50 protein-coding genes (1 of these 50 running past the window's edge) are annotated in these 56589 nt (G+C 67.4%); 17 read left to right on the top strand and 33 right to left on the bottom strand.

Annotated elements, in window-relative coordinates; all coding sequences use genetic code 11:
• Together ACZYZE_RS01610 and ACZYZE_RS01605 are read right to left on the bottom strand one after the other, a co-directional pair.
• Positions 1-144, bottom strand: the 5' end (the start) of a protein-coding gene (locus tag ACZYZE_RS01610; RefSeq protein WP_459317863.1) for an AzlC family ABC transporter permease. It extends 603 nt beyond the left edge of the window; 144 of the gene's 747 nt are visible here — the first part of the coding sequence; it begins with the start codon at positions 142-144; its stop codon lies off the left edge, out of view.
• Entirely contained in the window at positions 141-623 is a 483-nt protein-coding gene (locus tag ACZYZE_RS01605; protein WP_459317864.1) for a DoxX family protein, read from the bottom strand. The genes ACZYZE_RS01610 and ACZYZE_RS01605 overlap by 4 nt, the downstream gene beginning before the upstream one ends.
• A gap of 145 nt (positions 624-768) precedes the next feature.
• Between ACZYZE_RS01605 and ACZYZE_RS01600 the strand changes: the two genes are divergently transcribed.
• Positions 769-1740, top strand: coding sequence for an ABC transporter ATP-binding protein (locus tag ACZYZE_RS01600; RefSeq protein WP_459317865.1), 972 nt, complete (start codon positions 769-771; stop codon positions 1738-1740).
• Positions 1733-3325 carry an ABC transporter permease gene (locus ACZYZE_RS01595; protein WP_463905870.1) on the top strand — a complete coding sequence of 531 codons (1593 nt, stop codon included), beginning with the start codon at positions 1733-1735 and terminating at the stop codon, positions 3323-3325. The genes ACZYZE_RS01600 and ACZYZE_RS01595 overlap by 8 nt, the downstream gene beginning before the upstream one ends.
• Positions 3326-3468: 143 nt before the next feature.
• On the opposite strand, the gene ACZYZE_RS01590 is transcribed toward ACZYZE_RS01595, so the two are convergent.
• The 4 genes from ACZYZE_RS01590 to ACZYZE_RS01575 are packed head-to-tail and all read right to left on the bottom strand — an operon-like array spanning position 3469 to position 7409.
• The gene (locus ACZYZE_RS01590; protein ID WP_459317867.1) at positions 3469-3987 is read right to left on the bottom strand and encodes an RpiB/LacA/LacB family sugar-phosphate isomerase; all 519 of its coding nucleotides are present in this window, start codon (positions 3985-3987) and stop codon (positions 3469-3471) included.
• The gene (locus ACZYZE_RS01585; RefSeq protein ID WP_463905868.1) at positions 3984-5726 is read right to left on the bottom strand and encodes a dihydroxyacetone kinase family protein; all 1743 of its coding nucleotides are present in this window, start codon (positions 5724-5726) and stop codon (positions 3984-3986) included. The genes ACZYZE_RS01590 and ACZYZE_RS01585 overlap by 4 nt, the downstream gene beginning before the upstream one ends.
• Positions 5727-5761: 35 nt before the next feature.
• Entirely contained in the window at positions 5762-6538 is a 777-nt protein-coding gene (locus ACZYZE_RS01580; RefSeq protein ID WP_459317869.1) for an SDR family NAD(P)-dependent oxidoreductase, read from the bottom strand.
• 46 nt (positions 6539-6584) lie between these two features.
• Complete coding sequence (locus ACZYZE_RS01575) at positions 6585-7409, bottom strand: sugar phosphate isomerase/epimerase family protein (protein ID WP_459317870.1); 825 nt, start codon at positions 7407-7409, stop codon at positions 6585-6587.
• A 201-nt stretch (positions 7410-7610) separates the two neighbouring features.
• On the opposite strand from ACZYZE_RS01575, the gene ACZYZE_RS01570 reads away from it, so the two are divergent.
• The 4 genes from ACZYZE_RS01570 to ACZYZE_RS01555 all read left to right on the top strand — a co-directional run bounded on the left by ACZYZE_RS01570 (position 7611) and on the right by ACZYZE_RS01555 (position 11617).
• Positions 7611-8948 (top strand): MFS transporter, encoded by a 1338-nt coding sequence (locus ACZYZE_RS01570; RefSeq protein ID WP_459317871.1) that lies wholly within the window; start codon positions 7611-7613, stop codon positions 8946-8948.
• Entirely contained in the window at positions 8948-9850 is a 903-nt protein-coding gene (locus tag ACZYZE_RS01565; RefSeq protein ID WP_459317872.1) for a transketolase, read from the top strand. Before ACZYZE_RS01570 ends, ACZYZE_RS01565 begins: the two co-directional genes overlap by 1 nt.
• Positions 9847-10839, top strand: coding sequence for a transketolase family protein (locus ACZYZE_RS01560; RefSeq protein WP_459317873.1), 993 nt, complete (start codon positions 9847-9849; stop codon positions 10837-10839). Before ACZYZE_RS01565 ends, ACZYZE_RS01560 begins: the two co-directional genes overlap by 4 nt.
• A 118-nt stretch (positions 10840-10957) precedes the next feature.
• A complete protein-coding gene (locus ACZYZE_RS01555; protein ID WP_459317874.1) occupies positions 10958-11617 on the top strand; it encodes a GntR family transcriptional regulator in 660 nt (219 codons plus the stop codon).
• A gap of 317 nt (positions 11618-11934) precedes the next feature.
• Here the strand turns inward: ACZYZE_RS01555 and ACZYZE_RS01550 are convergent, their stop codons facing one another.
• Positions 11935-12831 carry a glycerophosphodiester phosphodiesterase gene (locus ACZYZE_RS01550; RefSeq protein WP_459317875.1) on the bottom strand — a complete coding sequence of 299 codons (897 nt, stop codon included), beginning with the start codon at positions 12829-12831 and terminating at the stop codon, positions 11935-11937.
• A 51-nt stretch (positions 12832-12882) separates the two neighbouring features.
• On the opposite strand from ACZYZE_RS01550, the gene ACZYZE_RS01545 reads away from it, so the two are divergent.
• Positions 12883-14163, top strand: coding sequence for a DUF445 domain-containing protein (locus ACZYZE_RS01545; RefSeq protein ID WP_459317876.1), 1281 nt, complete (start codon positions 12883-12885; stop codon positions 14161-14163).
• Between the two features lie 57 nt (positions 14164-14220).
• Here the strand turns inward: ACZYZE_RS01545 and ACZYZE_RS01540 are convergent, their stop codons facing one another.
• The 8 genes from ACZYZE_RS01540 to ACZYZE_RS01505 all read right to left on the bottom strand — a co-directional run bounded on the left by ACZYZE_RS01540 (position 14221) and on the right by ACZYZE_RS01505 (position 25598).
• Entirely contained in the window at positions 14221-15444 is a 1224-nt protein-coding gene (locus tag ACZYZE_RS01540) for an MFS transporter (protein WP_459317877.1), read from the bottom strand.
• A 26-nt stretch (positions 15445-15470) separates the two neighbouring features.
• Positions 15471-16268, bottom strand: a complete 798-nt coding sequence (narI, locus tag ACZYZE_RS01535) for a respiratory nitrate reductase subunit gamma (protein ID WP_463905862.1) — start codon at positions 16266-16268, stop codon at positions 15471-15473.
• A gap of 1 nt (position 16269) precedes the next feature.
• Positions 16270-16890, bottom strand: a complete 621-nt coding sequence (gene narJ, locus ACZYZE_RS01530; RefSeq protein WP_459317879.1) for a nitrate reductase molybdenum cofactor assembly chaperone — start codon at positions 16888-16890, stop codon at positions 16270-16272.
• Complete coding sequence (gene narH / locus ACZYZE_RS01525) at positions 16887-18599, bottom strand: nitrate reductase subunit beta (RefSeq protein WP_459317880.1); 1713 nt, start codon at positions 18597-18599, stop codon at positions 16887-16889. The genes narJ and narH overlap by 4 nt, the downstream gene beginning before the upstream one ends.
• The gene (locus ACZYZE_RS01520) at positions 18599-22309 is read right to left on the bottom strand and encodes a nitrate reductase subunit alpha (protein WP_463905857.1); all 3711 of its coding nucleotides are present in this window, start codon (positions 22307-22309) and stop codon (positions 18599-18601) included. The genes narH and ACZYZE_RS01520 overlap by 1 nt, the downstream gene beginning before the upstream one ends.
• A gap of 156 nt (positions 22310-22465) precedes the next feature.
• Positions 22466-23215: a LamB/YcsF family protein gene (locus tag ACZYZE_RS01515; RefSeq protein ID WP_459317882.1), complete on the bottom strand. Its 750-nt coding sequence runs from the start codon at positions 23213-23215 to the stop codon at positions 22466-22468.
• Positions 23206-24069: a hypothetical protein gene (locus tag ACZYZE_RS01510; RefSeq protein ID WP_463906156.1), complete on the bottom strand. Its 864-nt coding sequence runs from the start codon at positions 24067-24069 to the stop codon at positions 23206-23208. The genes ACZYZE_RS01515 and ACZYZE_RS01510 overlap by 10 nt, the downstream gene beginning before the upstream one ends.
• Positions 24070-24224: 155 nt before the next feature.
• Complete coding sequence (locus ACZYZE_RS01505; RefSeq protein ID WP_459317883.1) at positions 24225-25598, bottom strand: NAD-dependent succinate-semialdehyde dehydrogenase; 1374 nt, start codon at positions 25596-25598, stop codon at positions 24225-24227.
• Positions 25599-25822: 224 nt separating this feature from the next.
• Between ACZYZE_RS01505 and ACZYZE_RS01500 the strand changes: the two genes are divergently transcribed.
• Positions 25823-27208 (top strand): MFS transporter, encoded by a 1386-nt coding sequence (locus ACZYZE_RS01500; protein ID WP_459317884.1) that lies wholly within the window; start codon positions 25823-25825, stop codon positions 27206-27208.
• A 64-nt stretch (positions 27209-27272) separates the two neighbouring features.
• Here ACZYZE_RS01500 and ACZYZE_RS01495 read toward each other — a convergent pair whose 3' ends face one another.
• The 4 genes from ACZYZE_RS01495 to ACZYZE_RS01480 all read right to left on the bottom strand — a co-directional run bounded on the left by ACZYZE_RS01495 (position 27273) and on the right by ACZYZE_RS01480 (position 32774).
• Positions 27273-29603, bottom strand: a complete 2331-nt coding sequence (locus ACZYZE_RS01495) for a glycoside hydrolase family 65 protein (RefSeq protein WP_463905854.1) — start codon at positions 29601-29603, stop codon at positions 27273-27275.
• A gap of 74 nt (positions 29604-29677) precedes the next feature.
• Positions 29678-30436 carry an HAD family hydrolase gene (locus tag ACZYZE_RS01490; protein WP_463905852.1) on the bottom strand — a complete coding sequence of 253 codons (759 nt, stop codon included), beginning with the start codon at positions 30434-30436 and terminating at the stop codon, positions 29678-29680.
• A 490-nt stretch (positions 30437-30926) separates the two neighbouring features.
• Complete coding sequence (locus ACZYZE_RS01485; protein WP_463905849.1) at positions 30927-31544, bottom strand: alpha/beta hydrolase; 618 nt, start codon at positions 31542-31544, stop codon at positions 30927-30929.
• Between the two features lie 9 nt (positions 31545-31553).
• A complete protein-coding gene (locus tag ACZYZE_RS01480; RefSeq protein ID WP_459317888.1) occupies positions 31554-32774 on the bottom strand; it encodes a beta-ketoacyl-[acyl-carrier-protein] synthase family protein in 1221 nt (406 codons plus the stop codon).
• Positions 32775-33103: 329 nt separating this feature from the next.
• Here ACZYZE_RS01480 and ACZYZE_RS01475 point away from each other — a divergent pair, with 329 nt between their 5' ends.
• The 6 genes from ACZYZE_RS01475 to ACZYZE_RS01450 all read left to right on the top strand — a co-directional run bounded on the left by ACZYZE_RS01475 (position 33104) and on the right by ACZYZE_RS01450 (position 38575).
• Positions 33104-33367, top strand: coding sequence for a DUF6458 family protein (locus ACZYZE_RS01475; protein ID WP_463905847.1), 264 nt, complete (start codon positions 33104-33106; stop codon positions 33365-33367).
• 337 nt (positions 33368-33704) lie between these two features.
• Complete coding sequence (locus tag ACZYZE_RS01470) at positions 33705-34508, top strand: DeoR/GlpR family DNA-binding transcription regulator (protein ID WP_463905845.1); 804 nt, start codon at positions 33705-33707, stop codon at positions 34506-34508.
• On the top strand, positions 34505-35491 hold the full coding sequence (locus ACZYZE_RS01465; RefSeq protein WP_459317891.1) for a 1-phosphofructokinase family hexose kinase: 987 nt from the start codon (positions 34505-34507) through the stop codon (positions 35489-35491). The genes ACZYZE_RS01470 and ACZYZE_RS01465 overlap by 4 nt, the downstream gene beginning before the upstream one ends.
• Positions 35492-35493: 2 nt before the next feature.
• Positions 35494-37509 (top strand): PTS fructose transporter subunit IIABC, encoded by a 2016-nt coding sequence (locus tag ACZYZE_RS01460; RefSeq protein ID WP_459317892.1) that lies wholly within the window; start codon positions 35494-35496, stop codon positions 37507-37509.
• Positions 37510-37568: 59 nt separating this feature from the next.
• On the top strand, positions 37569-37847 hold the full coding sequence (locus ACZYZE_RS01455; RefSeq protein ID WP_459317893.1) for an HPr family phosphocarrier protein: 279 nt from the start codon (positions 37569-37571) through the stop codon (positions 37845-37847).
• A gap of 224 nt (positions 37848-38071) precedes the next feature.
• The gene (locus ACZYZE_RS01450; protein ID WP_463905841.1) at positions 38072-38575 is read left to right on the top strand and encodes an SRPBCC family protein; all 504 of its coding nucleotides are present in this window, start codon (positions 38072-38074) and stop codon (positions 38573-38575) included.
• Positions 38576-38657: 82 nt separating this feature from the next.
• On the opposite strand, the gene ku is transcribed toward ACZYZE_RS01450, so the two are convergent.
• Positions 38658-39593, bottom strand: coding sequence for a non-homologous end joining protein Ku (ku, locus tag ACZYZE_RS01445; RefSeq protein ID WP_463905838.1), 936 nt, complete (start codon positions 39591-39593; stop codon positions 38658-38660).
• Between the two features lie 124 nt (positions 39594-39717).
• Between ku and ACZYZE_RS01440 the strand changes: the two genes are divergently transcribed.
• The gene (locus ACZYZE_RS01440; RefSeq protein ID WP_463906154.1) at positions 39718-42198 is read left to right on the top strand and encodes an ATP-dependent DNA ligase; all 2481 of its coding nucleotides are present in this window, start codon (positions 39718-39720) and stop codon (positions 42196-42198) included.
• 160 nt (positions 42199-42358) lie between these two features.
• Here the strand turns inward: ACZYZE_RS01440 and ACZYZE_RS01435 are convergent, their stop codons facing one another.
• Both ACZYZE_RS01435 and ACZYZE_RS01430 read right to left on the bottom strand, forming a co-directional pair.
• A complete protein-coding gene (locus ACZYZE_RS01435; RefSeq protein ID WP_459317895.1) occupies positions 42359-42616 on the bottom strand; it encodes a hypothetical protein in 258 nt (85 codons plus the stop codon).
• A 131-nt stretch (positions 42617-42747) separates the two neighbouring features.
• Positions 42748-42987: a hypothetical protein gene (locus ACZYZE_RS01430; protein ID WP_459317896.1), complete on the bottom strand. Its 240-nt coding sequence runs from the start codon at positions 42985-42987 to the stop codon at positions 42748-42750.
• A 409-nt stretch (positions 42988-43396) separates the two neighbouring features.
• Between ACZYZE_RS01430 and ACZYZE_RS01425 the strand changes: the two genes are divergently transcribed.
• Positions 43397-45007 (top strand): MFS transporter, encoded by a 1611-nt coding sequence (locus ACZYZE_RS01425; RefSeq protein ID WP_463905835.1) that lies wholly within the window; start codon positions 43397-43399, stop codon positions 45005-45007.
• Positions 45008-45193: 186 nt separating this feature from the next.
• On the opposite strand, the gene ACZYZE_RS01420 is transcribed toward ACZYZE_RS01425, so the two are convergent.
• The 6 genes from ACZYZE_RS01420 to pxpA form a co-directional block, all read right to left on the bottom strand.
• A complete protein-coding gene (locus tag ACZYZE_RS01420; RefSeq protein ID WP_463905833.1) occupies positions 45194-46525 on the bottom strand; it encodes a purine-cytosine permease family protein in 1332 nt (443 codons plus the stop codon).
• 91 nt (positions 46526-46616) lie between these two features.
• Positions 46617-47576 carry a 5-oxoprolinase subunit C family protein gene (locus tag ACZYZE_RS01415; RefSeq protein WP_463905830.1) on the bottom strand — a complete coding sequence of 320 codons (960 nt, stop codon included), beginning with the start codon at positions 47574-47576 and terminating at the stop codon, positions 46617-46619.
• Positions 47566-48477 (bottom strand): 5-oxoprolinase subunit B family protein, encoded by a 912-nt coding sequence (locus tag ACZYZE_RS01410; RefSeq protein ID WP_463905829.1) that lies wholly within the window; start codon positions 48475-48477, stop codon positions 47566-47568. The genes ACZYZE_RS01415 and ACZYZE_RS01410 overlap by 11 nt, the downstream gene beginning before the upstream one ends.
• Positions 48474-49829, bottom strand: a complete 1356-nt coding sequence (locus tag ACZYZE_RS01405; RefSeq protein ID WP_459317900.1) for an acetyl-CoA carboxylase biotin carboxylase subunit — start codon at positions 49827-49829, stop codon at positions 48474-48476. The genes ACZYZE_RS01410 and ACZYZE_RS01405 overlap by 4 nt, the downstream gene beginning before the upstream one ends.
• Positions 49826-50071 (bottom strand): acetyl-CoA carboxylase, encoded by a 246-nt coding sequence (locus ACZYZE_RS01400; RefSeq protein WP_463905826.1) that lies wholly within the window; start codon positions 50069-50071, stop codon positions 49826-49828. The genes ACZYZE_RS01405 and ACZYZE_RS01400 overlap by 4 nt, the downstream gene beginning before the upstream one ends.
• A 50-nt stretch (positions 50072-50121) precedes the next feature.
• A complete protein-coding gene (gene pxpA / locus ACZYZE_RS01395) occupies positions 50122-50871 on the bottom strand; it encodes a 5-oxoprolinase subunit PxpA (RefSeq protein WP_463905824.1) in 750 nt (249 codons plus the stop codon).
• Positions 50872-50978: 107 nt separating this feature from the next.
• Between pxpA and ACZYZE_RS01390 the strand changes: the two genes are divergently transcribed.
• Positions 50979-52469, top strand: a complete 1491-nt coding sequence (locus tag ACZYZE_RS01390) for a helix-turn-helix domain-containing protein (RefSeq protein ID WP_463905821.1) — start codon at positions 50979-50981, stop codon at positions 52467-52469.
• A gap of 3 nt (positions 52470-52472) precedes the next feature.
• Here the strand turns inward: ACZYZE_RS01390 and ACZYZE_RS01385 are convergent, their stop codons facing one another.
• The 5 genes from ACZYZE_RS01385 to ACZYZE_RS01365 form a co-directional block, all read right to left on the bottom strand.
• Entirely contained in the window at positions 52473-53255 is a 783-nt protein-coding gene (locus tag ACZYZE_RS01385; protein WP_459317904.1) for an SDR family NAD(P)-dependent oxidoreductase, read from the bottom strand.
• Between the two features lie 101 nt (positions 53256-53356).
• Positions 53357-53701, bottom strand: coding sequence for a GNAT family N-acetyltransferase (locus ACZYZE_RS01380; RefSeq protein ID WP_459317905.1), 345 nt, complete (start codon positions 53699-53701; stop codon positions 53357-53359).
• Positions 53698-55035, bottom strand: a complete 1338-nt coding sequence (locus ACZYZE_RS01375; protein WP_459317906.1) for an acyltransferase family protein — start codon at positions 55033-55035, stop codon at positions 53698-53700. The genes ACZYZE_RS01380 and ACZYZE_RS01375 overlap by 4 nt, the downstream gene beginning before the upstream one ends.
• Before the next feature lie 100 nt (positions 55036-55135).
• Positions 55136-55528 (bottom strand): DUF1304 domain-containing protein, encoded by a 393-nt coding sequence (locus ACZYZE_RS01370; RefSeq protein WP_463905819.1) that lies wholly within the window; start codon positions 55526-55528, stop codon positions 55136-55138.
• Between the two features lie 105 nt (positions 55529-55633).
• Positions 55634-56539 carry an NAD(P)-dependent oxidoreductase gene (locus ACZYZE_RS01365; protein WP_463905816.1) on the bottom strand — a complete coding sequence of 302 codons (906 nt, stop codon included), beginning with the start codon at positions 56537-56539 and terminating at the stop codon, positions 55634-55636.
• Positions 56540-56589 lie beyond the last annotated feature (50 nt).

The raw sequence follows: 56589 nt of genomic DNA, 5'->3' as shown, positions 1-56589 counted from the left end.
GAACAGCAGCAGGCTCAGGGCCATGGTCTGCCAGAAGTCGAGTCCGGAGGTGACGGACAAAGCGCCGAAGGACACTCCGTAGAGTCCGGTGGCGATGCTGATGGACACCCCGACCCGCACCGCCGGGGAATGCAGGATATTCACGGCCGCGGCCCCACGGCCGAATTCCCCGGGGCCGTATTCCGCAACACCGGCTTCGTCAGGCTCCAGGCCCAGGCGATGAGCGGCGCCTGCACCGGCAGCCGCACGGTGTGGGCCCGGCGCCGGCGGGGCGTTCCGTCGGGGCCGCAGGCCTTTCGCAGGGCGTCGATGTGCCCGGCCAGGAAGAGCGTGAACATGGCAGTGACGCAGCCCGCGGCGGCCCGGCGCGTGGCCGGGACCAGCAGTCCGGCGGCAGCGCCCGCCTCCAGCAGCCCGCTCAGCGCAATCCATTCCTCGCGGGACAGCACGGCGAGGGGCCCATTGGGCCGGGCCCGGGTGTCGTCGCGGCAGAGAACGTCCGGAACCACCTGGTCAAAGAACTCCGGCTCGCGGAAATGCTTTCCGGCACTGAACAGCAGCAACGCGCTGAGGGCTGACGCGGACACTGTCTGGGCGGTCCGGGCGGACCAGCGGAATGGCATGGAACAACTCAATCACAGCCGCGGAGTCCCCAGCTAACCGCGTCCGGGTCCGCCGTCCACCGGACGAATGTCACCGCCGGGGGCGCCGCCGGAACGGGACTTAGTGCCGGGGCCCGCGCGGTCAAAGCGGCGTACCTTGTTGATTATGGGCACTGTTGTGGAGATGGCCGGCGTCGTGAAGCGTTTCGGGACCGTAACGGCCCTGGACGGACTGGATTTCGAGGTGGCTGCCGGCGAGGTGCACGGCTTCCTCGGGCCCAACGGCTCGGGAAAGTCGACCACGCTTCGCCTCCTGCTCGGGCTGCTGCGCTCCAATGCCGGTTCCATCCGTGTGCTGGGACTGGATCCCTGGCGCGATGTGGCGACGCTGCACCGCCGGCTGGCCTACGTCCCGGGCGACGTCGCCCTGTGGCCGAACCTGACCGGCGGCGAGGTGATTGACTTGCTGGGCCGGCTGCAGGGCGGCCAGGATACTGCCCGGCGGGACCGGCTTCTGGAGCTGTTCGAGCTGGATCCGGGCAAGAAGGCGCGCACCTATTCCAAGGGCAACCGGCAGAAGGTGGCCCTGGTCGCCACCCTGGCCACCGATGCCGAACTCTTCCTGCTGGACGAGCCCACCAGCGGACTCGATCCGCTGATGGAGGACGCCTTCCGCGGCTGCGTCCGCGAACTACGCTCGCAGGGACGCACGGTGCTGCTGAGCAGCCACATCCTCAGCGAAGCAGAGGCGCTCTCGGACCGGGTCAGCATCATCCGCGCGGGCCGTGTGGTGGAAACCGGTCCGCTGGAGCAATTGCGGCATCTGACCCGGACGGCCGTCACCGCCGACGTCGCGGCGGTGCCCCCGGACCTGGCACTCCTGCCGGGGGTCCACGACGTCGTCGTCAGGAACCACCGGATCACCGCCCAGGTGGAGCCCGCCGGGCTGAACCACCTGATGCAGGCGTTGACCGCGGCGGGCCTGACGTCGCTCACGAGCCAGCCGCCGACGCTGGAAGACTTGTTCCTGCGGCACTACGGTGACGCCGCCGTCGGGGAGACCGCCGGCGCCGTCGGCTCACCTGCCGGTGGATCAGCGGCCCCTAGTGCCGGCAGGCGGCGGTCCGGCGATGTCTGAGTCGCTGGCCGGAACCGGCGAGCTGATCCGGCTGGGGCTCCGGCGGGACCGCTGGCTGCTGCCGGTGTGGATTCTTGGTTTTGCCGTGATCGCGTATTCGACGGCGGCGGCCGGCCCCGGGCTCTACCCGGATGAGGCCAGCCGGGTCGAGGCCGCTACCGCACTTAACGCGACCGCCTCGATGGTGGCACTGTTCGGACGGATCTACGATCCCGCCTCGATCGGGGCCCTCTCGCTGATCAAATACACCGCATTCATGACGGCCATCCTCGCCGTCCTTATGGTCATGCTCACCATCCGGCACACCCGCGGCGACGAGGAGAGCGGACGCCTGGAGTTGCTCGGCGGCGGCAGGCTGGGCCGCGACGCCCCGCTTGTGTCCGCCCTGTCCCTCAGTTTCGGTGCCAGCGTGATCCTTGGGCTGCTGTCCGCCGCGGCGCTGACCGCGGCCGGCCTGCCGGCTGCCGGCTCGCTCGCCTTCGGCCTGGGCTGGACAACCACGGGGATGGCGTTCAGCGCCGTTGCCGGGGTGACCGCCCAGCTGACCGCCAGCGCACGTGCCGCCACCGGGCTCAGTGTCGGCGTCATCGCCGTCACGTACACACTGCGCGCCGTCGGTGATCTCGCCGAACCGGGGCCCTCGGTGCTGTCCTGGCTGTCCCCGATCGGATGGAACCAGCAGGTGCGGGCCTTCGCCGGGGACCGTTGGTGGGTGCTGGCCCTGCCGCTTGCCCTGTCCGTCGTGCTGGTGCCCGCGGCACTGGCGCTCCGGGCCAGGCGTGACCTCGGCGCGGGGCTGCACGACGAGCGTCCCGGGCCGGTCCGCGGCTCGCTGTCCGGCGTCTGGGACCTGGCGGTGCGGCTGCAGCTCCGCGTCTGGATCGCCTGGGCGGCGGCGTTCGTGGTCTTCGGTGTGGTGATCGGCACGCTCGTGGGCAATGTGTCGGAGCTGCTGAGTTCCCCGAACGTTCAGGACCTGATACAGCTGATCGGCGGCCGGCAGGCCCTCACCGACGCTTTCCTCGCCGCCGAGATCAGCATCATGGGAATGCTCGCGTCCGCCTATGGTGTGTCCGCCGCCAACCACCTGCGCAGCGAGGAGTCCGCCGGCCATACCGAAGCACTCCTGGGCACCGCGACAACCCGGATCCGCTGGGCCAGCAGCCACTTCGGCGCGGCCCTGGCCGGAGTCACGGCCCTTATGCTGCTGGCCGGCCTGTCGATCGGGACCGGCGCCGCCGTGACCCTGGCGGACTCCAGCCAGATCGGCCGGGCCGCCGTGGCCGCCCTCGCCCAGATCCCGGCCGCCTGGGTGATCACCAGTGTTGTCCTGGCCGTCTTCGGCTGGGCGCCCCGGTTCACCGCGGCGGTCTGGGGACTGCTGCTCAGTTTCGTGGCCCTCGGCGAGTTCGGTGTGCTCTGGAACGCACCCGAATGGCTGATGGACCTCTCGCCGTTCCGGCATTCGCCGCTGCTCCCCGTGGGCACCGGCGCCGGCGGCGGGCTGGCCGGGCTCACTGCCGTGGCCGCGGTGATCGCCGCGCTGGGCTACTACGGCTGGCGGCGGCGCGACCTCGCGGCGTAGGGAAAATCTCCCAATTTGTTAAGCCAGATGGTGATGGCGCGCAACATGGAGGTCCTCCTCACGGGACCAGCCGACCAAAGACCGGCCCGGCGGCGCCCCAGGCGTTCTGCGGGATGAAGCAAATCACCTCCCTCGGGCCGGGGCTAGCGGCCCTCGAAGTCGGTAAGCACTTTGACCTTGTCCGCGGAAGCCGAGGAGGGGTCAAAGGTGTAGCCGACCCATTCCCGGGCCAGCCGCCGGGCCAGTTCGACGCCGACCACGCGTTGGCCCATGGTGAGGATCTGGCAGTCGTTGGAGAGCACCGAGCGCTCCACGCTGAAGGAGTCGTGGGCCGTGGCGGCGCGGATCCCGTCGACCTTGTTAGCGGCGATGGCGACGCCGATTCCCGTGCCGCAGAAAAGGATGGCCCGGTCTGCCTGCCCGTCCCTGATCATCTCCCCGGCGGCAATGCCGACGTACGGGTACGGCCTGGCGAATTGCTCGGGGGTATCGGTCCGGTTGACGCCGATGTCGATGATCTCGCTGACCCGGGGGTCATTCCGAAGGTCCTTGAGGATCTGGTTCTTGTAATCGACCCCGGCTTCGTCGGAGCCCAGGATGAGTCGAATTCCCACAGGCAGTCCTTCCAAAGCGTGAGTGACGCCCTGCGTCGCGGTGCTCATGAACGTGCTCCTGCCGGTTGCCGGACTACCGCCAGGTGCGGCCCCGCCACGCTGAAGATCATCGCCAGCGATGTCGCTCCCGGATCTGGGCTTCCCACGCTCTTTTCTGCCAGCGGGCGTGCGCGGCCCTTGCGGGGGCGCAGTGCTGCCGTGGCTTCCGCGGCGACGGTGGCTTCCCGTGCCGCTTCCGCCCAGCCCAGGTCCGGGCCGGTGCCTCCTTCAACCAGGCGGCTAAATGCCTCAGTGAACGGGACCAGTGCGTCGACCATGGTCTTGTCGCCGACTTCGGCCTTGCCAAGGTCAATTATCCGGTCGGAAAAGGCTCGCAGGGCGGAGGCCAGCTCCTGTGCGCCGGGTGCCTGATCGTTCCCGAGGGATTCGCCGAAGGCTCTGAGGCCTGCGCCCCACAACACGCCGGAGGTGCCGCCGGCTTTGTCAGCCCAGGCGTCACCGGCCGCGACCAGCACGGCGCCTGCGCCTGCGCCCCGGGATGCGGCGTCGGTGGCGGCTGCGTGCGCGGCGTCGATCCCCCGGACCATGCCGCGTCCGTGGTCCCCGTCCCCGGCGATGGCGTCCAGGTCCCCCAGCCTCTTCTCGGCTCCATGCAGGGCGGTGCGGGCGGCGTCGAGGGCTGCCACGCAGTTGCCCGCATAGGTGCGTGCGGTGTCACCGGCCACGAACATCTCCATATCGGCTCTGTCATTGGTCACGTGTTCGCCGGACGACTCCCCCTCAGGGCCGGCTGTGGTGCCGCGCCGGTAGGCCGGCGTTTCGGCGGGTGCCGTCCACAGGGTTTCGAGTTCCTGGTCCAGCCAGGTGATGGTCAGCGAGACCCCGGCCATGTCCAGGCTGGTGACGAGTTCACCGACCTCGGGCATCACAAGGGTGTAGCCCGCGGCCCGGAGCAACGGTGCCACGCTCAGCCAGAGGACGAACAATTCCTCGTGCTTGGTGGAGCCGAGCCCGTTCAGGATCACGGCGATCCGCCGGCCGGCATCGTCGGGGGTCTCGGCCAGCAGCCGGGACACGAGTTCCTGGCCCAGTTCCCTGGCCGGCGGCAGCGCGGTGTCGAACAGTCCGGGTTCGCCATGGATGCCCAGGCCGAGCCCCATCTGCTTCTCCGGCAGGGTGAACAGCGGCGCGTCGGCTCCGGGGAAGGTGCATCCCTGGAACGCACTGCCGATGCTCCGGGTCAGGTCGTTGGCTTTGCGTCCGAGGCGGACGACGTCGGCAAGGCTCGCGCCCGTCTCGGCCGCGGCCCCCATGACCTTGAAGACGGTGAAGTCTCCGGCTATGCCGCGGCGCTTTTCCGACTCCGACAGCGGTGCGCTGGCGATGTCATCGGTCACCAGGACGTTGTCCACCCGGATGCCCTCAGCAGCCAGCCGTTCGCTGGCCATTCGGAAGTTCATAACGTCGCCGGCGTAGTTACCGTAGGCAAAGACCACCCCCGCGCCGGAATCCGCGGCCTTGGCTACTGAGTAGGCCTGCTGCGCGGACGGTGAGGTGAAGATGTTTCCCACGACGGCGCCATCGGCCAGCCCGACGCCGACGAGCCCGGCGAAGGCCGGATAGTGGCCCGAGCCGCCGCCGGCAAGCACAGCGACCTTGGGCTTCACGGGTCGGTACCGGCGGACCGCACCGCCGGGCACCTGCCGGACGAGGCCGGAGTGGACGTCGCAGAAACCGGCGAGGGCTTCCTCGGCGAAATCGGACGGGTCGTTGAATATTCTGGTCATTGTGGGGCTCTCTAACTTGGCGCCTGCGGGGGCTGCTAGTGGATGTGGCTTCCGCCGTTGATGTCGATGGTGGTTCCGGTGAGGTATCCGGATTCCTCGGAGGAGAGGAATGTGATGACGGCCGCTATTTCTTCGGTGCTGGCGTTGCGGCCCACCGGGATGCCGGCGTTGATGGCCGCTTCCTGCTCGTCGGTGCTGCCCACACGGATGTTGGTGTCCACGGCGCCGGGGGTGATGGCGTTGACGGTCACTCCGGTGCTGCCGATCTCGCGGGCCAGCGCCTTGGTGAAGCCGAGGACCGCGGCCTTGGCGGCGGAGTAGGGGACCTTGCCGAAGACGCCTCCGCCGCGCTGGGCCGACACGGAGGACATGTTGATGATCCGGCCCCAGCCGCTGGCGATCATGTCCGGGAGGAAGGCCTTGGTCACCAGGTAGGTGCCGGTGGAGTTCACGGCCATGACTTTGTTCCAGAGTTCCAGCGTGGTTTCCAGGAACGGCACGGGCGAGGTGATGCCGGCGATGTTCGCCAGGGCCCCGACGGCCGGGAGGTTGCCGGAGCGGACTTCGTCGGCGACGGCCCTGTAGGCGGCGTTGACGGAATCCTCGCTGGCGACGTCGATCTCGTGGCCGAAGGCCGGGACATTGAATTCGTTGCCGATGTCGGCGGCCACCTTGGCGGACTTCTCGCCGTCGAGATCCAGGATCACGACGGCCCAGCCGTCGTTGGCGTAGCGGCGCGCGGTGGTGATGCCGATGCCCCGGTCTGATGTTGCCCCGGTGAGGACGGCGGTGCGCTGGATGGTGGTGGTCATGATGCTCCTTGGGATGGTTTGTGTGCTGGATCTAGATGGGGCACGTTCAGATGAGGTCGGTGATGAAGCTGGCGGCTTTGGCGGCAGCGGCGGGGCGTTCCTCGTGGGTGACGTCGCGAGTTTCCAGTTCGAGGGAGAAGTGGCCGGTGAAGCCGTGTTCTGCGAGGGAACGCAGGCCGGCGGAAAAATCCGCGTGACCGTTACCGAAGCTGAGGTTGATGTTGCCCGGGACTGCGTCGCGCAGGTGGACGTGGGAAATCCTGCCCTGATGCCTCGCGATGTAGTCCAGCGGGTCTTCGCCGGACGCCACGATATGGCTGAAGTCCATGACGATTCCGACGCCGGACCCTGCCAGCCGGCGGGCCAGCAGTTCCGCGCGTTCCAGGTTCCAGCAGAAGCGCAGGAAGTGCAGCGATTCGGTCCAGAGTTCGACGCCGAACTCCGCCGCGCGCTCCCCGGCCCGGATCAGCTGGGCGGCAATCGTGTCAAGGTCCTCCTCGAGGCTCCGGACCGGGTCGTGATCCAGGGCGCCGCAGGGAAGGACCAGCGCCTTCGCCCCGGTGTCGGCCGCGAGGGTGAGGAGGGCGTCAAGGTGCCGGTTCCGGGCCGCCTGGGCATCGGCGTCGAGCACCGCGTTCAGGTCCCCGATGTCCCCGTTGACCGACCGGACCCGCAGCCCGGAGGCAGCGATGCTGGCGGAAACAGCCGTCACGGCGGCGGGGTCCAGTTCGAAGGGCACATGGTCACAGACTCCCGGAAGGGCACCCAGGTCGATTTCCTCGAAGCCCAGTTCCGTCATGGTGCGCAGCGCCGTGGCCAGGTCCTCATGCCGGAAGCTGATGGACGAGCAGCCAAGTCGTGGGTTGAACATCGTCGTTGATCCTCTGGTCGAGTCTTGGGGCGTAATCCGTCGTGATGCAGACCACACTACGGAAGTTAACTGTCAACAGTCAACCCTTGAAGTTGACTGTTGACACGAAGACATGATTCAGGTCACACTGACGTATCATGTGTTAACAGTCGACAGTGCTTAGGCGTCAAGCCTCAGTCGCTCTTCGAAAGGGATTCACCAATGAGCAATGAAGCTCTCGCCATGCGCGGTCCGGTCCACGGCACCAAGGATGCAAAGCGGGTCGCCATCGGCTCCGGCGTCGGCGCGGTCATCGAAACGTATGACTTCATCGGCTTCGGCACCGCGGCCGCCCTGTATTTCGGCACCGCGTTCTTCCCCACCGGTGACCCGGTGACCGGGACTCTCGCCGCCTTCGCCACCCTGGGCGTCGGCTTCGCCGCCCGGCCCATCGGCGGCATCATCGGCGGCCACCTCGGTGACAAGCTCGGCCGCAAGCCCGTCCTGGTCGCCTCCCTGATCCTCATGGGCATCGCAACCTTCGTCATCGGCCTGCTACCGACCTACAGCCAAGTGGGTCTGCTGGCTCCTGCATTGCTCGTGTTCGTCCGCATTGTCCAGGGCCTGGCCTTCGGCGCGGAATGGGGTGGCGCCATCCTGATGAGCTACGAACACGCCCCGTGGAAATCCAAGGGCAAGTACACCGGCATCGTCCAGGCCGGCTTCCCCGTCGGGCTCCTGCTGGCCAACCTCGTATTCCTCTTCAGCGTCCAGCTCGGCGGCGAACTCGCCTGGCGCATCCCGTTCCTCGCCAGCATCGTGCTCGTCGCCGTCGGCCTGATCATCCGCTCCAAGGTCCCCGAATCCCCCGTCTTCGATGAGATGAAGGACAGCGGCACCATCGTGAAGTCCCCAATCGTCGAGGTCCTCAAGACGGACTGGCGCAATATCGTGAAGGGCATCGGCCTCCGGATCGCCGAGACCGCAGGTTACGCCGTGTCCATCACCTACATGATTTCCTACCTTCACACCCAGCACCTGGCCGACAAGACCCAGACGCTCGTGGCCCTCTGCATCGCCTCGGCCATCGGCATCTTCGCCACCCAGGCCTGGGCCCGCCTGACGGACAGGATCGGCCGCCGGCCCCTCTACATCTGGTCCTGCGCCTTCGCCCTGCTGTTCGGCATCCCCATGTTCCTCCTGGTCAACACCGGCCTGTTCATCTTCGTCGTTGCCACCCTGGCGATCTCCTACGCCGTGTGCCAGAACTCCCTCGCCGGCGCCCAAGGCGCTTGGTTCCCGGAGCTCTTCCAGGCGAAGACCCGCGCGTCCGGCGCCTCGCTTGCCTACCAGATTTCGGCCATGGTCTCCGGCTTCACGCCTTTCATCACCACGCTGCTGTTCGTCAGCTTCGGCTGGATGGGCCCGGCCTTGCTCTTCAGCCTCTATGCAGCCATCGGCCTCTGGTCGGCCGTCGTTACCCGGGAAACCTGGGGCAAGCGTGAACGTCAGCTCGCGGACGACGCCAGCAAAAGCACCCCCGAGCCGGTGACCGTCTGATGGCGTCAACCCGGGCACTGCCCACTACCCGGAACATCCCCGGCGAGACCGCAACCGAGCGCACGGCGCGCGTCAGCGCCGCCGCGTACCGGATCCGGCATCACGCCCTGAACATGGGCGAGGTCCAGGGCCAGGGCTACGTGGGCCAGGCCCTGGGCGCGGCGGACATGCTCGCCGCTGTCTACGCGGACCAGCTGCGCTTCCGCGCCGACGATCCGGACTGGGAGGAACGAGACCGCTTCCTCCTCTCCACCGGACACTACGCGATCGGGCACTACGCGGCCCTGGCCGAGGCCGGGACTATCCCCATCGAGGAACTGGACACCTATGGCTCGGACGATTCCCGGCTGCCGATGTCGGGGATGTCCACCTACACCCCCGGCATGGAGATCTCCGGCGGCTCCCTGGGCCACGGACTCTCCATCGCGGTCGGCATCGCGCTGGGCCTGCGCCACCAGGGCTCCACGGCGAGGGTCTACAATTTCCTCTCCGACGGCGAACTCGACGAGGGCTCCACCTGGGAAGCCGCGATGGGCGCGCACCACCATCAGCTCGGCAACCTCACTGCCATGGTGGACATCAACGCCCTGCAGGCCGACGGAAAGACGGACACCGTGCTCCGCACGGAACCCGTCACGGAAAAATGGGAGGCCTTCGGCTGGTACACCCAGCGGGTCGACGGCAACAACATCGGCGCGGTCCTTGCCGCGTTCGACAACGCCGCCACCCAGGCAGCAGCCACGGGACGACCCTCCATGATCCTGTGCGACACGAAGGTGGGCCGTGGAGTGCCGCTGCTCGAAGAACGGGAAAAGGCGCACTTCCTGCGCATCGAGGAACACGAATGGCAGCCCTGCCGCGAGCAGCTGACTGCAGGATACGAAGGAAAGGCCGGCCGATGAGCACCGCCACCGTACCGAAGCTGAAGACCTCGGCCATGATCGCGTCCTTCGCGGATCCTGGCCAAAGGACCGTGTCCGCACCCTTCGGGCACGCCCTGGTCAAAGCCGCCCAGGAGAACGACAGGATCGTGGGCCTGACCGCGGACCTGGGCAAGTATACGGACATGCACATCTTCGCGCAGGCCTACCCGGAGCGGTTCTTCCAGATGGGCATGGCCGAACAGTTGCTCTTCGGCGCCGCCGCCGGCCTTGCCGAGACCGGGCTGGTGCCCTTCGCATCCACCTACTCCGTGTTCGCGGCCCGGCGGGCCTATGACTTCCTGTGCCTGGACAGCGCGGAACCCAACCTCAACGTGAACATCGTGGGAGGCCTTCCCGGTCTCACCACCGGCTATGGTCCCAGCCACCAGGCCACCGAGGACATGGCGATCTTCCGCGGCATGCCCAACCTCACCATCGTGGATCCGTGCGATTCGCTGGACATCGAGCAGGCCGTTCCCCAGCTCGCGGCCAGCGACGGGCCGACGTACCTGCGGCTGCTGCGCGGCAACGTTCCCACAGTGCTGGACGAATACGACTACACCTTCGAACTCGGCAAGGCGAAGGTGATCCGCGGCGGCAACGACGTCGTGTTCGTCTCCAGCGGGCTGATGACCATGAGGGCCCTGCAGGCCGCAAAGGCACTCGCGGCACACAACGTGGATGTCGCCGTCGTCCACGCCCCCACCATCAAGCCCTTCGACACCGCCACTGTGCTGGCGGAGCTGAACACCGACCGGCTCGCGGTGACGCTGGAGAACCACAGCGTGATCGGCGGACTGTTTGAAACGGTCGCCTCGGCAGTGGTCACTGCAGGGCTCGGCAAGCGGGTGGTGCCAGTTGCCTTGCCGGATGAGTTCCTCGACGCCGGCGCCCTGCCCACCCTGCACGAACGGTACGGGCTCTCCGTACAGCGGATCGTGGCAAAAGTCCTGGCAGAACTCGGCTGACCCGGACCGCAGCACAGAAGCGCGGAACCGGTCACTTCCGGTTCCGCGCTTCTGCCGTAACATCAACTGTTAACACACCGAGTGTAAACAGTCGACCCCTGACATTGAGGACTAAACGATGGCCGGAGCCACAGCACCGCTTCTTGGACTGGAAAAGAAGAGCCTCCGTGAGCAGGCGCTTTCCGCCCTCCGCATCGCCATCACCAGCGGGGAACTCGAGCCCGGACGGCACCTCGTGGAAACCGAGCTTTCCGACATGCTCCAGATCAGCCGCGGGACCCTCCGGGAGGCGCTGCGGCAGCTGGAGCAGGAGGGCCTGCTATCCGCAGGACCACGCGGCCGGCTGTCAGTGCGCCACCTGGACGCCAAGGAAATCAGGGACATTTACTCTGTGCGCGCCGCCTTGGAATCACTGGCAGCCCGCACTCTCTGCGAATTGCCCGACCGGCAACGCGTCATTGCCTCCCTGCGGGGGGCCATCGATGCCATGTCGGCGGCCACGAAGGGCACCCTCGAAGAGAGGATCGAATCCGACCTCGAGTTCCACCGCACCATGTGCCGCCTCACCGGCAATGAAACCCTGCTTCATTCCTGGGAGTCGCTGGAAGGCTCCATCCGGATGTCCATCATGTTCGCCGGACTCGAAAAAGGCGTCAAGAACATGAGCGTGGACCGGCACCACGATATCGTGGCCGCGATCGAGACCGGCGATGCCTCCCTTGCCCGCAAAACCATCCGGGAACACATGGACACCGCAGCGGACAGTCTCGTCGCCTAATATCTCTCGCGCCTGTCACCAGCGCAGGAGAACGCCGGCAACAGCGCATACGTCCTTGTGACCCCGGCGAATCGCATTCCTGCGCACGGGACCGAGACCCAGGTGTGCATCCTCCCGCCGGGGGCTTAACGCTGATGCGGGCGGCAAAACCGGGACGAGGGGTGGATGGCCGTGACCGCGATGCATTGCTTCTCGTTACTGCTCATCCGGAGAACCTCATCTCCGGCAGCATGGCGGACAGAGTCTGCAGTCAAGGGATGGCAATCCGAATGTTTCATATTGTTGGCCGCGGCCGAGCCAGGTGAACGGCCAACGGCCTAGTGTGCCGGGTGGCTGTCGGCCGAGATCTGGGCCAGGACCTGGGCCGGCCGGTTGGTGGTGATCTCGTGGATGCCGAGTTCCCGGCACAGCGCGACATCGTCCTCGGAGTCCACCGTCCACACCCGGAACCGGCGGCCGGAGTCGCGCCAGCGCCGGACGGTCCGGGCGTGCCCGCGGACGTAGCCGATGCCGGGTCCGGCCAGGCCCACCTCGCAGTTGTCCAGGATCCGCTCCCCCTCGGCCTGCGCGGCCTTCATAACGTTCGCCAGCGCCCCGCCCGTGAGCGCGCCGAGGCCGAGTTCCCCGCGGATCTCCGCCACCTTGACGTCGTCCACGAGCTGGCAGACGGCCGACGCCGGGACGACCTTGAGCAGGTGCTTCACCGAGTCCGGGCTGAAGCTCATGAAAGACACCCTGACATTGTCCAGCATGGACGTCGACGGGTCCCAGCCCTCGGCCGTGAGGACCTCAAGGACCCGGTCTTCGAGCTTGAGCTGGTAGGGACTGGGGTGTTTAAGCTCAATCGCGAGACCAATTTCCCTCCCGGCACCGCGCAGGATGCCCAGCAGTTCGGGAAGGGTCAGGAGCTGCGCGGACCCGCCGCCGTATTCGACCGGAATCCTCGCCCCTTTCCAGGAGGAGAAGTCCAGCAGCCGCAGTTCCGCCAGGGTCCGGTCCGCCACGGGTCCGGTGCCGTCCGAAGTCCGGTCCAGGCTGGCGTCGTGCAGCAGCACCGCGTGCTGGTCCCGGGTGAGGTGGATATCGCATTCCACGCCGTCGGCGCCGTCGGCGATTGCCTGCAGGTACGCGGCGCGGGTGTGTTCGGCGAAGGCACCGCTGGATCCCCGGTGGGCGTAGACCAGGGGGCGGGCGGCGGACTCGTCAGTCGTCATGCTGACACGTTAGCGGACGGCGCCCGCCAAGGCGGGCACTAGGCTGGGCACATGCAGGTGAACACTGAGCCAAGAACCCGGCCCGCGGCCACTTCCGACGCCGAGAAGGCCGCCGCGCTGCGCAAGATGAAGCTGCTGGCCGTGTCGCTGCTGATCGTGATGGCCGTCATCTTCGTGATCGCCTTCGCACTGCAGAAGCAGTACCCCTGGCTCGAATACGTCCGGGCCGCGGCCGAGGGCGGAATGGTGGGCGCCCTCGCCGACTGGTTCGCCGTGACGGCCCTGTTCAAGTACCCGATGGGCCTCAAGATCCCGCATACCGCCATCATCCCGCAGCGCAAGGACCAGATCGGCGCCTCGCTCGGCGAATTCGTGGAAACCAACTTCCTCTCCGAGCAGGTGGTCCAGGAAAAACTGGCGACCGTTGACATCGCCCGGAAGGCCGGCGCCTGGCTGTCCGGCCCCGGCGGTGCCGAGCGCGTGGCCAAGGAAGGTGCCGCCGTCCTCCGCGGCGCGTTCACGGTCCTGAACGACGACGACGTCCAGGCCGTGATCGAGGGGATGGTCCGCCGGCATATCCTCACTCCGCCGTGGGGACCGCCGGTGGGCCGGATCGCCCAGAAGATCTTCGACGACGGACACCATCACGCGTTCGTGGATGTGCTGGTCGACCGCACGGTGGACTGGGTACGGGACAACCAGGAGACCGTCAACAGGCTGGTCACGGACCGCTCGCCGACGTGGGTGCCGTCGTTCGTGGACGGGCTCGTGGGCGACAAGGTCTACATGGAGGTCCTGAAATTCACCCGGGCGGTGCAATCCGATCCGCAGCACCAGGTCCGCCAGTCCATCGACAAGTACCTCAAGGAACTCGCGCAGGACCTGCAGCACGATCCGGTCATGATCGCCCGCGCCGAAGGCATCAAGGCCCAGGTCCTGGGCGACCCCGAGATCCGGGAGCTCGCCTCCCGCACGTGGGGCACCATCAAGGCTGCCCTGCTCTCCGCGGTGGACGATCCGCACAGCGAACTGACCGTGAGGTTCAAGGCCGCCGTGCACGACTTCGGCACGCGTCTGGTGGTCGATCCGGAGCTGGCCGGCAAGGTCAACACGTGGATCGGCGACGCCGCAGGCTACCTCGTGAGGACCTACCGCTCGGACATCGCCGGCGTGATCTCGGACACCGTGGCCCGCTGGGACGCCGAGGAGACCTCGCAGAAGATCGAACTCCAGATCGGCAAGGACCTGCAGTTCATCCGGATCAACGGCACCGTTGTGGGCGCCCTCGCCGGGCTGGCCATCTTCACCGTGGCGCACCTGGTGTTCGGCTGACTCACCGTGGCGCATCTGCGTTCCGCTGACGCTGCGTTCGGCTAGCGCTGCGTTCGGCTACGCAGCAGCGACCTTCGCCTTGGTCCGGCCAGGCACGGCGAAAACCGTGAACGCGAGTGCCGCGAGTGCCGTGACTACCAGCAGCAGCAGCCCGATCGAATAGCTGCGCGTCGCAGCGTCGTACGTGGCGCCCATGACCAGCGGCGGGAAGTACCCGCCCAGTCCGCCGGCTGCGCTGACCACGCCGCTGATGCTGCCCACCTTGCCCGCCGGGGCGAGCACGCCCACCCAGGCGAATACCCCGCCCGTCCCGAGACCCAGCGCCGCGGCCATGGCGACGAACGTCAGGCCGGCGGGGACATCGCCGTCGGGCTGCAGGTTCACCACCCAGGCGAGCACGGCGACGCCGGCGAGCGACACGATCACCACGGGTTTGGGGCCGAACTTGTCGGCGAGGACGCCGCCCACCGGCCGGGCCAGCACGGCGGCAAGCGCGAACCCTGCGGTGCGGGCACCGGCCGCGCTGGGATCGAAGCTGTAAATATCGCGGAGGTAGGTGGGCAGGTACGTGGCGAAGGAGACGAAGCCGCCGAAGACAACGGCGTAGAGGAAGCACATCTTCCAGGTGACCGGGGTGCGCACGGCGTCGGCGAGCTTGGGCAGCACGGGGGTGGTGCTGCGGGTCCAGCCCGGGGCTTCCTTCATCAGGAACCAGACGAGCGCCGCCATCACGGCCAGGATCGCGGCGATCAGCAGGTGGGTGGGGAAATAACCGATTCCGGCCACCAGCCGCGGGTTAAGGAAGGCGGCCAGCGCCGTGCCGCCCATGCCGGCGCCGAAGACACCGGTGGCGAAGCCGCGCCGGGACGGTTCGTACCAGCCGCTGACAAAGGGGATCCCGACGGCGAAGACCGTCCCGGCCACGCCCAGAAGCAGCCCGGCACCGAGGACCAGGGCGAAGGAGTTGAGGAGGCCGCCGACTGCCACGAGCAGGATCGGCAGGATGGAGGCCAGCAGGACGAACGTGAACATGGCGCGGCCGCCGTACTTGTCCGTCAGCGTGCCGACGACGATCCGGCCCAGCGAGCCGACGAACACCGGCATGGCAACGAGCACGCCGGTGGTGGCCGGGTTCAGCTGGAGGGTCTGCGTGTAGAAGGCGCCGAGGGTGGCCACCGAGTTCCAGGCCCAGAAGCCCGCCACCGAGGCCGAGGTGGCGAGCACGAGGTTGAGTGTCCGCCCCGCGGGGGCGGTCCGGGGAAGCGGTGCGGATCCTGCCACGTGTTGTCCTCCTGCTTCAGTTCAGCTCAGCGGTTCCGGGTGTCCCGGTCGCGGGTTCCGACGGCGGACCAGCCGCGGCGGGCGGCGCCGGTGGAGCTCCGCGCGCCGGCAGCCCTGCCTGTCGTTTTGCCTGTGGCCCGGCCTGCGGCCCTGTCCCGCGAGCGGTAGACGATGTAGGGACGGAAGAGGTAGTGGAACGGAGCCGTGAACGCGTGGACCAGCCGGGTGAACGGCCAGATCACGAAGAGCGCCATGCCCACCAGGGTGTGCAGGTGGAAGGAGAAGGGCGCCCCGGCCATGGCCGCGATGTCCGGCTGGAAGATGAACAGGGACCGGAACCAGGGGGCCACGGTCTCGCGGTAGTTGTGGCCGTGTTCGCCCTCGAAGACACTCGCCAGGGTGGTCCACAGGCCGAACACGATCGCTGCGGTGAGCACCACGTACATGGTCTTGTCGTTCTTGGTGGTGGCCATGAACACCGGGCCCGTGGTGCGGCGGCGGTAGATCAGGAGGATGATCCCGCCCAGGGTCCCCACCCCGGCGATCCCGCCGACGAACAGGGCGTTGAAGTGGTAGAACTCCTGGCTCATCCCCACCGCCTGGGTCCAGGCCATCGGAATGACCAGGCCGAAGAAGTGGCCCGCGATCACGGCAAGCAGGCCGAAGTGGAACAGCGGCGAGGCGATCCGCAGCAGCCTGGACTCGTAGAGCTGGGAGGATCTGGTGGTCCAGCCGAACTGGTCGTATTTGTAGCGCCAGACGAGCCCGCCCACCAGTACGACGACCATCATGTAGGGCAGGACCCCCCACAGCACGATGTCCATCTCAGGCTCCCTTCACGGGCAGCAGCCGCGGATCATAGGGGTCCAGCCCTACCGCTTCGGTGGGCGGCCCGTAGCCGGCCATCCGCATCACGGCCTGCTCGTCGGCCGGCGACTTTCCCGGCAGGGTGGCGCAGATGGCCTGCAGTATCCGCGCGTGCGGGAGCTCGTCCCGGAGCAGCCCGAAGCGGAGCATCTCCAGGCTCGCCCGGAAGCGGGTCAGCAACTCCCTGCCGGCCGCGAGGTCCACGAGGGCGGCGTATTCCAGGACCATCGGAAGGTAATCCGGCAGTTCCCCGTGGGTGTCCACCAGGATGTCGCTTTGCCGGTAGGTCTTCTTGAAGTTCCCCAGCACCTCGCCGCGGCGCCGGGTGTCCCCGTCCGTCCAGTAGGACAGGTGCAGGGCGTGCCGCTTGCCGAGGTCGAACTCGCGCACGTAGTGGGCCTGGACCTGCATCGGCGGCGTGGATTCCAGCCGGTCCAGGACCTCCTGGAAGTCCACGACGGCGCCGGGGAACTCGGCCAGCGCGGCCCGCATCAGCGGCACCCGGCCGATCAGTTCCTCGTCCGGGTAGGACAGGCACCAGGCCGCGGCGAGGTAGAGGACCTGCTGGCGCCGGCTCACGGCTGGTCCCCGGCCGGCGGGGTGCCGGGACCATGGCCGCCGGGCTTCACGGATGATGGCTTCTCCGGGAACAGCCCGGACGGGGCCCCTGTGCCGTCCCAGTTCAGCAGGTTCACCCTGCCGCGCAGGGTCGTTTCGCCCGGCGCGGAATCGGAGGTCTGCCGGTCCCGCAGGGCGTTGAACGTTTCCACCGCCACCGGGACGGGCCTGCCGCTGGCCTCGCCAAACGGGGCCGAGTCCTGCATGCCCGGGCCGCCGTCGAAGTCCAGCGAGCAGCCCATCTCTTCGAGATCATGGGCTTGTTCCGCGTGCGCCTTGGGAATGACGTAGCGTTCCTCGTACTTCGCGATCGCCATCAGCCGGTACATCTCGTACATGGTCTGCCCGTCCATGCCCACGGCTTCCGGAATGGAGTCGTCGGGGTCGTTCCCCATGCTGATGCCGCGCATGTAGGAGCGCATGGCCGCGAGTTTCTTCAACACCGCGGTGACCCGGCCGGCGTCGCCGGCGGTAAAAAGCTCCGCGAGGTACTCCACCGGGATGCGCAGCGCGTCGATGGCGCCGAAGAGGTTGCCGGCGTCCTCGCCGTCGTGCCCCTGGTCCCGCAGCAGGTCCACCACCGGGGACAGCGGCGGCACGTACCAGACCATCGGCATGGTCCGGTATTCGGGGTGCAGCGGCAGGGCCACCTTGTAGACCTTGGCCAGGGCGTACACAGGCGAGCGCCGGGCGGCGTCGATCCAGTCCTCCGGGATGCCCTGGGCCCGGGCCTCGGCCTGGACGGCGGGGTCATTCGGGTCCAGCAGCACGTCCATCTGGGCGTCGTAGAGCTCGTGGGGGTCCGTGACGGACGCCGCCGCGGTGACGGCGTCGGCGTCGTACAGGAACAACCCCAGATACCGCAGCCGCCCCACGCAGGTCTCGGAGCAGACCGTCGGCAGCCCCACCTCCACGCGCGGGTAGCAGAAGGTGCACTTCTCGGCCTTGCCGGTCTTGTGGTTGAAGTAGATCTTCTTGTACGGGCAGCCGGTGACGCACTGGCGCCAGCCGCGGCATTTGTCCTGGTCCACCAGGACGATTCCGTCTTCCACCCGCTTGTAGATCGCTCCCGAAGGGCAGGAGGCCATGCAGGACGGGTTCAGGCAGTGCTCGCAGATCCGCGGCAGGTAGAACATAAAAGTCTGCTCGTAGGCGAACTTGATTTTGTCCTCGGACTGCCGGCGGACTTTCTCCACGATCGGGTCCAGGTGGCCGTATTCGGTGGAGCCGCCCAGGTCATCGTCCCAGTTCGCGGACCAGGTGATCTTGGTGTCCTCGCCAGTGATTAGGGACTTTGGCCGGGCCACGGGGAAATCGTCGCCCAGGGGCGCGTCCACCAGGGTTTTGTAGTCGTAGGTCCAAGGCTCGTAGTAGTCCTTGAGCTCGGGCTGGACCGGGCTGGCGAAAATCCCCAGGAGCTTCTTCACCCGGCCTCCGGCCTTGAGGACCAGTTTGCCGCGCTTGTTCAGTTCCCAGCCGCCCTGCCACTTCTCCTGGTCCTCGTAGCGGCGCGGATACCCCTGGCCGGGGCGGGTTTCGACGTTGTTGAACCAGACGTATTCGGTGCCCGCACGGTTGGTCCAGGCCTGCTTGCAGGTCACGGAACAGGTGTGGCAGCCGATGCATTTGTCCAGGTTCATGACCATGCCCATTTGAGCCATCACACGCATCAGTACTCCACCTCCTGGGAACGACGTCGGACGGTGGCAACCATGTCGCGCTGGTTTCCGGTGGGGCCAAGGTAGTTGAACGCGTAGGCCAGCTGGGCGTAGCCGCCGATCAGGTGCGAGGGTTTGACCAGCAGCCGGGTGACGGAGTTGTGGATGCCGCCGCGCCGTCCGGTGGCCTCGGACTTCGGCACGTCGATGGTGCGTTCCTGGGCGTGGTGGACGTAGACCACGCCGGCCGGCATCCGGTGGCTGACGATCGTCCTGGCCACGAGGACGCCGTTGATGTTCAGGCACTCCACCCAGTCGTTGTCCTTGACCTGGATGGCGGCCGCGTCGGCGGGGCTCATCCAGACCGTGGGGCCGCCGCGGGAGAGCGAGAGCATCAGCAGGTTGTCCTGGTATTCGGAATGTATGGACCACTTGGAGTGCGGGGTCAGGTAGCGGACCACCACCTCCATGGCCCCGTCCTGGCCGAGCTTGGGTTCACCGAAGAGGCGGTGCATGTCCAGCGGCGGCCGGTAGATCGGCAGGGCCTCGCCGATGTCGATCATCCAGTCGTGGTCCAGGAAGAAGTGCATCCGGCCGGTCAGCGTGTGCCAGGGCTTGAGCCGCTCAACGTTGATGGTGAACGGGGCGTAGCGGCGGCCTCCGGTCTCGGATCCGGACCACTCCGGCGAGGTGATCACCGGAACCGGGCCGGCCTGGGTCTGGGCGAAGGTGATGAATTTTTCCTCGGAGCCCTCCGCGAGGTCCGCCAGTTTCCGGCCGGTGCGGATTTCCAGGTCCTTGAAGCCCTGCACGGACAGGGCGCCGTTGGTGGTGCCCGAGAATGCCAGGATGGCCTCGGCCATCTTCGCGTCGGTGTCGATCGCGGGGCGGCCGTCCGCGGCGCCGCCGAGCATCACACCGTTGGAGTGGCTGAGCCGGTCAAGCGGGCCGGCGAGTTTGTAGGTGACGTTCTTGACCGTGAAGCCCAGTTTGTCGGCCAGCGGCCCGATGGCGGCCAGTTTGTCCGCGATGGCGGTGTAGTCCCGCTCCACCACGGAAAAGACGGGCATATTCTGTCCCGGCACGGCGGGGATGGAGGTGTCCCGCCAGTCCCGCACGATTCCGCCGGGCTGGGCGAGCTGGCCGCGGGTGTCGTGCTGCAGCGGCACGCTGACCAGGTCGCGGCGGACGCCCAGATGGGTTTTAGCCTGCCTGGAGAACTCCTGCGCCAGCAGGTGGAACATGTCGAAGTCGGTTTTGGTCTCCCAGGGCGGGTCGATCGCCGGGGTGAAGGCGTGCACGAAGGGGTGCATGTCGGTGGAGGACAGATCGTGCTTCTCGTACCAGGTGGCGGCCGGGAACACAACGTCGGACAACAGCGTGGTGGAGGTCATCCGGAAGTCCGCGGAGACCAGCAGATCCAGTTTCCCTTCCGGCGCCTGTTCGTGCCATTTCACGTCCTTGGGCTTGAGCCCCTCGGCGTGGTCCTTGCCCAGGACGTTGTTGTGGGTGCCGAGCAGGTTCCTCAGGAAGTACTCGTTGCCTTTGGCGGAGGAGCCGAACAGGTTGGAACGCCACAGCACGAGGGTCCGCGGCCAGTTTTCCGGGGCGTCCACGTCCTCGATCGCCGGGTTCAGGGTGCGGTTCTTGAGCGCGTCCGCGATGTAGCCGGGGGTGTCCTTCGCGGTGCCGGCGGCGACGGCGGCTTCCGCCTGGTCCGCGAGGTCCAGCGGGTTGCGGTCGAACTGCGGGTAGAACGGCATCCAGCCGAGCCTCGCGGACTGGGCCAGAGCGTCCGCGGTGTGCATCCCGTCCAGGGCCCCGGTGGAGAGCGGGGACTTGAGCGCGTCCGCGGAGTAGCCGTCCTGCCGCCACTGGTCCGTGTGCATGTACCAGTAGCCGGTGCCGATCATGGTCCGCGGTGGCCGGGACCAGTCCAGCGCGTTCGCCAGGGACACCCAGCCGGTGGCCGGCCGGGTCTTTTCCTGGCCCACGTAGTGCGCCCAGCCCCCGCCGTTCCGGCCCATGCAGCCGGTCAGCATCACGAGGGCCAGGACCGCCCGGTACGTGGTGTCGCCGTGGAACCACTGGCAGATCCCGGCGCCCATGATGATCATCGAACGGCCCTTGGACTCCTCGGCGTTCCGGGCAAACTCGCGGGCCACCCGGATGCACGCCTGCGCCGGGACGGACGTGATTTCCTCCTGCCAGGCCGGGGTGTAGGGCGTCGAGGCGTCGTCGTAGCCGGCGGCCCAGTCCCCCGGAAGCCCCTCGCGGCCCACGCCGTATTGGGCCAGCATGAGGTCGAACACGGTGGTGACCAGCTGGCCCTCCACCTCGAGGACGGGCACGCCACGGCGGAGCACACTGCCGGCCCCGCCGGCGTCTTCGAAGCACGGCAGCAGGATCTCGGCGCTGTCGCCGGAAACTTCGCGGAGGGACAGCGCGGGCTCGATCCCCTCAAGGTCCAGGTTCCATTTGCCTTCGCCGCTGCCCGAGTAGCGGAACCCCATGGAGCCGTTGGGCACGGTCGGCAGGCCGGTCTTCTTGTCGAAAAGCACGGTGCGGAACGCCGCGTCCTCGGCCCCGGACTCGGCCGGGAGGTCCTTGGCGGTGAGGAACTTGGACGGCGTGAGCGTGCCGTCGTCGCGCCGTTCCAGCCTGACCAGGAACGGCAGGTCCGTATACTGCCGGACATAGTCGGAAAAGAACGGCACCTCGCGCTCGATGAAGAATTCCTTGAGCATGACGTGCCCCATGGCCATGGCCAGTGCGGCGTCCGTTCCGGCCTGGGCGGGGAGCCATTCGTCGGCAAATTTCGTGTTGTCCGCGTAGTCCGGGCTGACGGTTACCACTTTGGTGCCGCGGTACCGCACTTCGGCCATCCAGTGCGCGTCCGGGGTCCGGGTGACGGGCACGTTGGAGCCCCACATCATGAGGTAGCCCGCATCCCACCAGTCGCCGGATTCCGGGACGTCGGTCTGGTCGCCGAAGACCTGCGGGCTGGCCACGGGCAGGTCCGCATACCAGTCGTAGAAGGACGTCATCACCCCGCCGATCAGCTGGATGAAGCGGGTCCCGACGGCGTGCGAGACCATCGACATCGCCGGGATGGGCGAGAAGCCGGCGCAGCGGTCCGGCCCGTAGGCCTTGATGGTGTTCACGTGCGCGGCAGCCGCGATTTCGATCGCCTCCTGCCAGGAGACACGCACCAGGCCGCCCTTGCCGCGGGCCTGCTGGTAGCGGCGGCGCCGCTCGGGGTCGCCCACGACGTCGGCAAAGGCCAGCACCGGGTCGCCCAGCCGGGCCTTGGCCTCACGGTACATCTCCACGAGCACACCCCGGGCATAGGGGAAGCGGACGCGGGTGGGCGAGTAGGTGTACCAGGAAAAGGCCGCCCCGCGCGGGCAGCCCCGCGGTTCATATTCCGGGCTGTCCGGGCCCACAGAGGGGTAGTCGGTCTGCTGGGACTCCCAGGTGATGATGCCGTCCTTGACGTACACCTTCCAGGAGCACGAGCCGGTGCAGTTCACCCCGTGCGTGGAACGGACCACCTTGTCGTGGCTCCACCGGTCACGGTAGAAAATGTCGCCCTTGCGGCCGCCTTCCCGGAACACCGCCCTGCCGTCGTCGGTCTGGTCCCATTTCGTGAAGAACCGGCCCAGCTTCAACATTGCATCCGAGGCGGGTCCGTCAAACCCCGCGGAGCCTCCGGCAGTCATGCCTTCAAGCTAGGTTGCGGTTTCCTGCCCGGATAGGGCCGTAGGACTCTGGGCAGGCGCCGCAGGGCAGCCCGTGGACCGGTCCCGGACAGGCACCCAACAATCAGGAATCAGCAGGCCCGCAGCGGGCAGCCCGCGCCAACCCGGGCCGCAGGCTCAGGCGAAACTCTCCAGTTCCACGCCGGCGCTTTCCAGGGCCGCGCGGACCGCGGCGGCCGTGGCGACGGATCCGGGGGTGTCGCCGTGGATGCACAGCGACTGCGGTTGGATCCGGAGCACGGTGCCGTCGACGGCCTCCACTTCGCCCTTGGTGGCGAGGCGCACGGCCCTCTCCGCGATCTGCCCGGCGTCGTGCAGCAGGGCACCGTCCAGCGAGCGCGGCACGAGGGTGCCGTCCGGCAGGTAGGCGCGGTCAGCGAAGGCTTCGGAGAACACCGGGTGGCCCGCTTCCCCGGCGATAGCGAGCAGCGCCGAGCCCGGGAACCCCAGGACGGGCAGTCCCGGATCGTAGGCCTGGATGGCGGCGATCACGGCGGAGGCCTGCTCGGCGTCGTGCACTGTCCGGTCGTAGAGCGCCCCGTGCAGCTTGACGTAGTCCACGGAGGCACCGACGGCGTGGGCCACCCCGTCCAGGGCGCCGAGCTGGTACAGCACGGCACCGAAAAGATCGTCGAAGGACATGTCCAGTGCGCGGAGGCCGAATCCGGCCAGATCCGGGTAGCCGAGGTGGGCACCCACCCGGACGTCGAGCTCGTACGCGGCCCGGCAGGTGTCAAGCATGGTTACCGGGTCCCCTGCGTGCAGCCCACAGGCCACGCTGGCGCTCGTGACCAGCGGAAACAGCGCGGCGTCGTCGCCCATGGTCCAGGTCCCGAAGGACTCTCCCAGGTCTGCGTTCAGATCCAAAAGGTGCCGCCTTCCTGGGCCTGGTCTTTCCGCGGGGCGTCGCCCCCGGGTGCGTCACCCCCGGGTGCGTCACCCCCGAGGGCGTCCGGGCCCGGGGCCACGGACCGCAGCTCCCCCGGGATTGTGTCCGGCATGGGTCCGAACGCTGCCTTAGCGTTGGCGACGACGGCGCGGCCCATCATCCCGTTGCCGACGCCGCCGACGACGGCTCCGATGCCGAACGGCAGCGCCCGGCCCAGGAAGGCCGTGCCCTGCTTTTTCAGCAGGCTCCGGAGGAACATCGTCTGGATCCGTTCGCGCACCGATCCGAAGCCGGCCAGCGGGACGCGGCGTGCGAAGAGCGAGCCCCAGGCCTGGGTGGCGCCCTTGCCCTGCCCGGCAGCCTGGCCGCTCAGCGAGCTCAGCAATGCGGTGCCCTCCTCGCCGAGCATGATGGCCATAACCAAGGTGCTGGCCCTGTCCGGGTCCACCATCCGTACTCCGTGCAGCTCGGCAAGTGAGGTGGAGAAGAGTGCGGTGGCCTCAAGGAACCCCACGGTAGCGGCGGCTGAAAGGCCCAGGGCGGCCATTGTCCCGATGCCGGGGATGACGGCGGATCCGCCGACGAGCGCCCCGCCACCGGTCACGGCGACGATGTAGTCGCGTTCCAGCTTCGCGGCGAGCTGCGCCGCGGTGGCGTGCGGATGCTTCTTCTGCAGGCGCCGGAGGTTGGCGAGGATCAGGGGCCGCTGGATTTCAACGGCCCGCAGGAGCACGTTGTGGACGCCCTGTTTGGGCTGGCCCTGGGCATCGAACATCGCCTTCTGGGCCGTCTGCTGGGCAATCTTCATTGCCGGGTTGCTGCGCTTGGCCATCATCGCCTCTCGTCGGAACCGGAACTGCTGAGGGTGCAAGCCTTAACACTAGGCCACCGCTCCCGGCGCAACAGCGGGCCCGCCCGCGCGCGGGCAGTTGGGGGCGGATTGGCGGCGCCCATTCGCCCTCAACTGCCCGCGGGATCCCGCCGCGTTTAGCGCGGGGTCCGGATGAGCTTCTTGTTGACGAACTCATTCATCCCGAACCGTGCCAGCTCACGCCCGACGCCGGAACGCTTGACCCCGCCGAACGGGAGGTCCGCCTGCGTCTCGGCCACGGAATTGATGAACACCATGCCGGTGTCCAGCCGGTCCGCCACATCCTTGGCCTTCTCCGTATCGGCGCTGAAGACCGCGCCGCCGAGGCCGTACGGGGAACCGTTGGCCAGTTCGATGGCCTCCTCCACGGTGGCAACCTTGTAGATGACCGCGGCCGGGCCGAAAAGCTCTTCGGAGAACGCCCGCATGTCCGGGGTCACATCGGTGAGTACGGTGGGTTCCACGTACGCGCCGGGGCCGTCGATGTGGTGCCCGCCGGTCTTCAGGGTGGCGCCCTTGTCCACGGCGTCCTGGATCTGTTCGATGAGGCCGTCGGCGGCGCTTTGCGAGGACAGCGGCCCGAACCGTGTGTCCGCGAGCAAGGGGTCACCCGGCCTGATTGCGGACATCCGGGCCGTGAATTTCTCCACGAACGCCTCGTAGAGGTCCTCGAGGATGATGAACCGCTTCGAGGCGGTGCAGGCCTGACCGGCGTTGCCCATCCGGCCGCTGACCGCGGCCTTGACGGTGGCGTCGAGGTCGTCGGAGTCGAGCACGATGAAAGGATCGCTGCCGCCCAGTTCCAGCACGTACTTCTTCAGGTTCCGGCCTGCCACCTCGGCGACGGCCGCTCCGGCCCGCTCGCTTCCGGTCAGCGAGACGCCCTGGACGCGGTCATCGGCGATGACCTCGGCTACCTGCTCATTGCTCAGGAACAGGTTGATGTAGGCGCCCTCCGGGAGCCCGGCGTCCTTGAAGATCTGCTCGATGGCGACGGCAGACTGCGGGCAGCTGCTGGCGTGCTTGAGGAGGATGGTGTTGCCGAGGATCAGGTTGGGGGCGGCGAACCGCGCCACCTGATAGTAGGGGTAGTTCCACGGCATGATGCCCAGGAGCGGCCCGACCGGTGCGGAGCGGACAATGGCCTCGCCGCCGCCCCTGACGTCCAGCAGCTCGTCCTGAAGGAAGGACGGGCCTTCCTCCGCGTAGTACGAGTAGATATCGGCCACGAGGCCCACCTCGCCCCGGGACTGGGCCAGGGGCTTGCCCATTTCCGTGGCAATGAGCCGGGCCAGCTCGTCCTGGCGCTCCCGGTACAACTCGGCAACACGGGCAATTACCTTGGCGCGGGCCTCCACCGGGGCCGATCGCCAGTCGACGAAGGCCTCTTTGGAGGCTGCGAGCGCCTGTTCCACCTCGACCGCGGTCGCGAGCGGGAATTCCTTCGACGTTTCTCCGGTTGCGGGGTTCACTGTCTTGTAGGCAGTCATTTATCCACCATCTCCGTTTCTGGCTAGTCCAGTTCAATCGGGCCAACGGCCGCCTCCGATCAGCGTGGCGGCGGTCCGGGCCCAGTACGTCGGAACGGGCTGTCCCGATGAGGTCACCCGTCCCACTAGGCGGCAACCCGGACGGTCCGCCGCCTATTCCATCCGGTCCTTTTGGGATCGAAATCCGCTGCTCCTGCGCCCGGCCGGACACCTAGACTGAATCCATGCGCGCACTGAGAGCCCTCCGCCCCTTCGCGCACCGTGAATACCGGGTGCTGATCGCGGCGCTGGCCATCTCCATCTTCGGTTCCGGGATGTGGGCCGTGGCGATGGTCTACGAGGTGATCCACCTCGGCGGAGGCCCGCTGGAACTCTCTCTGGTGGCAGCCGCCGGGAGCGTGGGCCTGGTGGCCTTTGTCCTGGCCGGCGGCATCGCGGCGGACCGGCTGCCGCAGCGGCTCCTGATCATCGCGGTCGAGGGCGCCAACCTTGCCGTCATCGCGACCATCAGCGGGTTGGCCATGGCGGGTTTGCTGCAGCTCTGGCATCTGGCGCTCGGGGCGTTTGTGCTCGGCGTCGGGGCAGCCTTCTTCTTCCCCGCCTATTCGGCCATCCTGCCCCGGATCCTGCCGCCGGAGGATCTGCTGGCCGCCAACGGCATGGAAGGCACCCTGCGGCCCATCCTGCAGCAGGCAGCAGGGCCGGCGGTCGCGGGGATCCTGGTGGCGGCTCTCTCCCCCTCGCACGCCGTCACCGGGGTTGCGGCGTGCCACCTGCTGGCCTTTTCAATCCTGAACTTCCTCCGCCGCCAGCCCGCGGCAGCCGCACCGGCACCCGACGGCGACAGCAGCGCGGCCGGCAAGGCGGTCCCGGCTGGCCGGGCGCACGCCAAAACGTCGTTACTGCACGATCTCCGCGAGGGTGTCAGCTACACCGTCCGAACGCCCTGGCTGCTGTGGACCCTGCTGTGGGCCTGCATTTCCGTGTTGTTCCTGATCGGCCCCATCGAGGTCCTGGTGCCGTTTGTGGTCCGGGACCAGCTCGGCGGCGACTCCCGCATGTTCGGCTTCCTGCTCGCCATCATGGGCGTCGGAGGCGCGGCAGCCTCGCTGGCCACCGCCTCGTTCCCGCTCCCCCGCCGCTACCTCAGCGTCATGATGGTGAGCTGGGGTGCGGGCAGCCTGCCGATCGCCGCCGTCGGCATCATCGACAGCTTCTGGGCCTTGGCCGCCGCCCTGTTCATTTTCGGCGCCACCGGCGGCGTCGGCATGGTCATCTGGGGGACGCTCCTGCAGCGCCGGGTCCCGCCGCACCTGCTGGGCCGCGTCTCGAGCCTGGACTTTTTCGTCTCGCTGGCCCTCATGCCGGTCTCCATGGCCCTCGCCGGCCCGGCCGCCGCGGTACTGCCGGTGTGGCTGATATTTCTCGTGGCCGGGACCGTCTGCCCCGTCATGGCCGTGGTCGCCATGATGGTGGCGAGGATGACGGCGGACGAACTGTCCCACCCGCTGCACCGCAGTGAAGAGGCCGCAGACACAGCGGACGCCACGGCCGGCACCGAAGCCTCCGGTGCAGGGCGGCCCGGCCCGAAGCAACGCGGGGTCACTTAACGCCCGTCCGGCGGTCCGGAATGGGCGCGAAGTGACCCCGCGTTGCTGTCGCCCCGCTTAGACGTTAGACGCTGGCGCGCACGATCGGGATCGACGCCGTCGGGAGTCCGCTGGGGAAAATCGTGGGCTCGGGTGTCGCCACGGGTGCCAGCGGAACCCGCATCGGATCGCGGTCCAGGGTGACCAGCGCGCCGCGGACGTCGACCTCCAGCGGTGCGCCTTCACGGATGGTGAGGCTGATGGAGCCCTGTTCCAGCTCCACCTGCAGCAGCCGGCCCTGGATCTTCAGGTGGAAGGCAAGCCCGTCCCATTCGGCGGGCAGGCGAGGGTCGAAGTACGGCACCGCTCCCTGATCGCGCAGGCCGGCGAACCCGCTGACCAGCGAGCTCCACACGCCGCCGGTGGAGGCGATATGCACGCCGTCGATCGTATTGCCGTGGGTGTCGTCCAGGTCAATGAACAGCGCGTGCGTGAAGTGGTCCAGCGCGGCCGAACCGTAGCCGACCTCGGCCGCCATGATGCCCTGGACGCAGGCGGACAGAGTGGAGTCGCCGGTGGTGATCGGATCGTAGAAATCGAAGGCACGGCGCTTTTCCTCGGCCGTGAAATCCTGCCACTGCAGGAACATGGCCAGCACACTGTCGGCCTGCTTGAGCACCTGGTGCCGGTAGATCACCAGAGGGTGGAAGTGCAGTAGCAGCGGGTACTTGGAACGCGGGGTGGTCCAGTCCCACGGCTCCAGGGTCATGAAGTCGTTGTCCTGCGAGTGGACCTGGAGGTCCTCGTCGTAGGGCAGCTGCATCCGGTTGGCGGCCTGCTCCCAGATCTGGCGTTCGGCGTCGTCGATCTCCGGGTGCTCCAGCGCCGCCGCGGCGCGCAGGTTGAAGCGCGCCATGACGTTGGTGTACAGGTTGTCATTGACGACGGCGGTGTACTCGTCCGGGCCGGTGACGCCGTGGATGTGGAACAGCCCGTCCTTGCCGAAGAAGCCCAGTGAGAGCCACATCCGGGCGGTTTCGATCAGCAATTCGGAGCCAAGGGTTTCCTGGAAATCCTGGTCGCCGCTGGCCCAGATGTAGCGGTTGGTCGCGAAAGCGATCGCGGCGGCGATGTGGAACTGGGCGGTGCCGGCGGCGTAGTAGGCGCTGGCCTCGAGCCCGTTGATGGTGCGCCACGGGAAGAGGGCGCCGTCGACGCTGAGCTCCTTGGCGCGGATTTTGGCCTCGGGGAGCATCGCATGGCGGAACTCGAGGACCTGGCGGGCGTTGCCCGGGCTGGTGTACGTCAGGTACGGCATCAGGTACACCTCCTGGTCCCAGAAGTAGTGCCCGTCGTAGCCCGAGCCGCTGACGCCCTTGGCCGGGATGCCGGCGACGTCGGCGCACGCCGTGGCCTGGGCCAGCTGGAAGAGGTTCCAGCGGACGGCCTGCTGAAGCTCGGCCTGGCCGGCCAGCACGATGTCGCTCGTGGTCCAGTAATCACGGTAGTGCGCGGTGCTTTCGGCGAAGATCTCCGCGATCGGCTTGAGTCCGGCTTCGGCGTCGTCGGCAAGGTCCGCCGAGGCCTGCCCGATGGCGTAGCTGACGCTCTTTTCCAGCACGAACGGATCGTCCGCGCCGACCGCCAGCACGAAGCGGACACTGCTGTCATCCTCGTGCACCAGGGTGTCGAAGGGCTGCAGGCCCGCGGACGTCCAGTGGTCCACGGCCATACCGATGCGCTGCATGGATTCGGCGGTTTCCCAGGACAGGCGCAGCGAGCCGTCGCCGCCGTCGAGGCGCAGGGGCAGCAGCACGCGCCCGGCGTGCCGGCCGGCCCGGCGCGGGTCATGCGCCGAGTGGTCCTCCACCGGCTGGTCCTGGCGGTTGATCACCGAGGAGGTGACATCGGCGGAGATGTCCCGGTCCGCGGCGAGTTCCAGCGAGATGCCGAGCGCACCGCGGGTCTCGTAGCCGACGGCGCGGCGTTCCGTGGTGGTCACGGTGGCGCCGGAGCGGCACTGCCAGGTGATCCGGCATTCGTAGATTCCGGTGGTGAAGTCGACGCTGCGCCGGTAGTCCAGCACGGTGGATTCGTCGAGGCTCAGCGTTTCGCCGTCGATGACCACGATGAAGTTGTTGGCGTCCGGGATATAGAGGATCCGCTGGCCCGTACGGGCGAAACCGTACGCGTTTTCGGCGTGCTTGATGTCCCACGTCTCGTGGAAGCCGTTGATGAAGCTGCCCGGCAGATCGGCGTCGGCGGCCGCCCAGTGGGCGCCGCGGATACCCAGGTGGCCGTTGCCCAGGCTGAAGAGCGTTTCCAGGGTGCCCGAGTTGCCGGGGAGGTGGACAGTCTCGACAAGCTGCCAGGGGTCGTTGGGGAACCGGGCGCGGTCAGAGGTGATGAGGGCCATGGTTGGGATTCCTTTGGGCGGTAAAAGCGGCGCGGTGAGATGCTGCGGTGAATGTCGTGCGTTGTGGTGGGGGGCTAAAGGAGCTCGGCGAGGTCGTTGACCACGAGGGTGGCGCCGGCGTCGAGCAGGGTCTGCCGCCCCGCTCCCCGGTCCACGCCGATCACCGAGTGGAAGCTCCCCGCGCTTCCGGCCTGAACACCCGAGACGGCATCCTCGACGACGACGCATTCCTCGCTGGGCAGGCCCAGCAGCCGGGCGGCGTATTCGTAGGTGGCCGGGCTGGGCTTGCCGGGCAGCCCTTCGGCCACGGCGACGACGCCGTCGACCACCACCGGGAAGTAGTCGGACAGTCCCGCCGCCTTGAGCACGGCCGGGGCGTTGCGGGAGGAGGAGACGACGGCGACCTTGAGTCCGCGGGCCAGCACGGCGTCGATGAAGCGCACGGAGCCTTGGTAGGGCTTCACGCCGCCGGCGTCCACAATGTCGTTGAAGACCCTGTTCTTGCGGTTTCCCAGGCCATGGACGGTGTTGTGCGCGGGATCGTCGCCCGGCGGACCTTCCGGCAGGACGATGCCGCGGGACGCGAGGAAGTCGCGGACGCCGTCGAAGCGCGGCTTGCCATCGATGTGGTCGAAATAGTCGCTTTCGCGGTAGCCGGCCGCCTCTGGGACCGTGTGCAGGAAGCCGTCGAAGAGTTCCTGCCAGGCGCGCTCGTGCACGATCGCCGTAGGGGTCAGGACGCCGTCGAGGTCAAAGAGGATGGCGGAGGCGCCGTCGAGGTCAAAGAGGATGGCGGAGGCGCCGGTCCAGCTCGCGTCGGGAAGCTCAGTCATGGGGTCGAAAGTCCTTTCAGACGGTGGGCAGGCAAGTCGGTGGATATCGCAGTACACGGCGCACTGCGACGGGAAATCTTTGGAGGGTCCGGGGCTGCACGGGCGGTGGCGCCGAGGCCCGGCCTGGTCCGTCGCCGGCGGCGAGAGCCCTTACGGTCCACCAGCGTGGTCTCCAGCACGCGGCTGGAGGCGGGGATTCGGACGCCCGGCTGGCGGAGTTTCTCAATCAACAGCTTGGCCGCGAACGCGCCCTGATCGGTTAATGGGTGGGCGGTTGTGGTGGGTCCCGGGAAGCAGCTCATCCGATGAACGTCTCTTCCTATGATGGACACGTTTTTCGGCGCTGACAAACCGGGAACTCAGCTCGGTGGACGCGCGGAGCGCAGTTTGGTCCCAACCGGCGACAATCACGGAGGTCATTCTGCGGTTTTCCGCCAGCTCAGTCATGACCCGCCGGCCGCCGTCGATGCCGGCGCCGGCGTCCGTGGCGTCAGCGCAGAACATAGTGGCGCAGGAAGGCGCTGACGTCCACAAGCTCGGCCTTGGAGATGGAGTGCCCCATTCCGGGGTAGCTGCGCGCCGTGAGCTGGGTGTGCTCGTGCAGCCATTCCTCGGTGTGTTCCGTGGCGTCGTCGTTGATCACCGCATCATCCTTGTCCCGTCCCCAAAAGAACGGCGGCCGTGTCTCGAACGATTCGCTCATGGCCAGGAGTTCGTTTTCCAGGACGAACCCGGACAGCCCGACGACGGCCCGGAACTGGGCGGGCCGCAGACGCAGCAGGGTGCTGGCCATGGCCATGCCCTGCGAGTAGCCCAGCAGGCTGACGCTGCTGTGTTTCGCCTTGACCGTGTCGATCCAGGTGAACACGGCGTTGGTGGACGAAATGACGTCCGCGAAGTCATGGGTCAGGAAGTAGTCCAGCAGGAACCAGCCGAAGCCCTCGCCGATCACTTTCGGGGCGCGCAGGGAGGCGCAGCTGAACTCGGGCGGGAGGGAGCCGAACAGCTTGGCCATCCGGGTTTCGTCGGTGCCGTAGCCGTGCATCATAACCAGCAGCGGCGTGCCGGCGCGTTCCTGTTCCGGCTTTGACCAGACGACAGTCTCCATGGGGACACCCTAGCTTTCGGTGATCACCAGGGCGGTGCTGTGGCCGCCGAAGCCGAAGGCATTGGCCAGGCCCGCCGCAGCCGGGAGGCCCGAGGCTGTTTCCCGGATGAGATTCAGCTCGATACCGTCATCCGGGTCTTCGAGGTTGAGGGTGCCCGGGAATGCTCCGGTCCGCAACGCCTTGACGAGAACGATAGCCCCGAGCGCGCCGGCGCCGCCAAGGAGGTGCCCTGTAAGGGACTTCGTTGACGTGACCGGAACCCGGTTTCCGAGGACGGCCTTGATGGCTTCCGCTTCGAGGCGGTCCCCCACCGGTGTGGAGGTCGCATGGGCGTGGACCAGGCCGATGCCCTCCGGCCTAAGGCCTGCTGCGGCAATTGCCTTTTCCATCACACGGCGCTGCATGGCCGGATCGGCGGCGACGATGTCGACGGCGTCGGAGGTCACCGCGGTCCCGGCGACGACGCCCAGTATCTCGGCGCCGCGGGCGACGGCGTGGTCTTCACGTTCCAGCACCAGGACCGCGGCGCCTTCTGCCAGCACGAAGCCGTTCCGGTCCCGGTCGAAGGGCCTCGACGCGGACTGCGGATCCCCGTTCCGCGTGGACAGGGCCCGGATTTGCGCGAACCCGCTGATGATCAGGCCGTTGATGCAGGAATCCACGCCGCCGGCAACCACCACGTCCGCGGATCCGGCCCGGATCATGTCCGCCGCCTGGGAGATGGCTTCCGCCCCCGAGGCGCAGGCGCTCACCGGAGTCCGTGCGCCGCCTTTGGCGCCGATGTCCATGGAGACCCAGGCGGAAGGGGCGTTGGTCATGATCCGGGTGAGGGTGTGCGGGGAGACCCGGCGGGGGCCGCCGGCATCAAGGGTCCTGGCCTGCTCCAGCGTGGTGTCCAGGCCGCCGTAGCCGGAGCCGATCACCACCGCCAGGCGCTCCGGGTCGGCATCCGGACGGCCGGCCTGCGCCCACGCTTCCCTGGCAGCAATGAGCGCCAGGTGTCCGCACCGGTCCATCCTCTTGTATTCGGGGGTGGAGAGCTGCGAAGCGACGTCAGCTGCCACCCGGCCGGCCATGCGGACGGGCAGTCCCTGCGCCCAATCATCCTCGAGCGCTGCGATTCCGGAACGCCCGGCCAACAGTGCGGCCCAGGTCTCGTCGGTGGTGCCGCCCACAGGGGTCACCGCGCCCAATCCCGTAACGACGACCCTGGGGGTAATTTCAGACATTACAAACCGTGCTTCTGTGAGGCCCGCCCGGAGCGCGAGGGCGGGCGTGCTTCATGGACTAATGCCAGGCCCCCATTCAAGGGTACGTGCCGCCCGCCGCAACGGGCACACCGCGGAATCCGCTACGGAATCGGACGCAGGCTACGCGGATCCGAGCCACGGGGTCGGAAGCGGCGCAAAAAGCCACGCCGTGTCCGCCGACACGCCGGAAAATCCCCGGCGAGGCGCAGTCAAAAAGCGTTGAAACACCATGTATGGGGCTGTAGCGTGACGCTGGACAGCATGCTTAGCATTACCTACCCGTCCCACCGGACAAGAAGGAGCAAGTCATGAGAATCGGTTCCTCCATCTTCCTCATTGCCCTCGGCGCCATCCTCGCCTGGGCCATCGCCCCGGGCCTGATCCCCAACGTCGACCAGGCCATGGTCGGCTACATCCTGATGGTGGTCGGCGTGATCGGACTGATCGCCTCCCTGATCATGGCCTCCCCCGGCCGCAGCCGCACCCGCCGGGTCAGCGAAACCCGCTCCGTCGTCGACCCCAACACGGGCGAGACCATCACCCGGAACGAGAGCCGCGACGCCGGCATCTAGTCCCGCCCCCGGCACCAGCAGGCGCCGAAGTGAACGACCCGGACGCCGGGCCGGACCCCAGAGGTCTGGCCCGGCGTCCGCCATTTAGGCCATGCCCGGCTTGGCCCTCTGGACATGCCCCACCCCTGAGGCCGCGGCTGGACATAGTCCCAATATGCCCACTCCCCGGCGCGAAAAATGGACATGCCCCCGTGAACCGTGAGCTGGCATCTGCGTTCTTGTTGCTTTCCATTGACAAAGCAACATGTTCAAAGATAAAGTCAAACAACTCCACTTCATGTGATGGCTATCACTGAAGCGGCAGGAGGATCCACAGTACTGACGCAAGGGAGAGCCAGTGTTCGCCGAGGAACGCCAAGAGCTGATAGTGGGGCTCATTACCGCCAGCGGCCGTGCCAGCGTCACCGACCTCGCGGATCGTTTCAGCATCACCACCGAAACCGTCCGCCGGGACCTCGCCGCCCTCGAAGCCGCCGGCAGTGTGCGCCGGGTCCACGGCGGCGCCGTGTCCGCGGACCGTGTCAGCACCAGCGAGGAAAGCATCCTGGTGCGGACCGTCCAGCGGCAGCCGGAAAAGACCCGGATTGCCGAGGCCGCCCTGGCGCTCATCCCGCAGGACCGCACCGGCAGCATCCTGATCGACGCCGGATCCACCACCGAAGCCCTCGCGGAACTCCTGGCCGCCCGGATGGCAGCCACCCCCGCCGGCCCGGGGCACGGTGCGGAGCTGGTGGTCATCACCCACTCGTTGCCCATCGCGGCCAAGCTGTCCGGCGAACCCGGCATCGCCCTGCACCTGCTGGGCGGCAAGGTCCGCGGCATCACCCAGGCCGCCGTTGGCCAGTCCACCGTGGAAGCAGCCCGCCGGATCCGCCCCGACATCGCCTTTATCGGCACCAACGGCATCCACGCAGCCTTCGGTCTGAGCACTCCCGATCCTGAAGAAGCCGCGGTCAAGGCTGCCTTCGTCCAATCAGCGCGCCGCATTGTGGTGCTGGCTGATGCCTCCAAGCTGGACGCCGAAACGCTGGTCCAGTTCGCCTCGTTGAAAGATCTGGACACCTTGATCACTGACACGAAACCCAGCCAGGAGCTGGCCGACGCCCTCGCGGACGCCGGAGTGGAGGTGGTGGTCGCATGATTGTCACCCTGACCGCCAACCCGAGCCTGGACCGTACCGTGGCCCTGCCCGGCCCCCTGCTCCGCGGCGAGGTCCAGCGGGCCGTCTCGGTCCGGCAGGAATCCGGCGGCAAGGGAGTCAACGTCTCCCGCGCCCTCGTCGCTTCCGGGCTGAAGACGGTCGCCGTGCTGCCCGGCGCCGAAGCCGATCCCGTCCTCGCCGGGCTCCGGGCAGGCGACGTCCCGTTCGCCGCCCTGCCGATCGGGGAACCGCTGCGCAGCAATGTGGCACTCACCGAACCCGGCGGCGTCACCACAAAGATCAACGAACCCGGCCCGGTGCTGAGCGCGGACCAGCAGGAAGCCCTGATCGGGCTGCTGCTGGACCACTCCCGCGGCGCCAGCTGGGTTGTTCTGGCCGGCTCGCTCCCACCCGGGGTCCCGGCCGACTTCTACGCCACCGTCACCCGGCGGCTGCGCTCCCTGAATCACGGCAATGAGGCACCCCTTGTCGCCGTCGACTCCTCCGGCGAACCGCTCGCCGCCGCGATCTCCGGCGACGCTTCGGGGAAACCGGACCTGCTGAAACCCAACGCCGAGGAACTGGTGGAACTGGCTGCCGCAGCCGGATTCGCCACGCACAAATCCGCCGAGGAACTCGAAGCGGATCCGGCGGCTGCCGCGGCGGCCGCCGCCGCCGTCGTGCGATCCGGAGTGGGTGCTGTACTGGCAACCCTCGGCTCCAAGGGTGCGGTGCTTGTGACGGCCGACGGCGCGTGGCTGGCCACGCACCCGCCGGTCACTGCCGTGAGCACGGTGGGCGCCGGCGATTCCTCGCTGGCCGGCTACCTGCTCGCTTCCAGCCGGGGCGCCGCCCCGGCCGATTGCCTCCGACAGGCGGTGGCCCACGGTGCCGCTGCCGCTTCCCTGCCGGGCTCCACAGTCCCGGCAGTCCACCAAACCACCCCCGATGCCGTAACCATCACGGCCCTCCGGAAGGATTGACAGTGACTCAGCTCATTACGACCGAACTGGTCGAGCTCGACCAGAACCTGGGCAGCTCGCCCGAGGATGTGATCCGGCACCTGGCAGGCAAAGTTGCGGCCAACGGACGCGCCACCGAAGTCGAAGGCCTCTTCGCCGACGCCTTCGCCCGGGAGTCGAAGACCGCCACCGGCGTCCCCGGCGGCATCGCCATCCCGCACTGCCGTTCGACGGCGGTCACCGAACCGACCCTGGCGATGGCACGGCTGTCCCGGCCCGTCGACTTCGGCGCCAAGGACGGTCCGGCGGACCTGATCTTCTTCATCGCGGCCCCCGAAGGCGCGGACCAGGAGCACCTCAAGCTCCTCTCCAAGCTGGCCAGGTCCCTGATCAAGAAGGATTTCACCGCGGCCCTGCGTGCCGCGACGTCGCCGGCCGAAATCGTGGAACTCGTCGAAGGTGCCCTTGCCGATAAACCCGCACCGGCAGCGGCCGCACCGGCACCCGTTTCGACAGGCGCAACCACCGCGGCCGGGGCGGCACGTCCCAAGCGCCTCGTCGCCGTGACCGCCTGCCCCACCGGCATCGCCCACACCTACATGGCCGCCGATTCCCTCGTGGCCGCGGCCAAGGAAGCCGGCGTGGACCTGCAGGTGGAGACCCAGGGCTCGTCCGGCGCCAAGCCGCTGGATCCCGCGGTGATCGCCGCCGCCGACGCCGTGATCTTCGCCGTCGACGTCGATGTCCGCGGCAAGGAACGCTTCGCCGGCATGCCGGTCATCAACGCGCCCGTCAAGCGCGGCATCGACGAACCGGACAAGATGGTCCAGGAAGCCCTCGCCGCGGCGGACAATCCGAACGCCCGCCGCGTGCCGCACTTCGGTGCCGAAGAGCAGGCCCAGAATGACGCCGCAGAAAAGGGCGAGCACATCGGCCAGAAGCTCAAGAGGGCCCTGCTCACCGGTGTCAGCTACATGATTCCGTTTGTGGCCGGCGGCGGCCTGCTGATCGCCCTCGGCTTCCTGTTGGGCGGCTACGACATCACCGCCGTTGCTAACAAGGTGGTTGTGGAGAACAACTTCGGCAACCTTCCCGAGGGCGGGCTGGCGATCTACCTCGGCGCAGTGCTGTTCAAGATCGGTGCCCTGTCCATGGGCTTCCTGGTTCCCGCACTGGCTGGCTACATCGCCTTCGCAATCGCCGACCGGCCGGGCATCGCACCGGGCTTCGTGGCCGGCGCCGTCGCTGGCTTTATGGGTGCCGGCTTCCTCGGCGGCATCGTCGGCGGCCTGCTCGCGGGCTACATGGCTCATCTGATCGGGACCTGGCAGGTTCCGCGGTGGCTCCGCGGCCTGATGCCCGTGGTGATCATCCCCCTGCTCGCTTCCATCTTTGCCTCCGGCCTGATGTTCCTCGTCCTCGGCGGCCCCATCGCTGGCCTTACCGCGGCCCTCAACGGCTGGCTCTCGGGCATGACCGGCGCCTCCGCCGTTGTCCTCGGCATCATCCTTGGCCTCATGATGTGCTTCGACCTCGGCGGTCCGGTCAACAAAGTTGCCTACGCCTTCGCTGTGGCCGGCCTGAGCGCCGGCAGCGCCACCAACCAGGCACCGTGGCAGATCATGGCAACCGTGATGGCTGCCGGCATGGTCCCGCCGCTGGCGATGGCCCTGGCCACAGTCCTGGACAAGAAGCTCTTCAGCCTGGCCGAGCGTGAAAACGGCAAGGCAGCCTGGCTGCTGGGCGCGTCCTTCATCTCCGAAGGTGCCATCCCGTTCGCCGCGGCCGACCCGCTGCGAGTCATCCCCGCCAGCATGCTGGGCGGCGCCCTCACCGGGGCACTGTCCATGGCCACCGGCGTCACCTCGCAGGCACCGCACGGCGGTATCTTCGTATTCTTCGCCATCGGGAACCTGGTGATGTTCATCGTCGCCATCCTCGCCGGAACCGTGGTCAGCGCTCTGGCCGTGGTCGCCCTCAAGCGCTGGGCAGCCAAGAAGTCCGTTGATACGGTTGAACGGGTTCCCGTAACCGTCTGAGCCGGTCCAGGAAATCTTTCCCGAAGCTGAAATTCCTTTTTGATATACAAGGAGCAGAAATGACCGAACGTAACGCCACCATTGCCAGCCGAGTAGGGCTGCACGCCCGCCCGGCAGCCATCTTTGCCGAGGCCGCAGGCGAGTTCGATCTCGAAATCACCATCGCCCGGCTGGGCGAACCGGAAGACGAGGCCATGGATGCTGCCAGCATCCTGTCCCTGATGAGCCTCGGCGCATCGCACGGCGAGGTTGTGGTGCTGCGTGCCGAGGGCGACGGCGCCGACGTCGCCCTGGAGCGTCTGGTCCAGATCCTCGAGACGGACCACGACGCCGAATAGCGCCCTGACCTGCGGCCGCCGGCCGGTCCCGTCCCCGTGGGGATGGGCCGGACGGCGGCCGCAGGTGTTTAAGGGCGGGTCAAGCCCGTCCCGCGGGCCCTCCCCGCTGCGCTAAGCAGCCTTAGCAAATGCTTGTCAGGGAAGTCCCGCGCCGATAGTTTGGATTCCGCGGCACCACCTCCCGTGGACCGCAGCAGAATGAGTTCCCGGCCAAAGGAGACCCCGTGGCAAGTGTGCAGGAAAGCATCGAAGTCGACGTTCCGGTGTCCACCGCGTATAACCAGTGGACACAGTTCGAGAGCTTTCCCGAGTTCATGAAGGGCGTCGAATCGGTCGAACAGATCGATGAGACCTCCCTCCAGTTCCGCACCGACATTGCGGGCGTCAGGCGCGAGTACCTCGCCCAGATCACCGAACAGACCCCCGACCGGAAGATCGCCTGGGTCAGCGCAGACAAGCCCCGCAACGCCGGAACAGTGACCTTCGAACCCCTCGGCGCCGGGCGCGCCCGGGTCAACGTGAAGCTGGAATGGGAGCCCGAGGGCCTCGTGGAGAAGGCAGGCTCCGTCATCGGCGCGGACAGCCGCCAGGTGACGGCGGACCTCGGACGCTTCAAGGAGTTCATCGAATCCCGAGGCATCGAGACAGGCGAATGGCGTTCTTCCGTTGAGCAGGGGGAAGTCGACGGCGACGCCGCCGGCAGCGCGGACAACCAGCGGCCAAGGTAACCGTGCCGACGACGAAGAGCGAGCTCTTATCCGCGCAGAAGAACTCCTGATCGCGATGGCCGCCGGCCGGTCCCCTGCGGAGTCAGGCCTCTTTGCGCGTGCTTTTCACGGCGGTCTTCGGCGCGGCTTTGGCGCCGGATCCGGCTTTGGCCGTGGTCGCCTTCGCGGCGGAACCGGGGGTCTTCGCGGGGGGCTTGGCAGCTGTCTTGCCTGCGGCGGAAGCTGCGCTGCCTCCGCGCTTTTTCTCCAGGCTCCGCTTGAGCGCTTCCATCAGGTCGATCACTTCGCCGTCGCCGGGTTCGGCGGCGGGGGCCCCGAAGGTCTCTTCGGTGTCGAGCGACTCGCCCTTATCCAGCTTCGCCTCGATGAGCGTGCGGAGCTGGGCCTGGTAGTCGTCGGTGAACTGATCCGGCTCGAAGTCGGCGGCCATCGAATCCACCAGCGCCGCGGACATTTCCCGTTCCTGGGCGGAGATCCGGAGGGAGGTTTCAAGCGACGGGAAGCTGGCCTCGCGCACTTCGTCGGCCCACAGCAGTGCCTGCAGCATCAACACGTCGCCGCGGACCCGCAAAGCCCCGAGCCTGGTTTTGTCCCGCAGGGCGAACTGGACTATGGCCACCCGGTCCGTGTCTTCCAGGGCCCGGCGCAACAACATGTAGGCCTTGGGCGATTTGGAGTCCGGCTCGAGGTAGTAGCTCTTCTCGAACGTGATGGGGTCGAGCTGCTCGGCCGGGACGAACTGCACGACGTCGATCTCATGGCTGTTCTCGGCCGGGATGGACTTGAGCTCCTCGCGGCTCAGCACCACGGTGCGCCCCTCGTCCTCGAAGGCCTTGTCGATGTCCTCGTAGTCCACGATCTTGCTGCACACCTCGCAGCGGCGCTGGTAGCGGATCCGGCCGCCGTCGGCGTTGTGGACCTGATGGAGGCTGATGTCGTGGTCCTCGGTCGCGCTGTAAACCTTGACGGGCACGTTGACCAGCCCGAACGCTATCGCGCCTTTCCAGATGGCTCTCATGGATCAAGTGAACATCACAGTTGCACGGAGGTGAAGAGCCTTGCCTGAAAGGCCGCTGTCCGCCGGCAAACAGCGAGTCCGGGTTGCCGGCCGCGAAATCGTGGTGACGAACCTGGACAAAGTCATGTACCCGGAAACCGGTACCACCAAGGCCGATGTCCTGGCCTACTACGCCGCCGTCGCCCCGGTCTTGATCCCGGCAGCCGCGAACCGGCCGGCCACCCGGAAACGCTGGGTCCACGGTGTGGGGACCGCCGGGGCCCCGGGTGAGATGTTCTTCCAGAAGAACCTGGACGAATCGACCCCCGGCTGGGTGCCGCGCGCCTCCATTAAGCACAAGGAGCGCACCATCCAGTACCCGCTGGTCAATGACCCGGCAACGCTGGCCTGGCTGGCGCAGATCGCCGCGCTGGAGATCCATGTGCCGCAGTGGCGCGTGGACTCCCGCGGCAACCAGTTGCCGCCGGACCGGCTGGTGCTGGACCTGGACCCCGGCGAGGGTGCGGGGCTGGCGGAATGTGCGGAGGTGGCCAGACTGGCCCGGGTCATCTTGCGGGACGTTGGCCTGGACCCGGTTCCGGTGACCAGCGGCAGCAAGGGCATCCACCTCTACGCGGCCCTGGACGGGACGCGGAGTTCGGAGCAGATCTCGGAGTTCGCCCATGAGCTGGCCCGTTCCTTGGAGGCCGACCATCCGGGCCTGGCCGTGAGCGACATGAAGAAGACGCTGCGCACCGGTAAGGTCCTGGTGGACTGGAGCCAGAACAGCGCCGCGAAGACCACGATCGTCCCCTATTCCCTCCGCGGGCGGCTCCGGCCCATGGTGGCGGCGCCCCGGACCTGGCGCGAAATCGACGCCCCGGCCCTGCACCAGCTGGACTACCGGGAGGTGATGAAGCGGGTAAGGGCCGGGAAGGACCCGTTCGCCGCCATCACCGGCGCAAAGCGTTCCGGCAGCCACGCCGCCGGTTCCCCCGCTGCCGGTCCCGGCGACGGCGGCGGCACCGACCCGCGGCTGGAGCCTTACCGCACCAAGCGGGACGCGGGTGCCACCCCGGAGCCGTTCACGGCCGAAAGGGACCGGGGAACCGACCACGGCACGCTCCGGGAGAAGTTTGTCATCCAGGAACACCACGCCAGCCGCCTGCACTTCGACTTCAGGCTGGAGCGCGACGGCGTGCTGGTGTCCTGGGCGCTGCCCAAGGGCGTCCCCACCAGCAAAACGACGAACCACCTGGCGGTCCAGACCGAGGACCACCCGATGGGCTACGCGGATTTCGAGGGCATCATCCCGAAGGGCCAATACGGGGCCGGCAGCGTCAGGATCTGGGACCACGGCTACTACGAATGCGAAAAATGGATCGCCGGCAAAGAAGTCATCGCCACCCTCACGGGATCAGCCGACGGCGGCCTGGGCGGCACCCGCCGCTTCGCCCTGATCCACACCGGCCGGGGCGATGACCAGTGGCTCATCCACCTGATGGACAACGAGTGGTCGAAAAAGGGACACCCGGCGACAGCCGCCCCGGCAGGCGGGGACGCAAGCGGGGACGAAGGCCGGGACCATGAGCCGGGGCCTTCCGCGGAAGCCGGCGGCGGTGGCGGGGCGCGGGCCACGGTTCCGGCGACGGAGCAGGCAGCCCCGGACCTGGCGGACGTCAGCCCCATGCTGGCCAGCTCCGGAACCACGGCGGACCTGCCGGACAAGGACTGGCAGTTTGAACTGAAGTGGGACGGCGTGCGCGCCCTGGTCGCGGGTGACGCGAACAGGATCCGTCTCATCAGCCGCAACGGCAAGGACATGTCCACCAGCTACCCCGAGCTGACGGACCGCTCCTGCTGGCCGGAGCAAGACTTTATTGCCGACGGCGAGATCGTCGCCGTCGGGCCGGCCGGGCGTCCGGATTTCGGGCTGCTGCAGGGCCGGATGAAACTCACCCGGCCCGGCGACGTCGCGAAGGCCCGGGCTTCCACTCCTGTGCGGCTGATGCTGTTCGACCTGTTGGCCGACGGCGGAAAAGACCTCCGCAGCCTACCGCTCAGCGAACGCCGGGCCAGGCTCGAACGGTTCCTCCACCCCTCCGGCTGCCCGGCGGAACTCTCCGAAGTGATCGACGGCGACATCCGGCACATCCTGGAGAGCGCCGAAGAGCTGGGGCTGGAAGGCGTGATGGCAAAACGCACGGACGGCCGCTACGTCGGCCAGCGGAGCCGCTCCTGGCTCAAGCTCAAGTTCGAACGAACCCAGGAAGTGGTGGTCGGCGGCTGGCGTCCGGGGAAGGGCGAGCGCGAGCAATCGGTGGGCTCGCTGCTTCTGGGGATCCCGGATGGCCCAAAGCTCCGGTATGTGGGGCGGGTGGGCAGCGGCTTCAGCACCCGCGAACTCAAGGAACTGCGGCAGACGCTCGATGCCCGGCCCCGCAAGACCTCGCCCTTTGACCACGTGCCGGCCGCCGATGCCTCGGACGCGCATTGGGTGAGCGCCACGCTCGTCGGGGAGGTCACCTTCGGGGAATGGACCGGCAGCGGGAAGCTCAGGCACCCGGTCTGGCGCGGCTGGCGGCCGGACAAGAACCCGGCCGACGTCGTGCCCGAGCAGGGCTGAGCGCTGCCGGCCGTCAGGAGACCGGCCGTCGGGAGACCGGCTGTCAGGAGACCGGCTGTCAGGAGACAAAGAGAAGTCCGGGACATTCCGTTTGGGACGTCCCGGACCTATCACTCCTTCCGCCCCGGCTGGGGAGAGTCAGGACGGAAGTGGCCTTATCTTAGGAAGAGTGCGGCGTGTCCGGCGGGGTGATTCGGTGGACCGCGTTCACCGCGGCCTCCTGCCCCAGCCGCCCGTGCCTGACGTCGTGTTCCTTGGGATGACGGTGTTTGCCGCTTCCGTCCGGCCACTGCTGGCCGTCGGACGGCGTGGGCGGTACGGGGCGGGTGGTCTCCGGTCCCGGGGCCTCATCCATCGATTCAGCCAAATGGCTGGCGACCCCGGGCTCGATCTCGTCTCCGGCATGGTGTTCCGCCATTGCTCTTCCCTTCCGCTGTGCCAATAAACGCTGCACTACTAGACGCTGTGCCAACCAAAAGCTGCGCATTGCCGCTGTGAACTGAAGTGTTCAACCATGATAGGTCGGCAAGGGTGTGTTGTCTGTAGGAGCTACCAGCGGACCTTCTTTTCCGCCGGGCCCTGCTTTCCGCTGACGTGGGTCGGCTTGTGGCTGTGGCCGACACTTTGTGACCCGGCGCCGCCCCGCGACTTGCTGGCGAGCATTTCCTTCTGCGCATCGGTCAGGCGGGATTTGATGCCCTTCCCCTGCTCGTCCTGCGCGGCTGGCTTGCCGTCCTGGGCCCCGGCTTCCGTGGTGTCGCTGCTTTTTTCGGTGTCTTTGCCAGTCATGGACTGCTCTCCTGTATGTGGCTTCTCGTCAGCGCTGCGCTGGATTCAACCCTAAGCTCTTTCCGGACGCCTTGGGTACCTCCTTTTCGCCTGCCAGCGGGGCCCCAGCGGTGTACCTTTGGCCGGCCCGAAAGCGCCGGTCCCGGCCCGAATGCGGCCCAAATCCGGTTCCCGGGCGCCCTCGCGGCAAAAAGTTTGGCGGCGGCACCGCGAACAACGCCGCATCGTAGCAATGGAGCGGTGAAACAACCGAAAAGAATCCCGCCGATCGGCACAAATAAGGGGCCGAATCAGCGGATGATACGGCACCGAACTCGGAAAATCCAGAGAAATCGCGTAAAATTGAAAGCCTGCCCGGAGCGGGGCAGCTACAAGTCGCAAGCAAATGACCTCCACAGGAGTCGCCCAAATGCCCAAAGACCGAAGCACGACCGACTCTTCAGCAGGCGTTATCAACGCCGGCGGAACCAACCAAGTTGCACCCAAGGGTGTGAAAAAACCAAAGCTACGGACGCGCCGTCGACTCAAGGAGTCCGACGTCAACGTCGTCAACCAGCCGATGCTCAAGAAAGCACTCGGCGGCACCATCGTGGGTAACACCATGGAATGGTACGACGTCGGCGTGTTCGGCTACCTGATCACCACCATGGGGCCGGTGTTCCTGCCCGAAGCGGACAAGTCCGTCCAGACCCTGTTCCTGCTGGGAACCTTCGCCGCCACCTTCATCGCCCGCCCCCTCGGCGGCGTCATCTTCGGCTGGCTCGGAGACAAGATCGGCCGCCAGAAGGTTCTCGCGACCACGCTGATGATCATGGCCGCCAGCACCTTCGCCGTCGGCCTCCTGCCCGGCTACGCGCAGATCGGCATCTGGGCCGCGGTGCTCCTGGTCGTCCTCAAGCTCGTCCAGGGCTTCTCCACCGGCGGCGAGTACGCCGGTGCCACCACCTTCGTGAGTGAATATGCCCCGGACAAGCGCCGCGGCTTCTTCGCCAGCTTCCTGGACATGGGAAGCTACCTCGGCTTCGCCATGGGCGCTGCCCTTGTCTCCGTGCTGCAGCTGACCCTGGGCCAGGGTGCCATGGAGGAGTGGGGCTGGCGGATCCCGTTCCTGGTTGCCGGCCCGCTGGGCCTGATCGCTATCTACTTCCGGAACAAGATTGAGGAATCCCCGCAGTTCCAGGCGACCCTGGACGCCCAGGAGGGCCTCTCCAAGGATGCCAGCGCCGGCGACGCCGTCTCGAAGAGCCCGGTAGGCATTGTGAAGGCCTACTGGCGTTCGCTTATCGTTGCCATGATCCTGGTGGCAGCGGCGAACACCGCCGGTTACGCCCTGACGTCCTACATGCCGACGTACCTCACGGAGTCCAAGGGCTACGACCCGGTCCACGGCACCCTGCTGACCATCCCGGTGCTGGTCATCATGAGCCTCTGCATTCCGCTCACCGGCAAGCTCTCTGACCGGATCGGCCGCCGCCCCGTGCTCTGGATCGGTGCCGGCAGCACCATTGTGCTGGTCATCCCCGCCTTTATGCTGATCGGCGTCGGATCCGTCTGGTCCACCGTCCTGGGTCTCGCCCTCGTCGCCTTCCCGGTGACGTTCTACGTCGCCAACCTGGCTTCGGCCCTGCCCGCGCAGTTCCCGACGGCGAGCCGTTACGGCGCCATGGGCATCGCGTACAACTTCTCCGTGGCCATCTTTGGCGGCACCACGCCGTTCATCGTCGCCGCCCTCATCGGCGCCACCGGCGACGATATGATGCCGGCCTACTATCTGATGGCCACCTCGGCGATCGGTGCCGTGGCGATCTATTTCCTGAAGGAATCGGCCCAGATGCCGCTTCCGGGTTCCATGCCCAGCGTGGACACCCAGGCGGAGGCCAAAGAGCTCGTCGCGACCCAGGACGAGAACCCGCTGATCGACCTGGAACACATGGACATGCCGTTTGCCGCAGCTGCGGCAGATTCTGCAAAGGATTCCGCGGCGGCCCGCGAACCCGAAAAGGTTCCGGCCCGGGCCTGAGCTTGCCTTATGGCAGCACGGCCCGGATCGTCCCGATCCGTTCCGGCTAACCCAGACTCTGTAGTCCAGTCCCGCCCTTGAGGCCTGCCTGACGTGTTTACCCATTGGGGGAAGCACGCCGGGCAGGCCTTTGGCGCGTCCGGGCACGGCCCGTGCCGGCCCGGCTGAGGCGCGTCCGCAGCCCGGTTACTGCGGCTCGGCCGCCAGCAGCTCGGCGTGCTCCTCCGGCGTGAGGTCTTTCTGCCGATCCATGACTGGCGGGGGGGATAGTTTGTAGGCGGCGTAATACAGGCCCGCGGCGAGTCCCATGGTGATCAGCGGCGTGAGCTGCGAGACCACGGGCAGCGCCGTCTGCTCGGTCAGCAGGATGCCGGTGGCGGAGGCCACCAGCCAAGCGATGGCTCCGGCTGTGACGGGCTTCAGCCGGCCCGGCCGGACTTCTGGGAAGTACCGCTCCTCTTTCCAGTTGATGGCAATGTACGTCAGCGCGATCGCCACCCAGGCGGTGACAAAGACTCCCTGCCAGGCGAGTGCCTTGAGCAGGTAGCTCAGCACATCCGTGAGCATCAGCAGGTAGGCCAGCACGCCCGAGACGATCACCCAGACATAACGCGGCAGGTTGATGCCGAACGCGCGGTGGGCGAAGGCCGAGAGATTCGTCGACGCGAGGAAGTAGTTGGCCGTGTTGATGCGGGTCTGCGAGATGAAGATGACCAGCACACCCCAGATTCCCAGCGAAGAAATGAACGCCGTGACCACACCCGTCTCGGAAGCCTCCAGGCCCCAGGCGCTCATGATGTAGATGCCGACCAGGCCGTTCAGCCCGAACGTGAAGGCGTAGAACACCCAGCCGAAGGTGATGCTGCCGAGGAATCTCCGGTCCTCGCGTTTGCCCATCCGGGCGTAGTCGAAGGTGTACATCATCATGATGTAGACGCCCATGTAGATCAGATAGGACGTCAGCCAGCCGGGCAGTGCTGAGCTGGCCGCGGCCTCACCGATCCAGGTGGTGGGCACCCCGCGGATGACGGTTGCTGCGACGACGACGGCAATGAGCCCCGCGAAATAGAACGGGAGCAGGAACCCATTGAGCCGGTCCAGCCAGTGCTGGACGCCACCGACCGCCAGCGGAATGGCATAGATCACCACTGCGGCGTACCAGATCAGGATGTCGCCGCCAAAATACTCGTGGAACGCGACGGCGATGATGGAGCCTTCAAAGACGGCATAGTAAATGGCCGTCGCCGCGAAGATCAGCGAGGCGAGCGCCGAGCCCAGCAGCCCGAACAGGGTCCGGGAAAAGACGCTCACCGTGAGACCTGTCCGGGCAGCGTAGCGGGAAAGCACCAGGTTGATGATCCCGTAAGTCGCGATGGTGAGGACCATGCCGATGATGGTGTTCGGCACCCCCACGGCCCCGGCCGAGGCGACGGCCACATAGATCCAGAACATCGCCGAGAACAGGGCCCACCAGGCCATGGTCAGCGACCATTTGCCGACCCGCTGGTCCGCGGGCATTACTAGATTTGAGTACGACAAAGCGACACCTCTGGTGTTGTAGTGATGCATTTATGGAGCCGGTGGCGGGAGCCACGGGGCTATGGGCTGGTTATCCCCAGATGGAACGGCGGAGGGCTTTTCCTTCTGCTCGGGCCGCGACGGCCTGTTCCATGGTCACCGCGACGAAACGCGTCTTGGTGCCCGGTGCGCTGCGGGCAAGTAAGTCCATGTCTGCGCTGATGACGGTGGCGACCATGGCGTATCCCCCGCCGGAGACAGCATCGCGATGGAGCACAATGGGTTCCTTGCCGCCGGGAATCTGGATCGAGCCGACGGCGTATCCGGCGTCGACGATGTTGGATGGATCGGAGCCGGCACCGAAGGGCTGTTCCCGTTCTTTCCATTCGATCTCCGGTCCGCTGTAGCGCAGGCCCGTCCTGTCCGCCACCGGGGTGAGGGTCCAGGTGGATTCCAGCAGGGTTGCGCGTCCCTCCTCCGTCAGCCTGTGGTCATAGAGACCCGGCAGGACCCTGATCTCCACTTCGGCAGGGAACGCCGGCCGCAGTTCCGGCGGGATTCCGGCCAGGACGTCACCGGGGCCGGTCTGTCCGACCGGGACCTCGTCACCGGCTGCGAGTTTGCGTCCCTGATAGCCGCCGAGGGCGCCCAGGACGTAGGTGGACCGGCTTCCCAGCACCAGCGGTACGTCGATGCCGCCCCGGACCGCGACGTAGTACCGGGAACCGCCCCGGAGGTATCCGAAGGACACCTCGTCCCCGGCGGCCAGTTCGATTGCCTCCCATTGCGGGCTGGCGGCTCCGTTGACTTTCACTTCCACCGGGGCGCCTCCGACGGCGATTACCGCCGGGACCGTGCTGCGGAACTTCGGGCCCAGGTAGGTGCATTCGAGGACTGCCGCCTCGGTGCTGTTCCCGACCAGCGCATTGGCTATCTCCGCCGAGAGCTGGTCCATGGAGCCGCCTTGGGGGATACCCACGTTGTAGTGGCCGAATCTCCCCCGGTCCTGGACGGTCGTGGACAGGCCGGGTTCCAAGATCTCAAGACTCATTGAGGTTCTCCAATAGCTTGGTGTTGTAGCTTTCGGGATTTCCGAGGGCCTCGGCCAGGTCAAAGGTGACTGGCACCTGCTTGTAGACGAAAGTGCCCGCGTCCACCTGTTGCTTGATGCTCTTGTATTCGTCCTCGTCGACCGGCCGGAACTTTACGATGTCGCCGGGCTTGAAAAACACCATGAAGTCCTTGAAATCGGCCAGGGACTGCGCGGGGTCGAAGATGGGAGCCGCCGCTAGACCGAACATCTGGTAGCCGCCGGCGCCGCGAACGGAGTAGATGCAGGCAAAACAGCCGCCGTGGCCCACCGTGAGGGGAGGCGTGTCAGTGCGCGGGCTGAGGTACTTCGGCACCTCCAGCTGTTGTGCGCGCGGCACCATCTGGAACATGAACGGCAGGCCGGCGACGAACCCGACCATGGAAACCAGCCACGGGCTGCTGTGATGACGACGGATGAACTCCGCGGCGCCGGAGAGCTTGTTGACCTCGGCCGCGAAGTCCAGGTCGGTTCCCTCGGGGCGTTGATGGCCGTTTCGGAACCGGGCGCCGGTCTCCCGCGTGTACGGATCGTCATACCAGACCGGCACTTCGATCAGGCGGGTACTCAGCTCCGGGTGGGAGGTGTTGTCGACGTCGACTTCGATCTCGCGCATCGCTGATTCCAGCTGTGCCGCGTCCAGTACATCGGGGTCGAAGCGGACCAGCAGGGAGGCGTTGGCCGGGCAGATTTCCGTCACACCGGGAAGTTCCCGGCCGCCGAGCCGGGCGGCCATGGAGTTGGATTTGAAGTTCGCGGCCAGGCTCATCTCCTCGGAGATTTCCACGAAAAGGAACTCGTCGCCACCCCAGGTGTAGCGCGCGGTGCCCTTTAGCGAGCGGGTGCTCAGGGTGTGGCTCATACCAGTTCCCCCAGGATCTCCGGGCAGGTTTCAATGAATTTGGTGTGGTGCTCCACGGACCTTAGCTCCGGTCTGTGAAGTACGGCACTGAGCAGGGGGATGGTCGTGGCGACTCCTTCGATGGATATTTCATCCAGGGCCCGGAGTGACCGGCTGATTGCCTCGTCCCGGGTTTCGTCCCACACAATGATCTTCGCCAGCAGCGAGTCATAGAACGGCATCACCCTGGATCCGGCGACGAATCCGGAGTCGATGCGGACACCGGGGCCGCCCGGCCAGTCGAGACGTTCCAGCAGCCCCGGGCTAGGCATGAATCCCTTGGCCGGGTCTTCGGCATTGAGCCGGAACTCGAAAGCATGTCCGCGGAAGACGACGTCGTCCTGGCGCATCCGAAGCGGCTCGCCCGCAGCGATCAACAGCTGTTCCCGGACCAGGTCAAGACCGGTGACCATTTCGGTGACAGGATGCTCTACCTGGAGCCGGGTGTTCATCTCGATGAAGGAAACCTCGTGATTGACTGCGTCGTAGAGGAACTCAACCGTCCCGAGTCCCTTGTAGCGGCACTGCCTGGCCAGCTCCACCGACGATTCCAGCATGTGCTGCCGGACGGCGTCCGGCAGATCCGGCGCGGGGGCTTCCTCAAGGATTTTCTGCTGGCGCCGCTGCATGGAGCAGTCCCTGTCGCCCAAATGGACGATGTTGGTACCGTCCCCCAGCACCTGCACTTCAACGTGCCGGGCCCGTTCCACGAACTTCTCCAGGTAGACGGCGGCGCTGCCGAATGCGGCGGCTGCTTCTGCCTGCGCCACTTCCACGGTTGAGGCCAGGTCTTCCTTGCGGGTCACCAGACGTATTCCGCGCCCGCCGCCGCCGGCTGCGGCCTTGACCACCAGCGGGTACCCGATTTCGTCGGCTACCGTCAGCAGGGCTTCACCTGTCGGTGCCTCGCCGTGTGTTCCGCGGAGGGTGGGTACCCCTGCCGCCTCGGCTGCCTGACGGGCCTGCGCCTTGTCCCCCATCAGTTCGATGGCTTCAGGGGAGGGCCCCACCCAGATCAGGCCCGCCTCCACAACGGCGCGGGCGAACGACGCGTTTTCGGATAAGAACCCGTAGCCGGGGTGCACGGCGTCGCATCCGTGGTCCGCCGCGGCCTTGAGGACGGCGCCATGGTCGAGGTAGCTTTGGCTCGCCGGCGCGGGTCCGATGACTGCGAACTCATCCGCAAGGCGGGCAGCCAGCCCGTCGGCGTCCGGTTCGCTGGCTACCACCACTGTGCGGATTCCCAGTTCCCGCGCGGTACGGATAATCCGGACGGCGATTTCGCCCCTGTTGGCGATGAGCAGTTTCTTCATGATGCTTCCTCAATAACTGCAATCACGTCACCCGGGTTGACGGTGCCGGAATCCGACACTTCGAACCTGACCAGGCTTCCGGACACATCGGTCTTGACTTCACTGAACTGCTTCATGATTTCGACGACGCCGATCGTCTGGCCCGCCTCCACCTGGTCACCTTCCTGCGCATAGGGGTCCTTGCCGGGGCCGGGCTTGCGGTAGAAGATGCCGGGAAGGGGGGACGTGACCTGATGTGACATGGTGTGCCTTTCGTTTCCTGAGGAAATAGCGGTAAGTAACAGGGCATCGGCTACCCGCCGGCGAGGGCTGAGCGCACGGCCCGCGCCACGGCCGGAGAGTTGGCCGCGTCGGAGTGGACGCAGATACTGGTGAAGTCGATGCTCACCGTTGAACCGTCCGAGGTCTCAACGAGGCCTTCGGCCAGGACGCGGCGCACGCGCTCGGCAGCCCTGGCGGGATCCGTGGCTTCGGGCCGCCGCTGGATGATCAGCTGGCCTGCGGGGTTGTAGTTCAAGTCCACATAGAGCTCGCCGACGAACGGCACGCCCATTTCCCGGCACACGTTTTCGTGTTCCGTTCCTGCGAGTCCGAACATCGGCACTCCGTAGAGCGCGGCCACCCCGGCAGCTGCGCGCATCAGCCCGGCGTCCCGGGAGAGCATCCCGTACAGCGAGCCGTGGGGTTTGATGTGGTTGAGTTCCAGGCCGGCCTTTTTCAGGAAACCCACGAGGGCACCGGTCTGGTACAGGATGATTGATTCGACTTCAGCGGGAGTGAGCTTCATTTCCCGCCGCCCGAATCCGGTGAGGTCCGGCAGACCGGGGTGCGCACCGATCCGGACGCCGTGTTCCTTGGCGGCGGCCACGGTTTCTTCCATGGTGTCCGGGTCCCCCGCATGGAATCCGCAGGCCACGTTGGCTACGTCAATGATTTCCATCAGCGCAAGATCATTGCCGAAACTGTGAAGCCCGAAGGCCTCGCCCATGTCCGAATTTATCTCGATGCCAGCTATGACATTGCCCACATTAACATTGTTCATGCGATCAACACTAAGGACTGCGCCACCCCTTACATAGTGGGCAGATGTCCACTACCGTGGACGCAGGATGTGCACTTTGCACACCGAAGCGAGTACCGGAGGACGGCATGAGAGTCGCGGACCTACTGGCCGAGGATTCGCTCCAGCTGCGGCTGCACACCCCGTCATCGGCCCGGAGCCTGGCCACCTCAATCAGCTACAGTGCCCCGGCGGAATTCCTGGACCCCACACCCTTCCTGGGCGCAAACTGCCTGCTGATCACCCACGGGATCGGATTCAACTTTCGCGACCAGCGCACCTGGGACGCCTACGTTGAACGGCTGGCGGGTGTCCCCGTCTGCGCCATCGCGTTCGTCACGGGCGTGGCGCACCGCCTGATTCCGGCGGCGCTGACCGTGGCCGCAGGCGCCCACGGCATTCCCCTGCTCGAAGTCCCCAGCGTTATCCCGGCCCTGCAGGTCCAGCGCTTTGTGACCAGCGTCCTCGAAGCCGAGCGGTTCGCCCTGACCCGGCAATCGTGGGCGCTGGCCGACCGGTGCGCGAAAGCCGCCAGGTCCGGCGGATCGCTGCGGGCAGTGCTTGAAGAAGTGGCAGGCGCCGCGGAAGGCCAATGCGCCATCTTCGACACTACGGGTGCCGTGATAAGTTGCTGGCCGGCCGGATCGCGCTGGACGGCCGAGGATCTGCGCCAGGACGAGCGCGGCGTCCGCGGGTCCACGTTTGCCCTTCCCACCGGCGGCACGGATCATTTTCACCTTGTGGTCCGGGGCGGCACCACCGGCGAGCCGCTGGCAACCCTGATCGGGCCGGCGTCGTCCATTCTGGCCATGCAGCTCAACAGTGCCCGAAAGGCCAGTCCACCGCACCACGCCAAGCTGGAGAGGCTGATGCTGCAGCTTGAAGACTGGCAGGGCGTGGCCCTGAAGGAAGTGACGCGCACCTTCCGGGCGACGGGCCTGGACCCGCACGCGCCGACGTTCCTGATGGTTGCGCATCCGGACAAGGCGGAACTGCCGCACGCCTGGCGGATCCGGCTCGCGGTCCAGGAGCACCTGAACAACGCCCGTGTGTTTACCCACGGTGGCTCGCTCTACGCGATTGCGCAGGCAAGAACGGACACTGCGGCGGACTGGGATGCGATCCCGGGCCGGCTGCTGGATTCCTGCCGTCAGAGCGTTCCAGGGCTTGCGCTGGTTATCAAGGGTCCGCTGCGGAGTGTGGACGAGCTGCGGCTCGGCGCGGCCCATGCCCAGCGCCTGGTCCGTGACGTCACCGTCCCTACCCTCGCGGCCCCCATGAGTATCGAGTCCCTGATGGTGGCGACGGCGGGCAGCGGCGCGCACGCCGCCGCGGAGAACCTGCTCGCCCCGCTCCGCAGCTACGACCGTGCCAACAACGGCCGACTGCTGAGCACGCTCCGGGCCTATCTGGACCACGACGCGCAGCCCTCCAGGGTTTGCGAGGCCCTGTATATCCACCGGAATACCCTCAGCAAGCGCCTGGCGCTGATGTCGCGGCTGCTGAATGTCCGGCTGGACACCCTGGACGGACTGACCACCTGCCTGCTGGCCGTCCGCATCACCGACGATTCGGTCTAGTTCCTATTTGGCGCGCCGGGGCGGTCCTGCCACGAGCCGGTCCGGCAGCACCCGGGCGGCCGCAGTCAGGACTTTGTACCGTTTGGTCGGGACCGACACCGCTTTGCCGCGGGCGTTGTCGGCCAGGCCCTCCCGGACCACCCGCTCGGCCCGCAGCCACATCCAGCGCGGGGCCACCGACTTGTCCATGCCCATCCGGTCGTGGAATTCGGTGTGGGTGAAGCCGGGGCAGACCGCTGTCACGGTGACGCCCTGCTTCGAGTAGGCGAGGTTCGCCCACCGGCAGAAGCTGACCAGCCAGGCTTTGGCGGCCGAGTAGCTTCCCCGGGGCAGGTACGCCGCGACGCTTGCGACGTTGATGATCCTGCCGGAGTGGCGGCCGAGCATGCCCTGCAGGGCGGCGTGGGTGAGCTGCATCGCGGTCTCGACATGTAACTTGAGGTGCCTCGTCTCGTCCGCGATGTCGTTGTCCGCGAAAGAGTGCAGCAGCCCGATCCCGGCGTTGTTGACCAGGATCTCCACGGGACGCGCGGGGTCCGTGAGCCGTGCGACGACGGCGGCCACGCCGCCGTCGTCCGCGAGGTCCGCGGCGAGCACCTCGGCCCGGACGCCGTAGCGCTGCTCCAGCTCTTCCGCCCGCGCCTGGAGCCGGGCCGCGTCGCGGGCCACGAGGACCACGTTGTGCCCCTGCTCCGCGAGTTGGCGGGCGAATTCCGCCCCGATGCCCGCCGTTGCCCCGGTGACCAGGGCGGTGGTGTCGGCCGGGGCCGTGTTGTGTGCAGTCATAGCGCCAGCCTAGCCGCGGCGGCCCGGCACCCCAGGCCGGACGGGTACGGCAGCCGCCAGCGGCCAGTTCGCCGGCGGCAGGGGCGCTGTACGGGCCGGGATCAAGCCCCTGCCGGCGGCCGTTCCGGCCAGTCGATGTACTGGGTGTAGGAGTCGTGTTTGCGCAGGTACCGGTACATAAAGGGGCAGTTCGGGATGATCCTCTTACCGGACGCCACCACATCATCCAGGGCGAAGTGGGCCAGCACCTTGCCGAGGCCCTGTCCCTGGAACTGCTCCGCCGTGTCCGTGTGGATGAAGTCCACATGGCCCGGTTCGTCGATGAAGCGGATCGCGACTGCCAGCGTGTCGCCGACGTGGAGCTCATAGCGGTGCAGCTCATCATTTCGGGTGGTGGTTACGTCCGGGCTGAACGTGTCTTCAGTGACTGCCGAGTTCTCCGTCATGGTTCGACACTGGCACTTAATGGCGGGTGTGGCAATGGTGGTCCGGATCCGCCGGGCACCGGATCGGCGGCAATCCGGGCAGGACTACGGCCCAGCAGCAGGACGGCGAGCGTGAAGCACGCCGCTCCCCCGCCGAGCAGGCCCAGCGTGAGCCCGTTCAGGGCCGCGTCGGTCACCGGGACAAAGACGACGACGGCGGCCAGCACCACGGCGGCTGCCGGACGGGACCGCGTGTGGCCGGGCGACGTCGGCCGCTCCTCCAGCCTGCCGAACAGCGCCAGTACGGGCAGCAGCAGCACGATAACCGCCAGCAGCACGAGCGGCCGGCTCCACCACCACGCGGCGGTTCCCCCTTCAGGCTGGGGAAAGTCGGTCAGCAGCAGCAGTCCGGACATTCCGGCGAGCAGGGGCAGGTGCCACAGGTACACGGTCATGGACCGCCGCCCGGCCACCCCCAGGAACTTCCGCACCCTCTCCGCGGATGCCACCCGTCCCAGCACGGGACGGAACAGCTGCAGGGCCGCTGCCTGGGAGATCCCCAGCAGCAACAGACTCAAATTGGGCGGATTGAGGTTCGCCAGCATGTTCCCGGAGTACAGTCCCAGCCACACGAGCAGCCCCAGAAGCAGGTTACTGCCCGCGATGATGCCCGCCAGCGCCACGCTCCCGAGGCGCCGGAGTCCGCCGTCCGCGAGGATGAATCCGAGCTGCTGCACGGCGCACCACAGGAAGATCAGGTTGAGGTAGGCCAGCGCCGGCAGCATCCCGCGAAGGCAGTCCACGGTGATCACCAGGGAGGCGAGCGCGGCGAAGGTCGCCCAGGGCGCGCGGGTGTGCAGCGCCGCGAACAACGGAATATTGAGCTGCGCGGCGAGGTACGCGGCGAGGAACCACAATGGCATGCCCGCCCCGGCCGTCAGCAGCTGGACCACCTGGGGGTCCACCCCGGCCAGCCGCGCCGCCCAGAGCCCGGCGAACATGATGGCGAGGAGCACTGCGGCCGGGCGGATGAGACGCAGCATTCTGGCCTGCATAAAGTCGAAGGCGTTGCCCCCGCGGGCGCGGAGCCGCCGCCACGACTGCAGCCCGGTGATACCGCCCACCACGAAGAAGAGCGGCATCACCTGCAGGACCCAGACCACCGGCCCGAACCAGCCTTGGTTGCCGAGGGTGTTTTCGGAGGTCACGGTGCCGTCCGGGTGCAGCACGGGGCTCACCATCAGGGTGTGCCCCACCACCACGAGTGCAAGGCAGAAGAACCTGGCGAGATCGATCACCAGGTCGCGGTCCGGCCCTGCTGCCTGCCCGGCCCTTGCCCGCTGCCGTGGAACCATCTGCGCCCCTTAGGAAACCCGGCTGTGTCGCCTCCATTGTCGGCCGCGGGCGGCCCAACAGCCAGCGGTGCGGCAAAACGGCCCGGCCCGGCGCCGGCGGTCAGGCCGTCACAAGCCCCAGCGCCCCGAGGACGACGGCGAGCAGCGGCGTCGCTCCCTGTATGGCGGCCGCGCGGAGATACTTGCGGCCGCTGAGGGCGAGTACAACCGCGGCGAGGAGCATGGAGCCGCAACTGCTGAAGACCAGGGTCCAGCCGGCGGCCGGGTGGCCGAGGGCGATGGCCCCGGTGCCTGCGAGGGCGCCGGCGGCGAGGAACAGGTTGTAGAAGCCCTGGTTGTAGGCCAGCGGCCGGGTGGTGTCCGCGTCGGCCTGCGAGGTGATGCCGAACCGCTTCCAGGTGGCGGGCTGCGTCCAGGTGATGGATTCCATCGTGAAGATGTAGGCGTGCAGCAGGGCTGCCAGCAGCGCAAAAACGAGGGAGGCCAGGATCATGGTCTGATCCTAGCCTCCCCGCTGCTGGACCCGGCGGGTGTGGTGAGCGTGGGAGCGGGCGCACGGGTGCCGCCGTCGCCGTCGTCGGGCTGAAGGTGTCGCGGGCTAAACGGTGCGCTTCGCGGGAGCGAGAACCCTGATGACGGCGGAGTCGTCCGCGGCGGCCAGTCCCTGGGCCTGGCCCAGCAGGAAGAGCTGCTCGGCGGCGGCGGCAACGGGGGCCGCGAGGCCGGCGGTACGGGTGGCCTTGCCGACGATTCCCATGTCCTTGACGAAGATGTCGAGGCGGCTGAGGACTTCCGCGCCGTCTTCGGTATAGGCCTCGAGGATGCGCGGGCCGCGGTTGGACAGCATAAAGGACCCGGCTGCCCCGGCCTCAAGCGCGGCGAGCGTCTTGGCCTGGTCCAGGCCCAGGGCATCCGCGAGCGCCATCGCCTCGGCCGCGGCGGCAATGTGGACGCCGCAGAGAAGCTGGTTGACGGTCTTGAGCGCCTGGCCGTCGCCGGGCCTGCCGCCGACCACGGTGAGGGTTGAGGCGAGCAGTTCCAGCACCGGATGGGCTGCTTCCAGCGCCTGCGGTTCGGCGCCGACGACGATCAGCAGGTCCCCGTCCCCGGCGCGCTTCGGCCCGCCCGACAGCGGGGCGTCCACGAGGGCGACGCCGAATCCGGCAAGGCGGGCGGCGGTTTCCGGGATGGCGTCGGTGCCGACTGTGCTGGTGAGGATCACGACGGCGCCCGGCTTCAGCACGGAGGCCACGCCGTTGGCACCGAAGAGGACGTCATTGAGCTGCTCGCCGTTGCGCACGGCCAGGAGCAGGGCGTCCGTATCCCTGGCGGCCTCCCGGGCAGAAGCGAAGGTGCGGACTCCGGCGGCTTCGGCCAGGCGCAGGCGCGGCTCCGCGATGTCGAAGCCGTGGACGGTCAGCCCGGTGGCAAGGCGGCCGGCCATCGGCAGGCCCATGGCGCCAAGGCCGAGGACGGCGACTGTGTAGGTCATGGTTTTCTCCATTGAAACGAGGGGGCTGGGTAGGTCGGAAAGTGATTCAGCGGCGGTGATTG

The organism is Pseudarthrobacter woesei (assembly GCF_055412745.1).
The sequence above is the reverse complement of the archived record's forward strand: the minus strand, read 5'-3'. Positions and strand labels throughout refer to the sequence as shown.

Bases quoted from the DNA above. Each gene is read 5' to 3' on its own strand.
- ACZYZE_RS01375 (WP_459317906.1), bottom strand. From the start codon at position 55,035: ATGGTTCCACGGCAGCGGGCAAGGGCCGGGCAGGCAGCAGGGCCGGAC.
- ACZYZE_RS01600 (WP_459317865.1), top strand. From the start codon at position 769: ATGGGCACTGTTGTGGAGATGGCCGGCGTCGTGAAGCGTTTCGGGACC.
- ACZYZE_RS01550 (WP_459317875.1), bottom strand. From the start codon at position 12,831: ATGACGACTGACGAGTCCGCCGCCCGCCCCCTGGTCTACGCCCACCGG.
- ACZYZE_RS01410 (WP_463905829.1), bottom strand. From the start codon at position 48,477: ATGAGCCACACCCTGAGCACCCGCTCGCTAAAGGGCACCGCGCGCTAC.
- ACZYZE_RS01455 (WP_459317893.1), top strand. From the start codon at position 37,569: ATGACCGAACGTAACGCCACCATTGCCAGCCGAGTAGGGCTGCACGCC.
- ACZYZE_RS01595 (WP_463905870.1), top strand. From the start codon at position 1,733: ATGTCTGAGTCGCTGGCCGGAACCGGCGAGCTGATCCGGCTGGGGCTC.
- ACZYZE_RS01490 (WP_463905852.1), bottom strand. From the start codon at position 30,436: ATGACTGAGCTTCCCGACGCGAGCTGGACCGGCGCCTCCGCCATCCTC.
- narH (WP_459317880.1), bottom strand. From the start codon at position 18,599: ATGCGTGTGATGGCTCAAATGGGCATGGTCATGAACCTGGACAAATGC.
- ACZYZE_RS01380 (WP_459317905.1), bottom strand. From the start codon at position 53,701: ATGACGGAGAACTCGGCAGTCACTGAAGACACGTTCAGCCCGGACGTA.
- ACZYZE_RS01420 (WP_463905833.1), bottom strand. From the start codon at position 46,525: ATGCCCGCGGACCAGCGGGTCGGCAAATGGTCGCTGACCATGGCCTGG.
- ACZYZE_RS01565 (WP_459317872.1), top strand. From the start codon at position 8,948: ATGGCGTCAACCCGGGCACTGCCCACTACCCGGAACATCCCCGGCGAG.
- ACZYZE_RS01510 (WP_463906156.1), bottom strand. From the start codon at position 24,069: ATGGCCAAGCGCAGCAACCCGGCAATGAAGATTGCCCAGCAGACGGCC.
- ACZYZE_RS01440 (WP_463906154.1), top strand. From the start codon at position 39,718: ATGTACCCGGAAACCGGTACCACCAAGGCCGATGTCCTGGCCTACTAC.
- ACZYZE_RS01590 (WP_459317867.1), bottom strand. From the start codon at position 3,987: ATGAGCACCGCGACGCAGGGCGTCACTCACGCTTTGGAAGGACTGCCT.
- ACZYZE_RS01520 (WP_463905857.1), bottom strand. From the start codon at position 22,309: ATGACTGCCGGAGGCTCCGCGGGGTTTGACGGACCCGCCTCGGATGCA.
- ACZYZE_RS01495 (WP_463905854.1), bottom strand. From the start codon at position 29,603: ATGGCCCTCATCACCTCTGACCGCGCCCGGTTCCCCAACGACCCCTGG.
- ACZYZE_RS01575 (WP_459317870.1), bottom strand. From the start codon at position 7,409: ATGTTCAACCCACGACTTGGCTGCTCGTCCATCAGCTTCCGGCATGAG.
- pxpA (WP_463905824.1), bottom strand. From the start codon at position 50,871: ATGAACAATGTTAATGTGGGCAATGTCATAGCTGGCATCGAGATAAAT.
- ACZYZE_RS01390 (WP_463905821.1), top strand. From the start codon at position 50,979: ATGAGAGTCGCGGACCTACTGGCCGAGGATTCGCTCCAGCTGCGGCTG.
- ACZYZE_RS01425 (WP_463905835.1), top strand. From the start codon at position 43,397: ATGCCCAAAGACCGAAGCACGACCGACTCTTCAGCAGGCGTTATCAAC.
- ACZYZE_RS01505 (WP_459317883.1), bottom strand. From the start codon at position 25,598: ATGACTGCCTACAAGACAGTGAACCCCGCAACCGGAGAAACGTCGAAG.
- ACZYZE_RS01480 (WP_459317888.1), bottom strand. From the start codon at position 32,774: ATGTCTGAAATTACCCCCAGGGTCGTCGTTACGGGATTGGGCGCGGTG.
- ACZYZE_RS01500 (WP_459317884.1), top strand. From the start codon at position 25,823: ATGCGCGCACTGAGAGCCCTCCGCCCCTTCGCGCACCGTGAATACCGG.
- ACZYZE_RS01485 (WP_463905849.1), bottom strand. From the start codon at position 31,544: ATGGAGACTGTCGTCTGGTCAAAGCCGGAACAGGAACGCGCCGGCACG.
- ACZYZE_RS01580 (WP_459317869.1), bottom strand. From the start codon at position 6,538: ATGACCACCACCATCCAGCGCACCGCCGTCCTCACCGGGGCAACATCA.
- ACZYZE_RS01545 (WP_459317876.1), top strand. From the start codon at position 12,883: ATGCAGGTGAACACTGAGCCAAGAACCCGGCCCGCGGCCACTTCCGAC.
- ACZYZE_RS01370 (WP_463905819.1), bottom strand. From the start codon at position 55,528: ATGATCCTGGCCTCCCTCGTTTTTGCGCTGCTGGCAGCCCTGCTGCAC.
- ACZYZE_RS01605 (WP_459317864.1), bottom strand. From the start codon at position 623: ATGCCATTCCGCTGGTCCGCCCGGACCGCCCAGACAGTGTCCGCGTCA.
- ACZYZE_RS01570 (WP_459317871.1), top strand. From the start codon at position 7,611: ATGAGCAATGAAGCTCTCGCCATGCGCGGTCCGGTCCACGGCACCAAG.
- ACZYZE_RS01465 (WP_459317891.1), top strand. From the start codon at position 34,505: ATGATTGTCACCCTGACCGCCAACCCGAGCCTGGACCGTACCGTGGCC.
- ACZYZE_RS01400 (WP_463905826.1), bottom strand. From the start codon at position 50,071: ATGTCACATCAGGTCACGTCCCCCCTTCCCGGCATCTTCTACCGCAAG.
- ACZYZE_RS01405 (WP_459317900.1), bottom strand. From the start codon at position 49,829: ATGAAGAAACTGCTCATCGCCAACAGGGGCGAAATCGCCGTCCGGATT.
- ACZYZE_RS01365 (WP_463905816.1), bottom strand. From the start codon at position 56,539: ATGGAGAAAACCATGACCTACACAGTCGCCGTCCTCGGCCTTGGCGCC.
- ACZYZE_RS01560 (WP_459317873.1), top strand. From the start codon at position 9,847: ATGAGCACCGCCACCGTACCGAAGCTGAAGACCTCGGCCATGATCGCG.
- ACZYZE_RS01585 (WP_463905868.1), bottom strand. From the start codon at position 5,726: ATGACCAGAATATTCAACGACCCGTCCGATTTCGCCGAGGAAGCCCTC.
- ACZYZE_RS01430 (WP_459317896.1), bottom strand. From the start codon at position 42,987: ATGACTGGCAAAGACACCGAAAAAAGCAGCGACACCACGGAAGCCGGG.
- ACZYZE_RS01415 (WP_463905830.1), bottom strand. From the start codon at position 47,576: ATGAGTCTTGAGATCTTGGAACCCGGCCTGTCCACGACCGTCCAGGAC.
- ACZYZE_RS01475 (WP_463905847.1), top strand. From the start codon at position 33,104: ATGAGAATCGGTTCCTCCATCTTCCTCATTGCCCTCGGCGCCATCCTC.
- narI (WP_463905862.1), bottom strand. From the start codon at position 16,268: ATGGACATCGTGCTGTGGGGGGTCCTGCCCTACATGATGGTCGTCGTA.
- ku (WP_463905838.1), bottom strand. From the start codon at position 39,593: ATGAGAGCCATCTGGAAAGGCGCGATAGCGTTCGGGCTGGTCAACGTG.
- ACZYZE_RS01385 (WP_459317904.1), bottom strand. From the start codon at position 53,255: ATGACTGCACACAACACGGCCCCGGCCGACACCACCGCCCTGGTCACC.
- ACZYZE_RS01555 (WP_459317874.1), top strand. From the start codon at position 10,958: ATGGCCGGAGCCACAGCACCGCTTCTTGGACTGGAAAAGAAGAGCCTC.
- ACZYZE_RS01435 (WP_459317895.1), bottom strand. From the start codon at position 42,616: ATGGCGGAACACCATGCCGGAGACGAGATCGAGCCCGGGGTCGCCAGC.